This window comes from Flaviflexus equikiangi (assembly GCF_014069875.1).
Classification (GTDB): domain Bacteria; phylum Actinomycetota; class Actinomycetes; order Actinomycetales; family Actinomycetaceae; genus Flaviflexus; species Flaviflexus equikiangi.
In genome coordinates, this window is sequence record NZ_CP059676.1 from 1,604,043 (window position 1) to 1,660,464 (window position 56,422).

Below are 56,422 nucleotides of genomic sequence, written 5' to 3' on the forward strand. Positions count from 1 at the left end.
CGCGGCCGATGCACCGGCTGGCTTCGTGTAGGTGATGACGCCGTCGACGATCCATGCCTCGGATGCTTCTCCGGGGAGGATGGTGCCGGAAAGGTGGATCATCGGAGGAACTTTGCCAGCTCGTTCAGGTCTGGTGCATCATCTGAACCCTTGGCAACGCCGAAGGCTGAACCCTGGGGTGCGTTGGCGGCTTTCTTCGCGGCCTCGCGCTCCTGCTGCGCCCTCTTCGCCGGATTGCCGGAACGGCCCTTCTTGTTCGAGGACTTGGCCTTCTTCGATGCTGCTGGCTGGCGGGCCTTCGCACGCTTCCCCATGCCAGGGAGGGACCCCATGCCGGGGGCTCCCCCGCCCCGAGACATGTGCTGCATGAGAGTCTTGGCCTTCTCGAACCTGTCCATGAGGGCATTCACCTCTTGGACGGTGGTGCCCGAGCCGTTGGCGATCCGCAGGCGCCGGGATCCGTTGAGGATCTTCGGGTCAGTGCGCTCACGTGGCGTCATCGACCTGATGATCGCTTCGACGCGGTCGATCTCCCTCTCGTCGAAGTTCTCGAGCTCGTTGCGGAACTGTCCCATGCCCGGCATCATGCCGAGCATCTTCTTCATCGATCCCATCTTCTTGATCTGCTGAAGCTGGGACAGGAAGTCGTTGAGCGTGAACGTGCCCCCTGCCATCTTCTCGGCAAGGTCTTCGGCTTCCTTCTCGTCGTAGGCCTTCTGTGCCTGCTCGATGAGGGTGAGGATGTCTCCCATGTCGAGGATGCGGGAGGCCATGCGGTCCGCGTGGAAGCGCTCGAAGTCGTCAAGCTTCTCGCCGGTGGAGGCGAAGAGGACCGGTACACCGGTCACGCCCCGCACGGACAGGGCCGCGCCGCCGCGAGCATCGCCGTCGAGCTTGGAGAGGACGACGCCAGTGAAACCGACGCCGTCACGGAACGCGATCGAGGTTTGGACGGCATCCTGGCCGATCATCGCATCGAGGACGAACAGTGTTTCGTTCGGCCTCACCGCGTCGCGGATGTCCCGCGCCTGCGCCATCATCTCCTCATCGATGCCGAGACGGCCGGCCGTATCGACGATGACGATGTTGTAGTGGTTGGCTCGCGCGTGGTCGACGCCTTCGCGTGCGACTCTGACCGGATCGCCGATTCCGTTGCCGGGCTCGGGGGCCCACACGTCGACGCCGGCCTGGCCGCCGACGATCTGAAGCTGGTTGACGGCGTTGGGGCGTTGCAGGTCGGAGGCGATGAGAAGGACCTTGTTGTCGCGTTCCTTCAACCATTTGCCGAGCTTGCCCGCGAGAGTGGTCTTGCCCGCGCCCTGGAGGCCGGCGAGCATGATGACGGTGGGCGGATGTGAAGCGAAATTCAGTTCCCTCGTGTCACCGCCGAGGATTTCGATGAGTTCGTCGTTGACGATCTTGATGACCTGCTGGGCGGGGTTGAGGGCCTGCGACTGGAGGGCCGTGATGGCCTTCTCCCGCACTGCGGACGTGAACTGTCGAACGACGGGCAGTGCCACGTCTGCCTCGAGGAGGGCGCGGCGAATCTCCCGGATCGTACCGTCGACGTCCGCCTCGGACAGGCGGCCCTTGCCGCGCAGCTGCTTAAAAGAGCCGGTTATCCGATCAGAGAGTGATGCAAACACAGTCTTCCTATCCTTTGACTTCGTTCAGAGTAGTCGTTTCTGACGCCGCTCGACTACCCGATGCGACCTCCGCCCGCACATGAGTCTACCGTGCCGCGGTGGGGCGGCTGAGTCCGCCCCCGCCCATCGCCCAACCGTCAGGCGTTCTTCCACTCCTCGAACTCGTCCGCCGTCGCATACGAGTATTGCGTGCCGCGTTTGGTGACGGAGTTCGCCGCATAGAGGGAGGCCTGCTCGAGCGCCTCTGGCACGCTTAGGCCCCGCGTGATCTGTGTCGAGAAGCAGCCGATGAAGGCATCGCCCGCGCCCGTGGAGTCCACCGCATCGACCGCGTGGGCGGGCACGAGCACCTCGTCATCGCGCGTCAGCCACAGGCTGCCGCGGGAGCCGAGTGTGACGATGAGGTTCTCGAGCTCTGATCTGGCAAGGATCTCTGCCCCTGCGTCACGGATCTCGTCAAGGCTCTCCGCGTCGCGGCCGACGAGGAGGGAGAGTTCTGTCTCGTTGGGAACGAAGTATGTGCATTTGCCGACGTATGCCATGTCGAGAGCAGGGTCTGCGGGGGCCGGGTTGAGGAGAACGGGAACGCCTCGCTCCACAGCAAGGTCGATTGCGGCGTAGACGGTCTCGAGGGGGATCTCGAGTTGGAGGACGAGGAGCTGGCATTCGGCGATCGCATCCCCAGCAGCGGCGACATCCTCCGGCGTGAGCAGACCGTTGGCGCCTTTGACGATGACGATCGAGTTGTTCGAATCCTTGTCGACGAAGATGGGGGCGACTCCGGAGGGCCCTTCCGTTTCGAGGACCCATTCCGTGTCGATGCCGTTGTCGGCGAAGTTCTTGACAGTGTTGGCCGCGAAGATGTCGGTGCCGACGCGGGTGACCATGCGCACCTGCGCGCCGAGACGCGAGGCCGCGATCGCCTGGTTGGCGCCCTTGCCCCCGCATCCCATCTCGAAGTCGGGTGCCTCGAGCGTTTCCCCGAGCTTGGGCATGCGATCGATGTAGGTGATGAGATCAACGTTGTTTGATCCGACGACTGCGATATCCACAGTGTTCCTTCCTGGGACAGCGCTGTCCCGATGTGTCTGATTCTCTCGATTGAGAGTGGCGGGCGGGAGGCTTCCCCCGCCCGCCAGACGTCCCTCAGGAGAGGAGAGCGTCGACGAACCCCTCGGGGTCGAAGGGTGCCAGATCGTCGGCACCCTCCCCGAGCCCGACGAACTTGACCGGCACACCGAGGGTGCGCTGGACGTTGATGACGATCCCGCCCTTGGCGGTGCCATCGAGCTTCGTGAGGACGATGCCGGTGATGCCGACGACCTCGGAGAAGACTTTGGCTTGGGACATGGCGTTCTGGCCGGTTGTGGCATCGATGACGAGGAGGACTTCCCGCACCGGTGCCTGCTTCTCCATGACGCGCTTGATCTTGCCCAGCTCGTCCATGAGTCCAGCCTTGTTCTGCAGTCGTCCCGCCGTGTCGACGAGAACGACATCCGCCTCCCGGCGGCGCCCCTCGGCGACGGCTTCGAATGCGACGGAGGCAGGATCTGCGCCCTCGATGTCGGAACGCACCACATCGACGCCTACTCGTTCACCCCAGGTCTGGAGCTGGTCTGCGGCGGCGGCCCTGAATGTGTCAGCCGCACCGAGCACGACACTGCGCTCCTGGGCCACGAGAACGCGCCCGAGCTTGCCGATTGTCGTGGTCTTGCCCGTGCCGTTGACGCCGACGACGAGGACGGTCGCGGGATGATGGTTGCCGTCTTCACCGATGCCGGGGACGGTATCGAGCGAGCGGTCGAGCGTGGGGTCGATGAGGGCGAGCAGCTGCTCGCGGAGGATCTCGCGGACCACGCCTGGGTCTGTTGTCCCCCGAACCTTGGTCTCCGTGCGGAGCTTCTCCATGAGCTCGTCCGAGGCTTCGAGGCCGACGTCTGCCCCGAGGAGCGTCTCTTCGATCTCGTCCCAGTCATCTTCTGTCAGATCGCCGCGCGAGAGGATCGACAGGAGTGCCTTCCCCATCGTGCCCGAGCGTGCGAGACGGGCCCGTAGGCGCTCCATGCGCGATTGGACGGACTCGGGCCTCTCCAGCGTCGCGGCGGGCGCGACGAGCTCCGGATCGCCCGATTCATGATCGTGGGCGACTTCCTCTTCCGCATCCTCGAGCGCCTGTGCTTCGTCCTCGGTGAGGACGGGCGTCATGGACTCGTCGAGCCGGAACGTGTCCGACTTCTTCCTCCTCGCCCCCGCATACAGGGCCACCCCGGTAACGAGGACGATGACGAAGGCAAATATAAAGATCAGGGTTTCTGGCATGACTTCAGTTTCCCCTATCTTTCCGCCCGAGTACACCCGTGCGCGCACGGAGTGCACCGTTGATGCTGGGGGCGACGGGTTTCCGTGGGAGTGCGGTAGACGTCGGCCCTTGGATTCGCGGCGCAGCCGGTTCGTCCCGCACACCGATATCTCGGGCTAGGGTTGTTCTACACGTGACGAGGAGGATGGTATGCAGGCTCTCATCAAACCGGATCGAGGCCCCGGTTTGGCATTGACAGAGGTTCCAGAACCGGCGCCCGGGGTGGGCGAGGTGAAGATCAAGGTTCTGTATGCGGGATTGTGCGGGACGGACCTCCACATCCTGTCGTGGGATGATTTCGCGGCCGAACATGTCTCTCCCGGCCAGGTGATCGGGCACGAGTTCTTCGGAACCATTGTCGAGCTCGGCGAGGGCGTAGAACAGGATGATCGGGCTGATGTGCTCCGGGTGGGCGACCACGTGTCTGTCGAAGGCCACGTCGTCTGCGGGCGATGTCGGAACTGCCGGGGCGGGCGCCACCACATGTGTATACGGACCTCCTCGATCGGTGTCGATCGGGATGGAGCGTTCGCGACCTACGTGACTGTTCCGGCCCACAACGTGTGGGTTCAGCCAGCCGAGATCGATCCCGAACTCGGTGCCATCTTCGACCCGTTCGGCAACGCCGTCCACACGGCTTTCCAATATCCGCTGACCGGGGAGGACGTCCTCATCACGGGTGCGGGCCCGATCGGCATCATGTCGGCACTCATCGCCCGTCATGCTGGTGCACGCCACGTTGTCCTCACCGATATCTCCGATGATCGTCTCGCTCTCGCACGGACGGCCTTCGCCGGTTTCGGGGCTGTGGAACTGGTCAATACGACTCGCGATACTCTCGAGGCCGTTCAGCGGCGCCTGCGGATGAGAGAGGGCTTCGATGTGGCGTTCGAAATGTCGGGCAGCCCGGTTGCGATGGATTCGATCATCAACAACCTGACGCACGGCGGAAAGATCGCCATGCTGGGCCTGCCGGCGAGGACCTACGAGATCGATTGGAACCGGGTCATCACCCGCATGTTCACCATCAAGGGCGTCTACGGCCGGGAGATGTTCGATACGTGGTACACGGCAACAACGATCCTGCTGTCCTCGGAGCCGCTGCGAGAGGCCCTGCGGACTCTTATCACCCACAGATTTCCTGCCGAGAACTGGCGGGATGCCTTCGACGCTGCGGCGTCCGGCGCCGCCGGCAAGGTTCTTATCGATTGGAGTAACTCATGATGACATTCCGCGACCAGTTGAGGGACGAGCTCGACGCGATTGAGGCTGGTGGCCTGACGAAGCGGGAACGGCTCCTGACGTCTCCTCAGGGCCCCCACATCACCACGGCGAACGGGCCCGCCCTCAACTTCTGCGCCAACAACTATCTAGGTCTGGCGAATCATCCCGAGGTCGTTGCGGCAGCCCACGAGGGTCTCGACACGATGGGCTTCGGCACGGCCTCCGTCCGTTTCATCTGCGGCACCCACGAGGCACATCGCGAGCTGGAGAAAGAGATCGCCGCATATCTCGGCACGGAGGACGCGATCCTGTTCCCGTCCTGTTTCGATGCGAATGGCGCGCTCTTCGAGGTCTTGCTGACGGCGGAGGATGCCGTGATCTCTGACTCTCTCAACCACGCCTCGATCATCGACGGGGTTCGACTGTCGAAGGCGAAGAGGTTCCGGTACGAGAATAGGGACATGGCCGGGCTGGAGGAGTGTCTCGCTGCCGCTCAAGGTTCGCGGCGGATCCTCATCATCACCGACGGCGTGTTCTCGATGGACGGCTATTTCGCTCCCCTTGAGGAGATCTGTGACCTGGCTGAGCAATACGGGGCCGCCGTAGCCGTCGATGATTCCCACGCGACCGGCCTGATCGGCCCACGCGGGGCGGGCACCCCTGCACGGGCCGGAGTCTCGGACCGTGTCGATATTCTGACCGGGACGCTCGGGAAGGCGCTCGGCGGCGCTTCCGGAGGCTATGTGGCCGGCTCCCGGGAGGTCGTCGATCTGCTCAAGCAGCGCGGCCGCCCCTATCTCTTCTCGAACGCTGTCGCACCGTCCCTCGTTGCGGGAGCCCGAGTCGCTATCCGTCTCGCGGCGGCGGGTGATGATCGTCGTGCACAGCTGGACACGAACGCGGCCAGGTTCCGCTCTCGGATGGCAGAGGCCGGCTTCGAGCTCCTCCCCGGTTCGCATCCGATCATTGCCGTCATGTTCCCCGGCGATGATGGTGCCCGCCAGGCGGCTGCTATCGCAGAGGACATGCTCAAGCTCGGCGTCTACGTGACGGCTTTTTCTTTCCCCGTCGTCCCGAAGGGCCAGGCCCGTATCCGCGTCCAGCTGTCCGCCTCCCATTCAGAGGCCGACGTGGACGCGTGCGTCGATGCGTTCATCGCCTCACGAGACCGCGTGACCAGCTGACACCGGGCGCTATTCGTCCAGTGGAGCGTCTCAGGTTCCTAGTGTGATGACGAGGTCTGCGTTCTCCCGGGTTGACCTGACCAGGTCAGCATTGGCCTGGTCAGGGCCCAGCGTCCATTCCCGCGCAGCATCCGCCGTCTTTCCCGACTCGACGTGCCGGGCGATCAACCTGTCGATCCGGGTATGGTCTGGGATCTCGACGAACCAGGTCTCGTCGAGGAGCGGGCGGACTCCCTTCCACGGCCCGTCGTCGAGGAGGAGATAGTTCCCCTCCGTGATGATGAGTGACGTATCTGCTGGGACGCGGATCGCTCCGGCGATGGAGTGTCCGATGCCGCGCTGGTAGGCGGGCGCGTACACGTCGATCGACTCGTTCTTGAGCCGGTGGAGGAGGGCGATGTAGCCGTGAACATCGAAGGTATCGGGAGCGCCCTTGCGGTCCCGTCGTCCCAGGCGGACGAGTTCGTCGTTCGTGAGGTGGAAGCCGTCCATGCCCACGACGACAGACCTGTCGAGAGCCTCGACGAGTGCCTGGCTGAGCGTGGATTTGCCTGCCCCCGGCGCACCCGCGATCCCGAGAACAGCTCTGCCCTGCATGAGCGCTTTCGCGCGTTCGAGGAGCCTATCGTGTCCGTCGCCGTCGGAGAGGCTGATCATGTCCGGCATCGCTGTCCTTTCGCTGATCGAACCATTATCTCCCATTCCCAGAGATGATCGGGCACGGTTATGGCGCCCGATCATCTTCCCGCTAGGACGTCGGGGATGCGACTCCCGCGTCGAAAAGACCCGCAAGGCCCTCGACCCCTTGGGGTTCGTCGATCATGACGGGAGTATGGACGACGATGCTCGTGGTGCCTGCAACGAGGTGTCCGAGCACGTCGGCCTGTGCGGCGGCCCTGGCCTGGAGGAAGGGGGACGTCGTGCCGGTCGCAAGAAGTGACTGGTTGACGACCCACGCCCACGGCGTGATCCCCGCCCGTTCGAGATCCCGCCCGAGTTCCTGTGCTTCGAGAACGGGTGTCGTCTCCGGCAGCGTCACGAGGATGGGCTTCGCGACGTCAGCATCCTGGAGCACGCTCAACGCCGTCTGGGGAACACTCTCCCCCGACTGCCTCATGAGCTCACGGTGATAGGAGCCAGTCGCGTCGAGCAGGAGCAGCGTGTGGCCCGTGGGTGCCGTATCGAGGACGACCCAATGGTCTTTCACATCGTCGATGACACGGGAGAAGGCACGGAAGACCGCGACCTCCTCAGTGCAGGGGCTCCGCAGGTCTTCCTCCAGCTGAGCATATCCGTCGCTGTCGAGCGCGCCGCCCTTCGTCGCGAGCACTTCGTCCCGGTAGGCGGCCGTGACGGCCTCCGGATCGATCGTCGAGATTCTGAGGTTCGGCATGTCTCGTCCGAGATCGAGGTCGAGATGTGCGGCAGGGTCGGTCGTCGAAAGGTGGACGGGCTTGCCCTGCTTGGCGAGTTCCACCGCGAGCGCCTGCGCGATCGTGGTCTTGCCGACGCCGCCTTTGCCCATGCACAGGACAACCTTCGGCCTCCCGCCGGTGAGTTCGTTGACAAGTGGCGCGAGTCCGACGGGAACGTCGGTCTCACGAGTGTCCCCCTGGTGGGTGTCGTGGCTTTCGCTCGGGAGGCCGAGTGTCAGCAGTCCCGCAACCCCCATGACCGGGTGTGCCTTGAGTTCGAGAGTTGACACCTGTGCGTCCCGCAGAGTCGGGAAGCGCGTTCCTTCCCTCAGGTCGCTCAGGAGTGCCTGTTCGCGCTCGTAGATCCTGGTCGACAGCGGGTCGCTGGCGGCAGCTTCTGGCAGTAGGCCGTTGAGGATGAGATGGGAGGTGGGTATCCCGATCTCGTTGAGTTCGCGGGCGCTCCGCTCGGCTTCCCCGATTGAGCTGTCCTGTCCGCGTGCGACGAGCACCATCGTTGTCGACTGTGTGTCGGACAGTGCGTCGACAGCGTCCGCATACGTCTGCTTGTGCTTGTCGAGTCCAGACATGGGTCCGAGGCAGGAGGCGTCACCCGCACCGTTGTCGATGAAAGTCGACCAGTCGCCGGGCAGCGAGAGGAGGCGCAGGGTGTGGCCGGTCGGTGCGGTGTCGAAGATGATCCGGTCGTAGTTGTCCTGGTGTTCGGGTGATGTCAAGAAGTCGGTGAATCTGTTGAAGCTGGCCACCTCGACTGTGCATGATCCGCTCAGCGATTCCTCCGTCGTTGCGAGGACCTCGGGCGGGAGGAGTCCGCGGACGGGACCGAGAATGGATTCGCGGTAGGCCTCGGCTTCGGCCTCCGGGTCGATTTCGATCGCGTCGAGAACGATGGCGTCATTCGCAGGGATGAGGTCTCCGAGCGCCGTGATCGCGCCACCGATCTCGCGTCCGAAGACCTGGCCGATATTGGAGGCGGGATCGGTGGAGATGAGGAGGACTCGTTGCCCTGCCTGCGCGTATTGCGCGGCGAGTGAGCAGGCGACGGTGGTCTTGCCGACCCCTCCCTTGCCGGTGAAGAAGAGGTGCTTTCCTGTCAGGGTGGGAAGTGGCATCAGCAGCAGCCGCCCTGGTCGCCGCAGCACGATGATGCCATGGGCAGAGTCTGCTTCGCTTCCACGCCGGCAAAGGTCCTCAGAGCGGCGATGTCGGGATAGGAGCCGGACATCGCGATGACATCGTCGACGACGATCGCGGGGAGGGCGTCCGCTCCGGAGATCTCGAGGAATCTGCGCACTGCTTCCGACTGTGCGAAGTCGAGCGGATCGGTTGCCAGGTTATGGCGCGTGACCTCGATGCCCTCGGTCTTCGCCTGGTGGAGCACCGCTGAGAAGTCGACCAGGTTCTGGTCGACATCGGCCCCGCAGACACCGGAGGAACAGCATAGTGCCGGGTCGTACACGTGGATGGATCGCATCAAGACTCCTCAGTCATATCGATAAATGTCGTTACGTCTTAAGTGAAACAGTCGTATCGACATGTGTCAATGCGTTCTCTATGATCTGTCCTATGACGTGTGAACCGGGAGCCAGCTGCTCCATCCCCGCCGTGGCCGACGACGCCGCCGTGAAGCCCCTTGCCGACGTCTTCAAGGCTCTCGGAGATACGACAAGGTTGCAGCTCGCTCTGTTCGTCCACCGCTCCGCACCATCCCCCGTGTGCGCCTGTTCGTTCCCCGAAGCCTTCGGGATCGGACAGTCCACCGTGTCTCACCACCTCACGAAGCTCGTCACGGCCGGGGTGCTGACCCGCGTGAAGAAGGGCAAGTGGAGCTACTATTCGGTGGCCGACACGTTCGACAAGACTCTGCTCGACCTCGCGAATGCGATGGTGGGACACGACCATGAGGAGCAGACGGTGTCTGACCAGCCGATCACCATCCTGTTCGCGTGCCGCAAGAATGCTGGCCGCTCACAGATCGCAGCCGCGATCGCGCAGTCTCTCGCGCCGGAGAATGTCACGATCCTCTCGGCCGGCACCGAGCCGGCGGACGAGGCACATCCTGAGGCGGTCGCGGTCCTGGCGGAGATCGGTCTCGCCCCGACGTCTGCCCCATCGAAGCTCGATCCCGCGGAGGTCAAGGCCGCGGATTGGGTGGTGACCATGGGATGCGGGGAGAGTTGCCCGATCTTCCCCGGGACACGCTACGAGGACTGGCCGATCGACGATCCCGCAGACCAGCCCATCGAGATCGTGCGCACCATCCGCGACGAGATCAAAACGCGCATCGAGGATCTCCTCTCGCGGGCACGGTCGTCCGTTTGACAGCAGTTGCCCCCGCCGTGGCGGGGGCAACATGTCACTGGCGGGAGTTCTCCGGGACGAAGAACTCCCCGAGTGAAACATCATTGATTGAATCCTCGAGGCTGCCGAGTTCCTTGTTGCGGAGCGCAGCATAGGATTCCTGGACGAAACCACGAGTCTCCTCCCACGTCTGGGAGGCATCGGGATCACGCCGCACGAGCATAGCGACGGCGACGATAAGACCTACGAGGCCGAGAGCAGCGATAATCATTCCAAAAGTCACGCTTTCAGTATGACCGGCTAAAACAAGCAAGGCGACCGCTGACACGCCTTCGTGACACAACTGTCACCAACCCTACCTGCGCATCTGAGCCAACCGCTGCGAGATGACAGTCGACACGCCCTGCTCTCTCATCGCCACACCATAGATAGTGTCCGCGATCTCCATGGTCCGCTTCTGGTGGGTGATGACGATGAGCTGGGATGAATCCTGAAGCTCCTTGAACATTGTCAGCATCCGGCCCAGATTCGTATCGTCAAGGGCAGCCTCGACTTCGTCGAGGACATAGAACGGCGATGGTCTGGCCTTGAAGATGGCGACGAGGAACGCGAGCGCGGTCAGGGACCGTTCCCCTCCCGACAGGAGGGAGAGCCGCTTGACGCGCTTCCCTGGCGGACGCGCCTCGATCTCGATGCCAGCCGTCAACGGGTCGTCCCCGGTGAGGACGAGCCTGCCGTCACCACCGGGGAACAGGGTCGTGAAGACATGGACAAACGCTTCCTGAACGTCGGCGTAGGCGGTCGAGAGGACCGATTCGACCCGCTCATCGATATCGGCGACGATCTGGATGAGATCCACTTTCGACTTGCGCAAGTCCTCCAACTGGTCCGACAGGTAAGTATGGCGCTCCTCAAGAGCCGCGTGTTCCTCGAGGGCGAGCGGGTTGATCTTGCCGAGCCGGGCAAGCTTCTTCTGCGCCTGGGCGAGCCGGGTCTCCTGCTCGGCACGCACGTATGCACTCTCGCCCTCCTCGGTCGGCACGGGCACGTGAGGCCCGTACTCGTTGAGGAGTTCCTCCCCATCCATGCTGAGTTCGTGACGGGCGCGCTCTTCGAGCTGGTCGAGGATGATGCGCTGCTCGGCCTTGGCGATATCTCGCCTGTTCGTCGCATCATCGACCTCTGAGACCTGCTCCGACACGTCGTCGAGGCGGCGCCGAGCGGCGATGAGTGCCACGTCGCGGTCGGCCCGGCCCCGCTCCGCCTCCTGACGCAGACGCGCAGCCGTGTCACGGGCACTCTCCACACGCGCCAACGCGTCGGAAGCAAGACGCGCCACCTGCTGGGCGATATGGGCGTGGTGTGCGCGCCGCCGGGCACGGCGCTCCTCCTCCACGCGGCGCGCTTCTTCGCTCCGAGCATGCCGCTCCAGGGACTCGGCCTTGCCGGAGATCACGGAGACCCGTTCCTGGGCGATACGCAGGGCAAGGCGGGCTTCCGTCTCCTCCGACCGCGCGGCCACCGTTTCTGCGTGGCGGGCGGACTTGGCCTCGTGCGCGGCCGACAGTCGGTCCTCCAACTCGGTCGGATCGGTATCCTGGGCGCGCTGGTCGGCTTCGAGGACGGCGACTTCGTCGCGGCGTTGGCTGAGCTCGGACGATATCTTGTCCAACCGGGCCGTGTTCCGTGCCACCTCGGCTCGCGCCGCGCTCAGAGACTGTCGGAGCACGCCGAGTTCCGCGGTCGCGGCAGCGAGCTGAGAGTCACGCGCATGGAGCTCTGCACTGGCCGCAGCATAACGTCCCTCAATGTCATCGAGACGATCCTGCGCGGTCCGGACCGACACACCCGCCCTCTCGAGATCACGAGCGGCCCGTTCCGCCTCGATCGTCGCCGCGCGGGCGGCAGCCTGGCGGGCAAGAATCGATGCTTCAGCCTTCGCACCGCCGCTCGCGGCATCGGGTCCGATCGAGTCGCCGTCGCGCGTGACGACGCGCGGGGCTCCCGCCGCGACGAGACGACCCGCCAGCGTCAGATCGGTTGCGAGCACGGTCCCCGCCAGCACAGCATCGAGGCCGTCCCAGCCGGTCACGACATCGGCAGCCAGCACTGCGTCGCCGCCCGCGGCCACCGCATCCACCGCTGCCCTGGCACGTTCCTGTTTCGACTCGGAGCGCTCGCGCTGCGCGGAGAGCGCGAGAACAACCCGGCCGCTGTCGCTGTCACGAACGTGGCGGATGGCGGAGATGGCGGAGTCGACGTCCTCCGCTGTCAGTGCCTTCGCGAGGTCGCCGAGCGCAGCCTCGGAGGCAGCCTCCCAGCCGCTTTCCACCTCGAGGGATTCACGCAGCCAGCCCGTGATACCCGGAACGTTCTCAAGAACCCCCGCCGCACCATCCTCGGGTTCGAGCGAGAGGGTCAGCGTCTCTGCACGGGTGTGGGAGATATCCCGTCGACCTCGGGCTTCAGACAGATCATCGTGTGCCTTCGCGAGGGCCGCCTTCGCGGCCGCCAACTCTTCGGAGAGGAGCTCATGAGACCGGGACAGGTCATCATTGCCACCATCGTGGGCAACAATAGCCTCCTCCGCGGCAGCAACCTTTGCCTGGGCGTCGCTCTCCCTCTCCATCGCAGCCCCTCGTGCCGATTCGACGCGCTCCGCCTCCTCCACGAGCGACTGGACGCGCGAGGTGGCTGTCACGATCCGTCCCGACAGTCTCGCCGCGTCCTCGCGCCGATCCGCGATCGCACGGGACAGTGCCGAGATCTCCCGGTCGAGTTCCCGCTCCTTCGCCTCCGCAGCTTCACGTCGTTCGATTGCCCCCTGGAGGGCCCGCTCGGCCTTCTCCCGTGCGTGGACGAGATCCGTCTCTTCGGCTCGTACAGTCGCGGCCCGTGCACGGAGCTCGTCGGGCGAGTCGCGCCGTTGAACGTCGGGTTGGACGGAGAGCGAGCGTGCACGCTCCCCCGCGAGGGACACGAGGGACGAGAACCGTTCCGCCTGGGTCGATAGCCGCTGCCATGATTCCGTGAGGTCGGCGATGACAGGATTGGCTCGCGCCCGTTCCTCCTCGAGGAGGGCAACCTCGTCCCGCACCGCGTTGCGAGCGGTGATGAGCTCGGCGCGGCGTGCTCGCAGCCGAGATTCGTCTTCCGCCGCGGCACTGAGCCTGGCCTGGACCTGGGCGATATCGTCGGCAAGGAGCCTTGCCTGAGCATCGCGCACATCGGCCTGGATGATTTGTGCGCTGCGAGCCGCCTGCGCCTGGCGCGCGAGAGGGCCCAGCTGGCGTCTCAGTTCCGCCGTCAGATCGGAGAGCCGGTTGAGATTTCCTGCCATGGAGTCGAGCTTGCGGAGAGCCTTCTCCTTGCGCCGGCGATGCTTGAGAACACCCGCGGCCTCTTCGATGAAGGAGCGGCGCTCCTCGGGGGTGGCCTGCAGGACAGCATCGAGCCTGCCCTGCCCCACGATGACGTGCATCTCCTTCCCCATCCCCGTATCGGACAGGAGCTCTTGGATATCGAGGAGACGGACGGGAGAGCCATTGATGGCGTACTCGGATCCACCGGAGCGGAAGAGCGTCCGGGAGATCGTCACTTCCGTGTAGGAGATCGGCAGGGCACCATCGGAATTGTCGATCGTCAGGGACACCTCGGCGCGGCCGAGCGCGGGACGAGAGGCGGTACCCGCGAAGATCACATCCGCCATCGACCCGCCGCGCAGAGTCTTCGCGCCCTGCTCCCCCATGACCCAGGAGAGGGCGTCGACAACATTGGACTTACCGGAGCCGTTGGGGCCGACGACGCAGTTGATGCCGGGCTCGAACGTCAACGTCGTCGCGGTCGCAAAAGACTTGAAACCGCGAAGAGTGAGCTGTTTGAGATGCACGGGTTCAGGATATGCCAGAACGAGCCCGGAACAGGGCAAGGGGAGGAGGAACGGGTTCCCCGCACCTCACTCCCCTTGATCGCCTAGTCCAGGCCGGCGTTGATGGCGTCCGCGATACGGTCGACTCCGCTCCAGCACTTCGCATCATGCGTCGACACGATGACGGTCGTGCCCTTCGTGATGCCGAGAGCCATGATCGACATGATCGAATCGGCAGGGGTGTCGTTGATGAGGATCTCACCATCGTATTCGCCCGCCAGGGCCGCGATCTGGGCCGCGGGACGAGCATGGAGGCCCGCCTCGTCGATGACGGTCGCTTCCCGCTTGAACATGCCGTTCGCGTCTTCGCTCCCCGACACGGGCTTGGGTTCCGTATCGAGCTTCTCGGCATAGACGACGGCAGCGGCAGCCGCCGCACCCGCCGCCTCCCACAGGTCGCTCCCCTGCTGGGCGGAGACTGCTGCCGCGATCGCGCCCTCCACGAAGGGAGCATCCTCGAAGACGACCTCACGGTCGTCCGCGGCCTCCAGGACGGCTTCCACCGTCATCGTGGCCGACCCGATATCCGTGAGGACGAGAACGGAAAGGCCGCGCGAGCGGAGCTCGCGAATAGCGGACTCGATCTTGTCGTAGGACGTGCCGATCCCGCCATCGTCCATGCCTCCCGCGGGAATGATCGACACATCTGCCGCCATCTGTCCTGCCAGCTCGGCAAGGCCCTGCGCGAGCCTGTCCGAGTGGGAGACGAGGACGAGGCCGACTGTGACGGTCACTTCTCTGCCGCCTGAGCCGCCGCTTCCAGGAAGTAGGCGCTCGAGGTGGCACCCGGGTCACGGTGACCGATCGAACGCTCCCCCAGATAGGAGGCGCGTCCCTTCGTCGCCTTGAGGGGGCCCGTGGCCACCGCACCTGCCTGAGCGGCATCGGCCGCCGCTCGGAGGACCGCTTGGGGAGCCAGACCATCGGAGGCGGCCTTCTCGGCGGCACGGACGGCAGGGGCCCACGCATCGACCATCGTCTTCTCACCCTCATCGGCCTTGCCGCGGGCCTGAATCCCTGCGAGACCGGCTTCGAGCATGGCGACGATGTCGCGCGGGCCGAGGTTCTCCGCGGTCACCTCTTTCGAGGCGCGGAGGAAAGCGGTGCCGAGGAGGGGGCCGGAGGCTCCGCCCACGGTCGACATGAGGGTCGTGGCGACAAGCTTGAGAACGTCACCGGCGTTCGAGGGCTGAGCGTCTGCCAGCTTCGTCTTGACGGCAGAGAATCCACGATCCAGGTTCTCGCCGTGGTCGCCGTCCCCGATGGCGCGATCGAGCTCGATGAGCTCGACCCGATGCTCGGAGGCCATCTCGATGCAGCCGTCGATCCAAGCGATAGCCCAGTCTTTGCCGAGAGTCATACTCACATTCCCTTTCGGTAGGCGACCGTGTTGGCGGGCGCGTCATACAGGTCGATCATCTCGTCGTCTGCCTTGAGGATCGTCACGGAGCATCCCTGCATCTCCAAGCTCGTGATGTAGGACCCGACGAGAGAACGGGTCACCTCCACGCCGAGCTCCTCGAGGCGCTTCACCACACGGGCGTAGACGATGTACAGCTCGGTGAGCGGCGTCCCTCCCATGCCGTTGACGAAGACGATCGTCTTCTGGCCGGCCGCAAGATCGAGATCCTTGAGGATGGGATCGACCAGCTGATCGGTGATCTCATCGGCGGGAGCCATGGGGATGCGATGACGGCCCGGCTCACCGTGGATGCCGATGCCGATCTCGACCTCATCCTCTGCCAGCTCGAAGGAGGGCTTGCCCGCGTGCGGGACAGTACAGGCTGAGAGCGCAACGCCCATGGACCTGACGTTGTCGATGACGCGCTGAGCAACCTCCGTGACGCCCTCGAGATCGTCGCCGCGCTCCGCCGCGGCACCCGCAATCTTCTCCACGAGCATCGTGCCCGCAACGCCTCGGCGTCCGGCCGTGTAGAGCGAGTCCTCGACGGCAACATCGTCGTTGACGATGACGGACGTGACCTTGATATCTTCAGCATCGGCAAGTTCGGCGGCGGTCTCGAAGTTGAGGACGTCACCCGTGTAGTTCTTGACGATGTGGAGCACTCCCGCACCGCGGTCGACGGCCTGCGTGGCTGCCAGGATCGGGTCCGGCGTGGGCGAGGTGAAGACCGCACCGGGAACGGCGGCGTCGAGCATGCCGTATCCGACGAAGCCGGCGTGGAGGGGTTCGTGGCCGGAGCCGCCGCCTGAGACGAGAGCGATCAGGCCGTCGCCCTTCTTCTCGGCCCGCTCAACAAACATGGGATCCTCGTGGACCACAACATGGTCGGGGTGGGCAAGAGCAAAACCTCGAACAGATTCGAGAACAACGTTGTGCGGATCGTTGATGAGCTTCTTCACTGGGACTCCTTCGGCCAGATCAATGGTGTTCAAGTCCACACTATACGCGTACGGGAGGGGCTCGGAGGCATGAATGTCTGCCCGTCAGTCCAGGGCTGAATCAGCTGGTCTATCCCCTGCGCGGAAGCGTCCAGACCGCCAGTGCACGTTCAGCCTGCCCGTGGCGAGAATCCCCGCGGACATGGTTCTGTCCCCCTCGAGAGGGGGACAGAACCGTAGACGACTAGAACCAGAGCGCGATTTCTCGTGCGGCAGATTCGGGTGAGTCTGAGGAGTGGACGATGTTCTCGATCTGTCCCGTCCCCCAGTCGCGGCCGAGATCCCCGCGGATCGTTCCCGGCGCGGCCAGGGTCGGCTCGGTCGAGCCCGACAGGGAGCGGACTCCTTCGACGACGCGAGCGCCCTCGACGATAGCGGCGACGATCGGCCCGGAGGTCATGTACTCGACGAGATCGGGGAAGAACGCCTTCTCGCGATGTTCGACGTAGTGCTCGCCGAGGAGCTCCTCTGTCGCTGTCACCATCTTGAGGTCGACGATGGTGTATCCCTTGCGTTCGATCCTGGCAAGGACCTCACCTGTCAGACCGCGTGTGACGCCGTCCGGTTTGATTAGAAGCAGTGTCTTTTCCATACGGTTAAGCCTAACGATGTTTGTCGATGCAGTTTGGCCCTTTAGCCCCGATCAGTGCGAAATCGGGCCATCATCGTGGGCGGCTTCCCAGGCGGCCTGTTCGGCCCGGCGCTGGTCACGTTCCCGATCGAGCTTAATACCCCAATAGATGGAGGCCACCCACAGGGCCAGGAAGGAGGCGCCCACGACGACTGCCGCCGGCATCCAGACACCGAGGATGATGACGATGACCTGGGCGATTGAGCCCAGGATGAGTCCAACGCGGGGGGATCGGCGCAGGACGATCGCGGCGAGCAGGAAGACCACCATGCCGATCCCCGTCAGCGTCCACACGGTCGCGGCACTCGCGAGCCTCAATCCGAAGGCCGTGACGCCCGCGAAGAGGACCACGAAGATCTCGAGGATCAGCATGACCATCGTGAACTGGAGGAGCGCCGACCCCTTGGGCACGGGAGCGGTGAGGGGGTTGCGTGCCATCACAGGCTCCTTGTCGCTTTGCCGAAGAGCTCGCGCACGCGGCTGGCCAGTTCGATCGACCCGATCGTGAGAACCGCAGGCGCCGTCATCTCTTCCCTGTTGAACGATTCCGCAAGCGAGGCGGCCATGTCGACAGCATCGAGGAGGTCGTATTCCTCTCGGACGCGCTCCTCCCCGAACACCTCCTCGGCGAGTACTCGAGCATCCTCCATGGGCAGGGCCCGCGGGTTGTTGAGGTTCGTGACGACGATCGCGTCGAGGAGCGGTTCGAGGACGCCAAGCATGTCCTCGACATCCTTGTCTCCCATGGCCGCGAACACGCCGACGATCGGGCCGTGGAAGGTTTCTTTCAGCGCCGCGACGGAGGCCTGCACCCCGGCGGGATTGTGCCCGCCATCGGCGACGACTGTCGGTGAGGAACGGACGAGCTCGAGGCGCCCGGGCGACTGGACTCCCATGAGCGCGTGTTCGATGACGGTGCCGTCGAGCACCCCTCCCCCGAAGAACGCCTCGACAGCACCGATTGCGAGCAGAGCATTGCGTGCCTGATGGTGGCCGAGAAGGCTGAGGGGAATATCCTCATAGGTTGCTGCGGGTGTCCGCACGGCGATCATCTGGCCGCCGACTCCGGGCGCCCTGTCGGTGACGAGGAGGTCGCGTCCCTCGATGTTGAGGTGGGCTCGGTGTTCCCTCACTGCGTCGAGGAGGATCGGGAGGACGTCCTCGTGCTGGACGGCAGAGATGACTGTCGCACCGTCCTTGATGATGCCGACCTTCTCACGGGCCACCTCGGCGCGTGTCGATCCGAGGAAACGAGCATGGTCGACATCGACGGTTGTGAGCACGGCGACATCAGCGTCGATGACGTTCGTCGCGTCCCATTTCCCTCCCATGCCGACCTCGATGACAGCAACATCGACGGGCGCATCCGCGAACGCGGCATACGCCATGACGGTGAAGAGTTCGAACGTGGACAGTCGGGGGCCGCCCGCCGCGAGAGACGCCTTGTCGACGAGCTCGACGGCCGGCTGGATCTGCTCCCAGACGTCGATCCATTCGCCGCGCGAGAGGATCTCATCGTCGATCGAGACACGTTCCCTCATCGTGTGCATGTGCGGGGACGTGTAGCGTCCCACCCGCAGCCCCTTCTCTGCCAGGAGTGCGGCGATCATGCGGGATGTCGAGGTCTTCCCGTTCGTGCCCGTCACGTGGATCGTGCGGTAGCTGTTCTGCGGGTTCCCGAGAATGTCGAGACAGTCGACGACGCGCTGCGTCGAGGGCTGGACGTCGTGTTCCGGTGCGCGCGACAGGAGCTCGGTGGCGATGTCGGCCATGCGTTCCTCCAGGCCGACTTCTTCCGCGAGCTCCAGGGTTGCATCGGGTTCCCGGATGATCTCCGCGATCACGTCGGAATCTCCGAGAATGCCGGAGGCGGCGATGTTGCCGAGAGCCTCCTCGAAGTCCTTCTCCTCCACGTCCTCCGCGCCGCTCGCGCTGAGCCCGAGTTCGTCGCGGCCGTCCGGGGAGATGCTCATGAGGTCTTCTCCGTGACGATCGCCAGATCGCCTTCGGTGATCTCTGTCTGCACCGCGAGCGTCTCGGAGGTGATGAGGTCGAGGTTCGCTTCGACCGCCGCCATATCCGCCGCGGGGACGGTGAGGCTGAGCCTGATCCTGTCCGACACGTGCAGGCCGGAAGCCTTGCGGGTGTCTTGGATAGCGCGGATCAGGTCCCGCGCATAGCCTTCCGCGATCAGAGCATCGTCGAGGTCCGTGTCGATGACGACGAACGATCCGGAGTCGAGGACGGTCGCGGCATCGCCCTCGGCCGCGTTGACGACCGTGGTGAGGACGAACTGTCCCGGTACGAGCGTGACCGGCTCCGGCAGCTCCATGACGACGTTCTCGCCGTCACGATGCCAGGCACCGGACTTCGCGGCCTTGAAGAGGGCTGATGTCAGCTTCCTCAGCTCACCAGGCAGCTCGCGCGGCTGGACCGCGAGCTCTTCGGACACGGCCAGGCCGGACTCGGCGGGACGGGTGATCGTCACGGTCTTGACGTTCACCTCGGAGGCGATGAGGTCCGCGAACGGTGCCAGGTCGAGAGTCGTCACGCACTCCAGGGAGCGGAGCGGCTGGCGCACGCGAAGCTTCTCCGCCTTGCGCAGGGAGTGCGCGGCAGAGACGACGGCGCGTGCTTCGTTCATGACGGCGACGAGCTCGTCGTCTTCCCACGATGTCGGGAGGACAGGCCAGTCGGTCAGGTGCACGGACCGTCCGCCCGTGAGTCCGCGCCAGATCTCTTCCGCGACGAGCGGCGCGAGGGGTGCGATAACCTTCGCGAGAGTCTCGAGCGCCGTGTAGAGAGCGTCGAAGGATCCCGTGTTCTCATCCCAGAAGCGGTCGCGTGACGTCCGCACGTACCAGTTCGTCAGGACGTCGAGGTATTGGCGGACCCGCTCAGCCGCGTTCGCGATCTCGTAGCTCTCCAGGTCGCCGCGCACGCCGTCCGCGAGCTTCTTCGTGGAGGCCAGCAGGTACCGGTCCATGACGTCGAGTCCGGACGGATCGATGACGAGTTTCGCCTCGTAGCCGGCACCCTTGTTGCAGGTGCCCGCGTACAGGGAGAAGAAGTAGTACGTGTTCCACAGCGGCAGGAGCACCTGGCGCACCGTGTCGCGCAGGCCCTGCTCGGTGACGATGAGGTTGCCGCCGCGCACGATCGGGGAGGCCATGAGGAACCAGCGCATCGCGTCCGCGCCGACCTCGTCGAACATCTCGTAGACGTCGGGATAGTTGCGCAGAGACTTGCTCATCTTCTGGCCGTCGTTGCCGAGGACGATGCCGTGGGAGACGGACGTGCGGAAGGACGGCTTGTCGAACAGCGATGTGGCAAGAACATGGAGTGTGTAGAACCAGCCGCGGGTCTGGCCGATGTACTCGACGATGAAGTCGCCCGGGTAGTGGTTCTCGAACCAGTCCTGGTTCTCGAACGGGTAGTGGACCTGGGCGAACGGCATCGATCCCGAGTCGAACCAGCAGTCGAGGACGTCCGTGATCCTCCGCATCGTCGACTGTCCCGTCGGGTCGTCCGGGTTCGGGCGGGTCAGCTCATCGATGTAGGGCCGGTGCAGGTCCACCTCGCCCTGCTCGTTGACGGGCAGACGGCCGAAGTCCCTCTCCATCTCCGCTAGCGAACCGTACACGTCCGTGCGCGGGTAGTCAGGATTGTCGGACACCCACACGGGGATCGGGCTGCCCCAATACCGGTTGCGGGAGATCGACCAGTCGCGCGCCCCAGCCAGCCACTTGCCGAACTGGCCTGCCTTGATGTGGTCGGGCACCCAGGTGATGTCCTCGTTGAGTTCGACCATGCGGTCGCGGAACTGGGTGACCTTGACGAACCAGGAGGAGACAGCCTTGTAGATCAGTGGTTCGCGGCAGCGCCAGCAGTGCGGGTAGGAGTGCACGTAGGAGGCTTGACGGACGAGAACGGGACGATCCTCCCCCCGTCCGGCCAGGGGGCCTGTCCCGTCGCGCAGGTCGCGGATAATCGGCATGTTGGCCTCGAAGACCTGCATCCCAGCATAGTCAGCCACCTCGGATGTGAAGACGCCGCGGCTGTCGACGGGGACGACGGGGATGATGCCGGCCTCGTGGCAGACGAGCATGTCGTCCTCGCCGAAAGCGGGAGCGAGATGAACGAGGCCCGTGCCGTCCTCCGTCGTCACGAAGTCCGCGCTGAGGATCCGGAACGCGTTCGGGCCGGGAGCTTCACCCTCTCCGCTCGCGAAGTAGTCGAAGATCGGGGTGTAGGAGCGTCCTACGAGGTCAGTGCCCTTGAGCGTCTCGACGATCTCTGGCTCACCGAGCTCCTTCTCGTAGGAGGAGAGGAGATCGGCTGCGAGAATGACCCGTTCCCCGGCCAGGGCGCCCTCGGTGGGACGGACGACCGAGTAGGTGACGTCGGGGCCGACGGCCACCGCGAGGTTCGACGGCAGCGTCCACGGCGTCGTCGTCCAGATAAGGGCGAGTTCACCGGTCTCGAGGCGCAGGCCGACAGTGACTGTCTGGTCCTGTCGGTCCTTGTAGACGTCGTCGTCCATCTTCAGCTCGTGGTTCGACAGGGGTGTCTCGTCGTTCCAGCAGTAGGGCAGGACACGGTGTCCTTCGTAGGCGAGACCCTTGTCGTAGAGGGTTTTGAATGCCCAGATGACGGACTCGATGTAGGGAGTGTCGAGGGTCTTGTAGTCGTTCTCGAAGTCGACCCAGCGGGCCTGGCGGGTGACGTAGTCCTCCCACTCCTTCGTGTACCTCAGCACGGAGGACCGACATTCGGCGTTGAAGGTGTCGATGCCCATGGCTTCGATCTCGTCCTTCGTCTCGATGCCGAGGAGGCGCTGCGCCTCGAGCTCAGCCGGCAGCCCGTGCGTGTCCCATCCGAAGCGCCGCTCGACCTTGCGTCCGATCTGAGTCTGGAAGCGGCCGACGAGGTCCTTGACATAGCCGGTGAGGAGGTGGCCGTAGTGGGGAAGGCCGTTCGCGAACGGCGGGCCGTCGTAGAACACGAACTCGTTCGCGCCGTTCTCTCCGGCCTCCCGGTTGTCGATGGAGGCCTGGAACGTCTTGTCTTTCTTCCAGTACGCGAGAATCTCGTCCTCGAGCGTGGGGAAATTGGGGGACGCAACCACGTCACCGTCGCGGTGCAGGGGGTAACGTACGGACTTCTCAGTCATGGACAGCCATCTCCTCGTCAACGTGCGCCGGGACGAGGGGATCGGTTTCGATCCTCCCGCGGTACCACCCCGCTTGCCGCAGAGCGGCCGCTTCATTCAGGAGACGATGTCGGGTCCAACCGTCCGGTTCTACTGGGCCGAAGCTGTTCTTCCGGAAGCTCACCGGTGATGGCCGGGTCATAGCACGACACAGCTTACATCGTCACCCCCCGATTGGCCTAGACCGCTCAGCCGGTTCTCGATCACACCGGATCGGGCTCGTCCACCGGCAGGAGCTTGAGCCCCGTCACGGCGGCGATGATGCCGGTGAGGAAAATGATCTTCAACAGGCTGGCCTGTTCCGTTCCCGCCACCAGCGCATAGCTCACCGTCAGGGCTGCTCCCGTTCCCGTCCACACCGCGTACGCCGTGCCGAGCGGGATCTCCCTCATCGCTCGGGCCAGGCCGAGCATGGAGATGACGATCGCGATAAGGAAGATGATGGTGGGAACGAGCCGGGAGAATCCCTCGGATGCTCCCAGAGCGGTGGCCCAGATAGCTTCGAAGACCGCGGAGATGAGAAGGATTGTCCACGCCATTCAGCTCACCGCCTTGAGTCCGGCAACGCAGCCGATGAGGACGAGGAGCAGGATGATTCGAGCCGCGGAGGCCTTCTCCATACCCCGCACCATGGACCATGCCACCGTCAGGCTGGCACCGACCCCCACCCACACCGCATACGCGGTTCCGATGGGAAGCTCAACCGTCGCATAGGCCAGCCCTGCCATGCTCGCCACCATCGCGAGCGCGAAAAGGATGGTCGGACGTTTCCTGGTGAAGTTCTCGGATGCGTTGAGGGCACCCGCCCAGACGGCCTCGAGGGCTCCGGATATGAGAAGAACAATCCACGACATGACATCACTCCTGTGAGTCAGTCTTGTCCGTGGCGGGTACTGCTCCCTCGTCCGCTTGCCGATTCTCGGCCCCACCATCCTAGGAGAGCCCACCGTCCCTTTCAAGAGGGCACATCGCCCTCGGCTCCGCTAGATTGAGCCCATGATTATCGCGCAGATCGCCACACCGACAGGGAATACTCCCTCCCCCGCCATCCACCAGCTCGTCGAGATCATCACGCACAATGTCGTGGAGATCGATGGGGATGCGCAGACGGTGACTTCACCCGAGATGTTCGTCCGCAAGGACCGGAACCAGTTCACCTGGCGGACCATCCACCTCCTGGCAGTCGAAGGCGACATCGATACGGAAGACCAGTCGCCCTATGGCTACCCCCTCCTTCCAGGATCGGTGGACGGCGTCGATGCTGGATCGGCCGCTGTTCCTGCGGTGGGGATGACCTCGATCAGTCTGTCCCTGCGAGAGAATCTTGACTCTGCCTACGTCGACATCAACGCGCTGACGGGCCATGAGGATGCGTATCTGCCCCTGTGGGAGGCGACGCGGGAGATCCTGCGCGCCGAGGGCAGGACGAAGGTGACGGCGTATGCCGATCACCCGTTCGGCGATGAGCTGCGCGCACCGAGCTCGGACCTGTCTCTCGCTCAGACGCGCTTCTCCCGGTTTCTCTTGGAGGCCGGTTTCGAGCTGACCCAGACCGAGACGTGCAGCAGGCTTGCCCTGCCCGTCGACGAGGAGAACCTCGAGCGGCTCTCGGCCGACGCCGCAGCACATGCTGGCGATTATCGGACAGTGTCGTGGGTGGGCCCCACTCCTGCCGACTATCGGTCCGACCTTGTGGCCCTCGTCAGTGCCTTCCACCTGGACATGCCTTCGGCGGGGATCGTCGAGGCAGAGATCAACTATGACGTGGAGCGCCTTGTTACCGCCGACCAGAGGACGGCGGATATCGGGATCACGGCGATCGTGACCGCTGCCCAGCACAGCTCCGGACAGCTCGTCGGCTACACGAGGCTGAACATTGAAGAGGGCCTCCCGGCCGTCTTCCAGGATGACACTCTCGTCCTGCGGGATCATCGCGGACACCGGCTCGGCATGCTCATGAAGACGGAGAATCTGCGCAGGCTTGCCGAGATCGCCCCGGGTCGGCCCTTCATCCAGACGTGGAACGCGGGCGAGAACGACATGATGTGGTCGATCAACGAACGCCTGGGCTTCCGTCCGCACAGCGGCGTCGGCCAGTGGCAGATCGAGATCGCCTAGCCACACCCGCCTCACCCCTCGACCTGGCGACGGGATAGGATGCGGGGAGGAGGAACCCATGAGTCATGATCATTCGCATGCGGCCGCGAACCGCAAGCGTCTCGGCATCGCTTTCGGTATCACATTCACCATTCTCCTCGCCGAAGTCATCGGCGCGGTATGGACGGGGAGCCTGTCCCTGTTGGTCGATGCGGGGCACATGCTGACCGACACGGTCGGCCTCTTCATGGCCCTCGTCGCCACACATCTGACGCTGCGCCCGCCCACGACGAAGAGGACCTGGGGCCTGCACCGGGCCGAGGTTCTGGCCGCGGGCGCTCAGGCGACCGTCCTCTTCGGTGTCGGTGTCTTCGCCCTCGTCGAGGGCGTGCGGCGCCTCATGGAGCCGGCTGAGATCGAATCGACGGGACTGCTGATCTTCGGCATCGTCGGTCTCGCCGGGAATCTCATCTCTCTCGCTGTGCTCAGCGGGGGCAAGGACTCGAATCTCAACATGAGGGCCGCGTTCCTCGAGGTCCTCAACGACGCACTCGGTTCCGTTGCCGTCATCGTGTCCGCAATCATCATCGCGACCACGGGCTGGGCCTATGCCGACTCCATCGCCGGCATGCTGATCGCTCTCCTCATCCTTCCGCGCGCGCTCATGATCTTCCGGGAATCGACATCGATCCTCCTCGAATCGACCCCCTCAGGCGTGGATCTGGAGGAGGTGCGCCAACATATCATGGCGCTCCCCCACGTCATCGCCGTCCACGACCTGCACGCCTCCCAGATATCGTCGACGCTGCCGACCCTGTCCGCGCACGTCGTCATCGACGACTCCTGCTTCCGCGACTTCCACGCCCCGCAGATCCTCGATTCCCTCCAGGAATGCGTACGCGACGATTTTGGGATCGAGCACGCCACATTCCAGCTCGAACCGGCCAGCCATTCCGTCCACGAGTTCACCGTCCACGACTAGCCCGCACGTATGCTGGGCCTGCTCCGACGGGTGGGCTATCTGCCGCGTCCGAGGATCTTGGCCACGATCTGACGATGTGCGGACGTGTCCGCTGCTGTGAGATAGGCGGCCGACATGGGGAGCGGGTCTCCGTGGAAGTAATACTCGTAGAGGGCTTGCCTCCCGGCGAAGGACGATACGGCCGCGTCGAAGCCGAGATTGAACAGGTGAACCCGCTCGTGGCCGGGCACGTTCCTGCCCTGGAGGTAGCGATCGATATCTGCTTCGAGCTCCCCACGAGTATCGCTCTCGTACGGAAGGGCGGTCAGCCCGGAGGCCCCGAACTTGCGGACCTTCTCTGGCAGGGTTTGGAAGTATCGCGGGAACCAGTTCCGCACGGCCGCGAGGGGCGCCATGTCAGGCTGGAAGAACCCGTACTCGTTGACCGCACCGTCCGCTTCTGCGGCTCGCAGGGCCGACTTCCCCATCTGGACCGCCACGAGAGCCTGGGCGAGATCGTCTCGAACATGGTCATACCGGTCGATGCCGATCGCCTCCGCCATCTCGCTCAGAAGGCCTGCATAGAACTCGGTCTTGACGGTTGTGCGGGTCACGGACTGGTGCGCCATGAGCGCGGTCGCGCCCGTCTGCGTCAGCATCCCATTCGACTTCGCAGGGTGCCCGAGAAGGAACACCCGATCCCAGGGAACCCGCACCTGCGTGAACACGCACACCGCGTCGATCTCCTCGAAGCGTGCCGCGAGGGGCTCGTCGACAACCGAGTTGCCGTGCCGCAGCGGACGGCGACAGATGAGAGTCAGACCCTCGATATCGGCTGGGACTGCGAACGCGAAGGAGTAGGGCATGTCGTCCAGCCCCGGCCGGAGCACCGTCTGCGGCATGACAAGGATCTCGTTGGCGATGGGAGCATTCGTGGCAACCATGCGGGCACCGGACACGACAATGCCGTCCGAGTCTTGGGAGACGACGCGGAGCGTCGTCTCGCCCCCGCCCTGCTCGGCGGCCGAGACGGAGCGGTTGGCCTGGGGGGAGCCCACCGTGGACGTGAGGAGGATGTCGTTCTCCCGCACCCACGTCACATACGCCGCCATGTTCTTCTCGAACTGGGCATCAGCATCGGCGAACCACGAACCCGCCTGTGAGAACGCGGTCAGCGCCGCGTTGAGGAAGTCTCCGGTCCGTCCCAGCATCCCGCCGGAATACTCCGCCCACAGGCGTGCGGCCGTCCGCCGGCGGACCAGATCATCCTGGGTGCGCGGCACGAGGAACGACATCGCATACCGGGATCCGTCCTCCTCGAAAGCCAGCCGATCATCCCCCTGCATGTCATACAAATCGGCATAGGAGTCGATGATCCCGGTGAAGGCCGGATGGTCGGGCACAGATTCCACCCTGCCATCGAGATAGACGAGGGGGCTCATGGCCGCCAGGCTCTCGCGATAGTCCCCGCCGCTGCGTACTGCCATAGAGATTCCTTACACGAGGTGTTCGCGGCCGAGAACGGTTTCAGAGATCTCGGTGAAGCGGGCACCGTTGAAGCCGAGAGGGTCTCCCCTCCGTGAACGAAACGACTGGATCTCGCCCAGCACGAGGGTGTGGTCTCCCCCGTCGTAGGCTGCCCAGGGAGTGCACTCGAACCAGGCCAGGACGCCCGCGAGGCGCGGAGCACGCTCCCCCTCGACCCACACGGGGACGTCGTTGGGGCGGCCCGCGAAACTCCATGCCACACGCTCCTGGGAGGAGCCGAGGACGTTGACGGCGAAGGGCCGGTCGATGACGAGATCGTGCGATGATGCAGAGCGTTGGATCGAGACGAGGAGCAGCGCAGGATCGAACGAGACCGAGGTGAACGAGTTGACGGTGATGCCGCGCTTGACACCATCGGCCTCGAACGTGACGACGCAGACGCCAGTCGGGAAGCGTGAGAACGCGGTCCGGAGGCGTTCCCGCTCACTCGGCACCGGCAGCGGCCGAGGATCGGCCCGCTCCGACAGCTGCGCGACGAAACCGTCCCTCACGGCCCCGCGATCGTCATCACCCGCGCGCGACAACGGTATTCGATGCTTGGGCGACGGGACGGATCGTCAACGTATCGATGTTGACATGCTCGGGCAGTTCAAGGGTCCACATGATCGCCTCCGCAACATCGTCCCCGACGAGCGGCTCCGCAACACCCTCGTACACCTTCTCGGCCGCCTCGGCCGAACCGAGCCGGTTGAGGGAGAACTCCTCCGTCTTCACCATGCCGGGGGCGATCTCGATGATACGAATCGGTTCGCCGACGAGCTCGAGGCGCAGCGTGTTGGGAAGCATGCGCTCCGCATGCTTCGCGGCAGTGTAGCCCCCTCCGCCCGGGTAGGTGCCGTGGGCGGCCGTGGACGTGAGGAACAGGAGCGAGCCGTGCCCGCGCTCCCGGAAGTGCGGAATGATCGCCTGCGTGAGACGAAGCGTCGCCAGCACATTCATGTCGAACATGGCCTGCCAATCCGCAACATCACCGTCCTCGATCCGGTCCGTGCCGCGGGCCCCGCCAGCATTGTTGACGAGGGCATCGATGCCGAGGGATGCGGCCTTCTCCGCAAGTGCTGCCACATCATCAGGCTTCGTGAGGTCTGCCGCGAACCAGTCGCAGCCGGTCTCCTCCGCCAAGGCCGCGAGGCGGTCTGCACGCCGAGCGGTGGCAAGCACCTCCCATCCGCTCCGCCGGGCCCGCCGAACTGTGGCGGCGCCGATACCGGTTGATGCTCCCGTGACGAGTACGCGTTTGGTCATGTGGCAAGTCTGCCCATAAACACTCCGTTAGGCTAGTCGCATGATTGGATTCTTGGGATCGGGAAACATGGCTCGCGCCATCATCACAGGCCTCATCGAGGGCGATGTCGAGCCCTCCAGCATCGCCGTCACCTCGCGTGACCCGCGCAATGCGGAGAAGCTGGCGCACGCGACGGGAGTGGACTTCGCGACGACGAACAGCGACCTGGTCGACATGATCGGCCATGACGGCACTCTCGTCCTCGCGGTCAAGCCCTACCAGATCGAGGCTGTCCTCGACGAGATCCGAGACGCCCTCGAGGGCACGGCCGTGCTTGTCGTGTCTCTCGCGGCGGGAACCACGATCGAGGCCCTCGAATCAGGTCTCCCCACAGGCCAGCCGGTCGTGCGCGTCATGCCGAACGTGAACTCCCATATCCGGGCCGGGATGACAGGGATCTGCGGCAACGAGCACGCGACGGAGGCACATCTCGACACGGTGTTCGCCATGTTCGACGCCATCGGGGACGTGGCACATATCGCCGAGAAGGACTTCCCTGCGTTCTCTGCGCTCGCGGGCTGTTCTCCCGCCTACACGTTCGACTTCATCGAGGCGCTGGCTCGGGCTGGCGTTGCGAACGGGATTCCGAAGGCCCAGGCCGTGCGGTTTGCCGCTCAGGCGGTCATGGGTTCGGCGCAGCTGGCCCTGGAGCGTGCCTCCGATGGTCTGTCTCCCGCGAACCTGCGCGACACGGTGTCCTCCCCTGGGGGCACGACTATCGCGGGTCTGATCGCGATGGAGGACGCTGGTTTCTCCGCGGCTGTGGTGCGCGGGGTGCAGGCCTCGATCGATCGCGACCACGAGATATCGGGGCGTGCCTAGCCCCTCATGGCAACGCCCTCGCGCCAGTACCCCATGAAGGCGACCTGGCTCCGGTCGATCCCGATCTCTCGGACGAGGTAGCGGCGCAGTCTCGTGACAACTCCGCTTTCGCCCGCGATCCAGTAGTACGTGCCGGTGGCCGGCGGCGTCGCGGGTTCTTCGCCCGTGGCCGAGTAGAGCGGTGTCTCCCACACGAGCTCCTCGGCGGGCGCCTCATCGCCATCGGACAGGTGCCAGCCGAGTGCCTCCGCGAGGCATTCGCCCTTGGCGCGTTCCCCTCGGGCCAGCCAGCGGATGGGGAGGGAGCCCGTCAGACTGTCCTCCTCTGTGGGCACTTCGATGTAGGCAGTCGCGGTCCGGCCTGCCGAGGCGGGGAGGTCGTCGAGGATGCGGGCGATAGCGGGGGCGGCTGTCTCGTCCCCGAGGAGGACGATTCTGTCGGCCTCTCCCGGAGCGAACTCGATGCCGCCCGAGGCGCGCCCCTCGAGGGGAATGATGATGATGAGTTCATCGCCGGGGCGGGCACGGGACGCCCAGGCCGCTGCCGGCCCTAGCATCCCCCCGTGCATCGCGAAATCCACCGTCAGCAATGTCTGACCATATCGGCGGGTGACGTCCCTGATCGAATAGGTGCGCATGCTGCCACGCTCCGTCTGCGGCAGCGCCAGCCATGCCCGATACCAGTCCGGATCGGAGCCCAGATCGGGCAGATCGGTGGATGTGGGGAAGATGAGTTTGATGCGCTGGTCGAAGAAGGGTCCCTCGAGGATGTCGAGTCCTGCCCCCGTGAAGACGAGCCTGCGGAAGCTTGGGGAGACGTCGGTGACCGCATGGACGGTGGCATGGACCGGGCCGTAGGTTGCCATCTAGTCGCCTTTCGCGTGGTGGCGGCCGATCGGCACGACGAGCGGGCTGCCCGAGACAGGGTCGGGATGGATCTCGCTCCTGATGCCGAACACCTCGGCCATGTTCTCTACGGTGACAACCTCGTGGGGGGTGCCCTGGACGTGGATGGCGCCGTCTTTCATCGCGACGAGATAGTCGGAGTATCGGGCCGCCAGGTTGATGTCGTGCAGCACCATGACGATCGTCGTCCCCTCCCTGTTGAGGTCGGTCAGCAGATCGAGCACGTCGAGCTGGTTGGCGACGTCGAGGAATGTTGTCGGCTCGTCGAGGAGGAGAATGTCTGTCTCCTGGGCGAGTGCCATCGCGATCCACACCCGCTGGCGCTGGCCTCCCGACAGTTCATCGACCGGACGTTCAGACAGTTCTGACGTGTGGGTGGTCTCGAGAGACCTGGCAACGACCTCATAGTCGCGTGGGGACCACCGTCCCATGAGCCCCTGATAGGGGTGTCGTCCGCGGCCGACGAGATCGGCGACGACGATGCCCTCGGGTGCGATCGGTGATTGCGGGAGGAGTCCGAGGATACGTGCAATCTGCTTCCCGCGGAGCGAGGAGAGCGGCTGACCATCGAGGAGGACCGCACCGCTGCTCGGTGCGAGCAGCCGCGAGAGCGCCCTCAGCAGGGTCGATTTTCCGCAGCCGTTGGGGCCCACGATCGACGTGATCTTGCCCGGCGGCACGGCAAGATCCATGCCCGCGATCACGTTCCGTTCCCCGTAGCCGAGTGACACGTTCGAGGCGACAAGCTGGTTCATAGTGTGCTCCCTGCTCTGTTCGAGCGGATGAGGAGGTAGATGAGGAAGGGTGCTCCCAGGGCGCCGGTGATGACACCGACCGGGTAGCGGGTGCCGAGGAGGTACTGGCCTGCAAGATCGGAACAGAGGATGATGAGGGCTCCGACGAGCGCTGAGGGGATGATGAGAGAGCCGCTCACGAGGCGGGTCGCGATCGGGCCGGCCAGGAACGCGACGAACGCGATCGGCCCGCATGCGGCCGTGGCCACGGCGATGAGGATGACGGCGCACACGATGAGGCTCAGCCTCGTCGCATTGACGCGCACTCCAAGAGCGGCGGCCGTGTCGTCCCCGAGACGCAGCAGCTCGAGCCCCCTGCCCAAGACCACCATGGTCGGGAGGAGAGTCCCGACCGTGACGGCGAGGGGAAGCAGACGTTCCCAGGTCGCGCCGTTGAGGGAACCCGTCAGCCACCGCGTGGCAGTCGGCAGATCCCACGTGCTGGCCTGCGACAGCGCATACGTGACGACGGAATGGAGCATGGCGGCGACACCGATCCCGATGAGGATGAGACGGGTGCCCGCGAAACCGCCCCGTGAGGACAGCACGTAGATCGCGAACGCGACAAGCAGGGAGGCGATGAGGGAGACGATGGAGACAGCCGTCTGGCTCAGCCCGAAGATGACGATCCCGATAACACCCGCGGCTGACGCTCCAGCAGAGATCCCGATGATGTCCGGTGATGCGAGCTGATTGCGGAGCATCGTCTGGAACGTCACCCCGGCAACGCCGAAGGCGAAGCCTGCCAGGAGCCCCATCGTCGCCCGCGGCAGGCGCAGCTCCCCGACGCTGTAGCTCGCGCCCGGGACGAGTTCGCCGCGCATCACGCGCACGATCTCACCGGGGCCGTAGAAGACTTCTCCCCACATGAGGCTGACGAGGTAGACGGCGAAGACTGCCGCCCCGAGGAGAGCAAGGGTGATGGTCCTGCGGCGCTGTCGCGAGCGTCGTTCCGCGACGAGAGCCTCCACCCAGGTCGGTGCGCTCACAGGTCACGCACCTTGTGGCGGCGCACGATCCAGATGAAGATCGGGGCACCGATAATCGGCATGATGATGCCGACGGCGATCTCGCTCGGCCTCGTCATGACCCTCCCGAGAGTGTCGGCGAACACGAGCAGGGTCGCTCCCGCGACGGCGGAATAGGGGATGAGGAGGCGATGGTCGGTGCCGACGAGGAGGCGGCACAGGTGGGGGACGATCAGGCCGACGAAGCCGATGGGCCCCGCCAGGGCGGTTGCCGCCCCGCAGAGGATCACGGCTCCGGCAGAGCTGATGAGCCTGGTGCGCAGGACGTGCTCCCCGACCCCGGTGGCCACGTCATCGCCGAGCGCGAGGGCGTTGAGTCCGCGTGCCGTGGCGTGGCAGATGAGGAAGCCGGCCACGAGCAGGGGTGCCGCGAGTGCCAGCCGGTCCCACTGTGCGCCTGCGACCCCACCGATCTGCCAATGCCGGAAACTGTCCATGACGTCGATGCGGGGCAGGAGAATGGCGGAGATCAGGGCGGACAGGGCGGCGGAGGTGGCCGCCCCCGCGAGCGCCAGCTTGAGAGGAGATGCTCCTCCCCGCCCGAGCGAGCCGACGACGTAGACGAAGACAGCGGCCGCTGCGGAGCCCGCGATGGCAAGGACCATGACGGTGACAGGGTTGACGACGGCGAAGAACGTGATGCCGATGACGACTGCGAGAGAGGCGCCTGACAGGACTCCGAAGATACCTGGGTCCGCCAGCGGGTTCCGTGTCACCCCCTGCATCGTCACACCCGCGACGGAGAGAGCCGCCCCGACTGCGAAGCCGAGCACGGTGCGCGGGAGGCGGGCTGCGGCGGCAGCCTGGTTGGGTGTGTCGGTGCTTCCCATGACGCCGCCGAGAGCATCCGCGATCGAGATCGATCGCACGCCGAACATGATGGAGCAGATTCCCGCCGCGGCGAGGAGGCCGAGGAGGGCGAGGAGGGGAAGGAGTCGGCGTCCTGCCCCGCGCCGAGTCTCAGCGGTGCGGGGCAGTGCCACGTGGGCGCTCATCGGCTAGTTGACCGCGTCCTCGAGGATCGCGAAGTAGTCATCGATGCCCCAGGAGATCGAGAGGGGCGACGGGTTCGCCGCGGCCGCGATCGGACCGTTGCCGAGGAAGGCGACGTGGCCGTCGGCGATGGCGGGGATGAGGGAGAGGAGCGGGTCGTTCTGCCATGCTTCGAGGCTGGCCGCGTTCTCGGCATCATCGTCCGAACCGTAGGTGATGAGAAGGTCGACGTCGGCGAATGCTTCCGGGTTCTCTGCCGAGATCTCGACGTAGAACGATTCAGAGTCTGCATAGTCGGCAAGGATGTCTGCCTCGGCGAAGCCGTGGTCGAGGAGGAATCCCGCGCGCGGATCGAGTGCCGTATAGATGCCGATCTTCGACGTGTCTGAGTTGTCGAGGAAGGCGAACACCGGGGTTATTCCCTCGAGGCCGGGATGTGCGGCCAGGGCAGCATCAATGTCGGCGTTGATCGAGGCGATCAGCTCCTGCCCTTCGTCTGCCATGCCGAGCGCGGCCGCGTTCATGTCGATCATGTCCTCGAGGGATGTTCCCCAGGCGACATCCGGGTAGGCCACGACGGGAGCGATCTTGCTCAGCTGGTCGTAGTCCTCCTGCGTCAGGCCCGAATAGGCGGCGAGAATGACGTCGGGGCTGGTGTTGGCGACGGATTCGAACGGGATGGAGTCCGTGGCATCGAAGAGCACGGGGGTCTCGGCGTCGAGCTCCGCGAGCCGATCCTCGACCCATGGCAGCATGCCGTTCGCATCATCATCTCCCCACGTCACCTTCTCCATGCCAACAGGCACGACCCCGAGAGCAAGGGGCACTTCGTGGTTGTTCCAGGCAACCGTGGCGACGCGCTCGGGCTTCTCCTCGATGACGGTCTCGCCGAAGGCGTGGCTGATCGTCACGGGGAAACCCTCGGACGCAACGGATTCCGTCTGCGGCGCCTCCGTGTCGGAGCAGGCGGCAAGGGTCAAGGATAGCGCTGCAGCGACTGCTGCAAGGCGACGTGCGGTCATGGGTACTCCAGTCGGAACGAAAACAATGGCCGTTAGGTTAGGCTCGCCTTACTTTACATAGACTGGCCGCTGCGTCCTAGGACGAATATCCCATCCTGGTCCTCGTACGTGAGGAGATGCCCGAGCCCGCGGATCGCAACGACAGGATGATCCGGGTAGGCGTTCATGAGCACGTCGGCCATGCCCGCCAGGCTCTCCCGCAGCGGCGATGTGCCGACGTGGGGATCGACACCGGCCGCCGCCACATCACCGGTGATGATGACGCCCGGGCGCCCGCCGAACCGAGCATCGAGGCCCCGCCTGATCGCTCGGGCGCTGGCGAGCGGATCGACGGGAGGGAGGACGGCGATGCCGGGAGGGAGGTGACCGGCCGAGAGCACGCCCTCGGTCGCGGCCGGCACGAGGCGGCCTTCACAGATGGCGACGAGCTTGCGGGCAATGACGACGATGTCGCCGTTCCGAAGGCCGACCGCACGGTCGGGCCACACGAGTGCGTTGAGGGCGGGTGCGATGAGGGCGGGGACAGTGTCGCGCATCGTGGCCTGGGGAATCCCGGGCACGGCGACAGCAAGGAGGGAGGAGTGGGGAATCATGTCACCATCGTGACATAACCCCTGGCGTCAGGCGGCGTCGCTTTATGAAACAATTGGCTCCATGACTGAGAACGCTTCCATCGTCACCGGCGTGAACGCCCCCGATAAGGTCAGCCTTGACGGCCTCGAAACCAAGTGGGGAACCACGTGGGAGGAGAACGGCACCTATTCGTATGAGCTGACGGACCGTGAGAACACGTATTCGATCGACACTCCCCCGCCGACCGTCTCGGGCTCCCTCCATGTGGGCCACGTCTTCTCCTACACGCACACGGATGTCATCGCCCGCTACAAGCGCATGACAGGCAAGCACGTGTTCTACCCCATGGGCTGGGACGACAACGGGCTGCCGACCGAGCGCCGCGTCCAGAACTATTACGGCGTGCGATGCGATCCGTCCCTCCCCTACGAGGAGAACTTCGTCCCCCCGCACGACGGTGGGGATGGGAAGTCCATCAAGTATGCGGACCAGAAGCCGATCTCGCGGCGCAACTTCATCGAACTGTGCTGGAAGCTGACCGCTGAGGATGAGGCCCAGTTCGAGCACCTGTGGCGTGCACTCGGGCTCTCCATCGACTGGAAGCAGAACTATCAGACGATCGGCGCGAAGGCACAGAAGGTCGCCCAGGCGGCTTTCCTGCGGAACCTCGAGCGCGGGGAGGCCTATCAGGCTCAGGCTCCGGGCCTGTGGGACGTGACGTTCCAGACGGCTGTCGCCCAGGCAGAGCTGGAAGCACGCGAATACCCCGGCGCTTATCACAAGATCGCCTTCCACGGCGCTGACGAGGACGTGGTCATCGAGACGACCCGGCCCGAGCTCCTGCCCGCCTGCGTCGCCCTTATCGCCCACCCTGACGACGAGCGCTACCAGCACCTGTTCGGCACGACCGTGACGTCCCCCGTGTTCGGGGTCGAGCTGCCCGTCCTCGCTCATCCCGCAGCCGAGAAGGACAAGGGCGCCGGCATCGCCATGTGCTGCACGTTCGGCGATCTCACCGACGTCCAGTGGTGGCGCGAGCTCTCCCTTCCCATGCGCTCGATCCTCAACCGGGACGGCCGCATCGTCGCCGAGACACCCGAGTGGATCACCTCCGCCTCTGGCATCGCCCTCTACGGGGAGATGGCGGGGAAGACGATCTTCTCCGCCCGCAAGGCTGTCGTCGAGAAGCTCGCGGAGACGGGTGAGATGATCGGCGAACCGGTCAACACCCAGCGCATGACCAACTTCTTCGAGAAGGGCGACAAGCCGCTCGAGATCGTCACGTCCCGCCAGTGGTATATCCGCAACGGCGGACGTCCCTACACCGAGTCGAACGGCAAGGATCTGCAGGAGAACCTGCTCGCGGCCGGCCAGGAGCTGAACTTCGTCCCGGACTTCATGCGCGTGCGCTACGACAACTGGACGAAGGGCCTCAACACGGACTGGCTCGTCTCCCGCCAGCGCTTCTTCGGCGTCCCCATTCCCGTCTGGTATCGCGTCGACGAGGCGGGCGAACCCGACTACAGCTCCGTCATCGCACCCCGCGAGGATCAGCTTCCCATCGATCCGTCGAGTGACGTCCCCGATGGATTCACCGAGGATCAGCGCGGCACTCCCGGCGGGTTCGTCGGCGAAGTCGACATCATGGACACGTGGGCGACCTCATCCATGAGCCCCCAGATCGCGACGGGATGGCTCACGGACGAGAAGCTCTTCGAGGCAACGTATCCGATGGACCTGCGCCCCCAGGGCCAGGACATCATCCGCACCTGGCTGTTCTCCTCCATGGTCCGCGCCCACCTCGAGTTCGGCGGCCTGCCCTGGAAGAACGCCGCGATCTCCGGCTGGATCCTCGACCCCGACCGCAAGAAGATGTCGAAGTCGAAGGGCAACGTCGTCACGCCCATGGGCCTGCTCGAGAAGCACTCCTCGGACGGGGTGCGCTACTGGGCCGCCTCGGCCCGCCTCGGCACGGACGCCGCCTTCGAAGAGAACCAGATGAAGATCGGCCGCCGTCTCGCCATCAAACTCCTCAACGCCTCGAAGTTCGCGCTGACGATGGGAGGGGACGAGGTCGAGTTCAACCCGGCCAAGATCGTCCTCGATGTGGATCGCGCGATGATCGCGAAGATCGCGCGCGTCGTCGCGGACGCGACGGAAGCGCTCGAAGCCTACGATCACACGAAGGCTCTCGAGGTGACCGAATCGGCCTTCTGGTCGTTCTGCGACGACTACCTCGAGCTGGTCAAGGATCGCGCCTACAACCGTGACAACCAGTTCGCCCTGGCGCAGACGGAGTCGGCACGAGCCGCTCTCGCACTCTCCGTCGATGCGTTCGTCCGCCTCCTCGCCCCCTTCATCCCGTTCGCTGCCGAAGAAGTGTGGTCATGGTATGCGGAGGGTTCCGTCCACCGCGCGTCATGGCCCGAGGCTGCTCCGCTTCTTGCAGCGGCCGCGGATGCAGACGAACAGCTCCTCACGATCGCAGGCGAAGCACTCGCCGTCCTGCGCCGCGTGAAGAGCGAGAATAAAGTGTCCCAGCGCACAACATACGCATCGGTAGCTATGATGGTTCCTGATACCCACCATGAGCAGATCAACGCGGTCCTCCCAGACCTGCGCCACGCCGCTCATGTTCGAGGCCCGCTCGATATCGTCACCGGTGATGCGATTGCCGTCGACCGATACGAGCTGGACCCCGCACCGGCAAAGAACTAGGCACCAGCCCACTGATGGGCGGGAAGGCAACCATGACAGAACACGACCGCCCAGTCAGTTACACGGAGGCAAACGTCACGATCGCGGAGGAGCATAATCTCGCGAAGCTTCTCCGCGATCGGGTCGAGGAACGCCCCAACCAGGTCGCTATCGAATTCAAGTCGGCACTCGGCGAGAGCTGGAACCCGATCACGTACCGGCAGTTCGAGGACAATGTCCGCGCACTGGCCCGCGGATTCGTTGCCCTCGGGCTGCAGCCCGGGGAGCGTGTCGGCATCATGTCTCCCACGCGCTACGAGTGGAGCCTCATCGATTTTGCGCTGTGGTATGCGGGAGCGTCCGGCATCCCCATCTACGAGACATCGTCCCGAAGCCAGGCTGAATGGATCCTCTCCGACTCGGCCTGCAGGTTCGTCATCGTCGAGAACACGGCCCTGCGCGACACTGTCACCCCGCTCGTGGAGAGCGTCGAATCGCTCGAGAAGGTCTTCGTCATCGACGACGACTGCGTCGGAGAGCTGATGCGCCTGGGCGAGAGCCTCGACCTTGCGCAGGCCGATCGGGAGATCGACTCCCGTATCGCGGCCACGACTGCCAGCGATATCGCGACGATCATCTACACGTCCGGAACGACAGGCCGCCCGAAGGGTGTTGAGCTCACCCACCGGAACCTGCTGCACGTGGTGATCAACGGCCCGGCAGACCCGGAGCTGAACAAGATCATCGCCCACCCCACAGCGAAGACCCTCCTCTTCCTCCCCATGGCTCACGTGTTCGCACGTTTCGTCTCCATTCTCGCGCTCGAGGCGGGCGCCGTCCTCGGCCACTCCCCCGACACGAAGAATCTCGTGGCGGACATGCAGTCGTTCAAACCCACCTTTGTCCTCGCCGTGCCCCGCGTGTTCGAGAAGGTGTACAACGCGGCAGACGCGAAGGCGAACGCCTCCAAGGTGAAGGGCCCGATCTTCCGCCGCTTCGCGAAAGTCGCCATCGCCTACTCTCGGGCCCTCCAGACGCCCGAGGGCCCGAGCCCCGTCCTCAAGGCACAGCATCACCTGGGTGAGAAGCTCGTGTACTCGACGCTGAAGGAGCTCCTGGGCGGAGAACTCACGAACTCGATCTCTGGCGGCGGCCCGCTCGGCGAACGCCTCGGACACTTCTTCCGCGGCGCTGGCATCACCATCTATGAAGGCTACGGGCTGACAGAGACTTCGGCTCCGACGACCGTCAACCGTCCAGGGAACCTCAAGGTCGGGACGATCGGCCCCGCCTACCCCGGCGCGCTCGTCGCCATCGATACCGACGGCGAGATCCTCGTCAAGGGCGATCATGTCTTCGCGGGCTACCACAACAATGAGGAAGCAACCCGTGAGTCGTTCACCGAGGACGGCTGGTTCAAGACCGGGGACCTGGGGTCGATGGACGACGAAGGCTACGTGACGATCACGGGACGCAAGAAGGAGATCATCGTGACAGCGGGCGGCAAGAACGTCGCGCCCGCTGTCCTCGAGGACAGGCTCCGCGGCCACCCCATCGTCTCCCAGGTTGTCGTTGTCGGCGACAACCGTCCCTTCATCGGCGCCCTCGTCACCCTCGACGCGGACATGCTGCCCGGCTGGCTCTCCAACAAGGGCCTCCCGCCCATGACGATCGACGAAGCCGCCGAGAACCCCCAGGTCATCGCCGCTCTCGACAAGGCCGTCACCCGAGCCAACGAAGCAGTGTCACGTGCGGAGTCGATCAGGAAGTTCAACATCCTCACGACCGATTTCACGGTCGACAACGACTACCTGACTCCCTCCCTCAAGGTGAAGCGCCACAAGGTTCTCACCGACTTCGAGAACGAGATCGAGAAGATCTACACGCGCTGATCCTGCCACGCGGGGCAGAAGCATTCGGGCCGTGGTGGCAGTGTCGCCGCGGCCCGATCCTTTCCAGCGACCTCGGGAATCACTCCTGCGGTGCAGGCTTGCGAACCGGTCAGGATACGCCTTCTATCCGGCCTCCCGCAGATCACCGGTCCGTCGACAGTGGGTGGGTGTGGACGCTGTCCTAGATTTCTCGATTGCAGTGGGGAGCACTGACAGCCCATCACACGGAACTCTCGCGTCCTCGTCCTGGTCCGCTTCCCACCCGGGCTTCACGTGGTCCGTGATGAGCGAGGGAAGGACAATGAGAGAGCTTCCGCGGGAATAAGGACGACCTCGTGAGGCCGCAGACCTATCGTCGTTCACATGGGGAACATGCGACGGATTCGCGACCATCCTGGAGCTGGAAGAGAATGGAAGCGTCTACTTCTTCTCCGCGAACTCTTCGTGGTGGCGGATCACTTCGGTGACGATGAACTTGAGAAACTTCTCCGCAAAGACGGGGTCGAGGCCCGAGTCTTCTGCGAGAGCTCGCAAACGCTGGATCTGGCGCTCTTCACGGCCGGGATCGGATGCTGGTAGGCCGAGTTCGGCTTTGAGCCGCCCGACCTGCTGGGTGCACCGAAATCTCTCGGCAAGGATATGGATCAAGGCGGCGTCGATGTTGTCGATGCTCTCTCGTGCACTGCGAAGACCCTCTGGCAGGCCGTCTGGTTCGCTCACTGGTCTCCCTAGGCTGACTTCTTCGAACGCTTGTGGACGTAGGTCGGCTCCCCGCCATCCAACGTCTTGTCATCAATGATGACGCGTTCGATGTCTGTACGCGAGGGGATCTCAAACATGAGCTCGCGAAGCAGGCTTTCGAGGATCGAGCGGAGCCCGCGAGCACCTGTGCCGCGTTCCAGTGCCTTCTCCGCGATTCTCGTCAGCGCATCATCCGTGAACTCGAGCTCCACTCCGTCGAGCTCGAACATCTTCTGATACTGCTTGGCGAGGGCGTTCCTCGGCTCAGTCAGGATCCTCACGAGGTCATCGACGTCGAGGGCGTTGACTGTCGCGATGACAGGAAGCCGGCCGACGAGCTCGGGAATGAGACCGAACTTGTGCAGATCGTCGGGTTCCACGTCACGGATCAGCTCCGATGAGGCGTCGTGGCTCGACAGTTCGGAGCCGAAGCCGATCGACCGGCGTCCGCTGCGTGCAGAGACGATCTCCTCCATGCCGGCGAAGGCTCCGGCAACGATGAAAAGGACGTTCGTCGTGTCGATCTGGACGAACTCCTGATGAGGGTGCTTGCGTCCGCCCTGCGGGGGCACCGAAGCAACCGTGCCCTCGATGATCTTGAGAAGGGCCTGCTGGACGCCCTCACCCGAGACGTCACGCGTGATCGAGGGGTTCTCAGACTTCCGCGAGATCTTGTCGATCTCATCGATGTAGATGATGCCTTGGGCGGCGCGATCCGTGTCGCCATCGGCTGCCTGGATGAGCTTGAGGAGAATGTTCTCCACGTCCTCGCCGACGTAGCCGGCCTCCGTCAGAGACGTCGCGTCAGCAATCGCGAACGGGACGTCGAGCATGCGGGCGAGAGACTGGGCAAGATAGGTTTTGCCCGTGCCTGTTGGGCCGATGAGGAGAATGTTCGATTTCCCGATCTCGACAGGGTCATCGCCCTTCTTCGGCACTTCCAGCCCGGAACGCACTCTCTTGTAATGGTTGTACACGGCGACAGCAAGGGTGCGCTTCGCACCGTCCTGGCCGACGACGAATTCGTTGAGGAAGTCGAAGATCTCCTTCGGCTTGGGAAGCGCCTCGAGGGAGAACTCTGTCTCCTCCTGTCCGAGTTCTTCAGCAATGATCTCGTTGCAGAGCTCGATGCACTCGTTGCAGATGTAGGCCCCAGAGCCGGTGATCAATTTCTTGACCTGGCGCTGCGACTTCTGGCAGAACGAGCATTTGAGCATGTCAGCTGCATCGGCAGTCCGAGCCATAGTTACCTCCCCTGAACTCTCACTAACTCTAGCGACAACCGTACTCGTGTGCGAATGCACCACGCGGAAACGGGAGCCTTCAGGCTCCCGTTCCGTTGTTCGATGCTAGGCTTCGATGCGCTTCGGCTTTCGCGAGGTCAAGACCTCGTCGACAAGACCGTATTCCTTCGCCTGCTGGGCGGTCAGAATCTTGTCCCGATCAATATCCTTCGAGACCTCTTCCTTCGTCTTGCCGGAGTGATCGGCGAGAGTCTGCTCAAGCCAGTCCCTCATGCGGTCGATCTCGTTCGCGACGATCTCGATATCCGAGGCCTGTCCCTGCACGCCCTGCATGGCGGGCTGGTGGATGAGGACGCGTGCGTTCGGCAGTGCGAGGCGCTTGCCGGGCGCTCCTGCTGCGAGAAGCACGGCGGCCGCTGAGGCTGCCTGTCCCAGGCAGACGGTCTGCACCTCAGGCTTGATGTACTGCATCGTGTCGTAGATTGCGGTGAGCGCCGTGAAGGAGCCGCCGGGCGAGTTGATGTACATCGTGATGAGAGCATCCGGATCTTGCGACTCGAGGACGAGCAGCTGGGCCATGACGTCGTCGGCAGACGCGTCATCGACCTGGACGCCGAGGAAGATAATCCTGTCCTCGAACAGCTTCGCGTACGGGTCCTGACGCTTGTAGCCGTAAGGGGTGCGCTCCTCGAACGTGGGCAGCACGTAGCGAGATTCTGGCATGCGGGGCGCCATCATGGACGGGTAATTCACCTTGTACTCCTCATTCACTTGGTACCACCGCCGCCGGCCACGAGATCGGAGGTCTCGACGACATGATCGACGAACCCGTACTCGCGCGCCTCGTGCGCGGTGAACCACTTGTCGCGATCCGAATCCTCGATGATCTGCTCCACTGTCTTCCCCGTCTGCTGAGCGGTGATCTGGGACAGCTCGTGCTTCATCTTGATGATGAGATCAGCGTTGATACGAATATCTGCCGCCGTGCCGCCTGCTCCGCCGGAGGGCTGGTGCATGAGGACACGCGTGTGCGGGGTGATGTAGCGCTTGCCCGGGGTGCCGGAGGTGAGGAGGAACTGGCCCATCGACGCAGCCATGCCCATCGCGACCGTGGCGACATCGGGCTGGATGTACTTCATGGTGTCGTAGATTGCCATACCGGCCGTGACGGAGCCGCCGGGCGAGTTGATGTACAGGTAGATATCTTCCTCAGGATCCTCTGCGGCGAGCAGAAGCATCTGGGCGCAGATCGAGTTCGCAATATCGTCGCGAACCTCGGATCCGAGCCAGATGATGCGTTCCTTGAGAAGGCGGTTGAAGATGTGGTCGCTCAAGCCGAGATTGCCAGCCTGGCCCTGCATCGAGGGAAGTGTGCTCAATGGACAGCCTCCTGATTAAGAGTCCTTGCGTTCATTCGAGGTTAACGCACTCCCACAGCAGGACAGTCCCTCCCCTGCGTTTGTTTCGCTGATGGCGCATATGCCAAGGCGCCCGCGGGTTTTCCGCGGGCGCCTGACAGTGCAAGGACTACTTGGTCTCGTCCTCGGCTGATTCAACCTTCTTCGCCGGAGCCTTCTTGGCGGGAGCCTTCTTCGCGGCAGGCTTCTTCGCGGGAGCCTTCTTCGGAGCGGGCTTCTCCTCGCCCTCGACTTCGTCGGCCTTCTTGGCGGGGGCCTTCTTCGCGGCAGGCTTCTTCGCGGGAGCCTTCTTCGGAGCGGGCTTCTCCTCGCCCTCGGCCTCGTCGGCCTTCTTGGCGGGGGCCTTCTTCGCAGCAGGCTTCTTCGCGGGTGCCTTCTTCGGAGCCGGCTTCTCAGCCTCGGCCTCGTCGGTGGCATCGACGGTCACTGCTTCGTCAGCGGACTCGGCGACGGGTGCCTCGACGGCCTCATCGGCCGTTCCCTCGTTCTCGTCGATGATCGACTTCACGTCGATCGGATCGCCGTTCTCGTCCACGACCTTGACCTCGCGCAGGGCAAGGATGAGGGCCTTGTTGCGGGTGAGTTCGCCTGCGAAAGCGGAGATCTGGTTCGTCTGGGCTGCGGCCTGGATGAACTGGTTGGGCTCGATCTTGTACATCTGAGCCTGCTGGACCATGAACTCGAGGAGCTCGTCCTGGCCGATCGTCACCTCAAGCTTCTCGGTGATCGCATCGAGGATCATCTGGTCGCGGAAGGTCTTCTCGGTGTCCTCACGGATCTCATCACCGTGCGGGTCACCTTCCTCCTTGCCCTCTGCTTCGAGGTGGCGCTTGATCTCAGCATCGATGACGCGGGACGGGACGGGAACCTCAAGCTGCTTGTTGAGCTCCTCGAGGAGGAGGTCGCGAGCGCCGTAGACGACGTCCGTCAGCTTGTCCTTCTCGGCAGCCGTGCGCAGGTCGGCCGTGAACTCGTCGATCGTGTCGAACTCGGAAGCGAGCTGGGCGAAATCGTCGTCAGCGTCGGGGAGCTCAGACTCCTTGACGGACTGCACGGTGACAGTCACATCGGCCTCTTCGCCCTCGTGCTCGCCACCGGCGAGAGTCGAGGTGAACGTTGTCGTCTCGCCGGCCTGGAGGCCTTCGAGTGCTTCGTCGATGCCCTCGAGGAGGTTCCCGGAGCCGAGCTGGTAGGAGATACCGGAGACGGAGTCGACGACCTCGTCACCGATCTTCGCCTCCATGTCGATCGACACGTAGTCCTTGGGCTCAACGGGACGGGAAACGGACTTGAGAGTCGCGAAGCGCTCCCTCATCTCCGTCATCCGAGCCTCGACGTCCTCATCGGTCACGACCGGCTTCTCGGCAGTGAGCGTGATGTCAGACAGGTTGGGGAGAGTGATCTCGGGACGAGTATCCACCGAGATCTCCACGACGAGCTTCCCGCCGGGAGCGCCCTCCATGGCCGGCCATTCCGTGATCTCGACGTCGGGCTGGCCGATCGGGGACAGCTCGTTCTCGGTGATCGCGTCCTGGTAGTACCCATCGAGGGAGTCGTTGACCGCCTGCTCGATGATGGCGGGACGGCCGATGCGGCCTTCGAGGATGCGGGTCGGGACCTTGCCGCGGCGGAAGCCCGGAATGCTAATCTGCTCGGACAGCTTCTTCGCCGCGGTATCCACGGCCGGCTTCAGCTCGTCGTACTCGACCTCGACGGTGATCTTCACGCGGGTCGGTTCGAGCTGTTCAACGTTGCTCTTCACGAAAGTTACTCCAGTCATAGACGGTGTGGCAGGCTGCCACCTCACGTTTTACCTGCAACGGGTGCAGACATACCGGGTTATTCTACGACACGAAGGCCGCCAATTCCCACTGCGAGAGCCGACGGGTTGCGTACGCCACGTCCATGGGATATCGACCGGCAGCCTGACCACAGATTTCATACCGGGATACAGGTGCATCGGTCGCGAGGATTCGCGAGAGACTCGCGGTGATGGTCGGGGTGGCGGGACTCGAACCCACGGCCTTCCGCTCCCAAAGCGGACGCGCTACCAACTGCGCCACACCCCGTTGCCGCCGGAGCGACTTGCCCATCTTAGGCAGTGTTGGGAGCCGATTGGAAATCGGGAGCAAAAAGTTGGTACCCTCGAACCGTTGCGGGTGTAGCTCAATGGTAGAGCCTCTGCCTTCCAAGCAGATGGTGCGGGTTCGATTCCCGTCACCCGCTCCGCACAAGGCCCCGGTATCACCGGGGCCTTTCTCTTTGCCACGCGATCACTGTCGCACGGTCGGTGTTGTCATCATCCTTTCGGCTGATTCTTCTTTCACCACCACTGCCGATGTCTGTACACGGCTGGCCGGGTGAGATGGTGAGTATGGCTATTTCTTCTCACCGACCGTGGCTCGTGTCCCGTCGCGGCGCCTGGTCCACGCTCGGATTGTCTCTCGTTGTTCTGGTTCTCCTCTTCGGGTTGTTCGGGAGTGCGGAGGCTCCCCCGTCCGGCTCATCATCTCCAGCATCCTCAGAATCCCAGAAGGTCAGCGACTTCATGGCGGAACTCCCGGATGCTGGGCGGCAATCGGTGCTGCTCGTCGCGACGCGTGACGATGGCGGGGAGCTCACACAAACCGATCTGACGTCGTTCGACACCCTGGCCGAGGAAGTGACGGGGCAGCCTGGTGAGCTCATGGTGAGCGAGGACGGTCAGGCCGCTGCGGTCAGCGCCCCGATCACTGTCGGACAGAGCAGCACGGAGACAGCGGACGTTGTGAACGAGCTGCGTGCCGGTCTTGAGGACGCTCCGGAGGGAATGTCGGTGTGGGTGACGGGCGGTCCCGCCTTCGGCGCCGATATCGCCTCGTCGTTCGATGGAGCCGACATCACTCTTCTCGCCGTGACGATCGCGATCGTCGCCATCCTCCTCATCGCCACCTACCGCTCTCCCATCCTCTGGCTGCTTCCGCTCACCGTTGTCGCGTTAGCGGATGGTCTCGCTGGCCGAGTCACCGCGGCTGCCGGCCAGGCGTGGAATCTTGAGTTCGATGCGGGGATCGTCAGCGTTCTCGTGTTCGGTGCGGGAACGAACTATGCCCTCCTTCTGATCTCCCGGTACCGGGAGGAGCTGACGAAGGATGCGGATCATCGGAGTGCCCTGGGGCGGGCGTGGAGGCTCTCCATGCCAGCGATCCTTGCCTCCAACGTGACCGTCGTGATCTCTCTCCTCACCCTCGCCCTGTCTGTGATTCCCGGCACTCGAGGTCTTGGCCTCTCGTCGGCTCTCGGCCTTCTCATCGCACTTTCCGCGGTCACGTTCGTGCTTCCACCAGTCCTCGCGATTGCCGGCCGGCAGGCTTTCTGGCCCTTCGTGCCCAAGCCCGGATCCGCGGGAGCAGACGGCGGCGTGTGGCGCACGGTCGCCACACGTGTCTCCGCCCGGCCTGCCCGCGCACTGACAGCAGGATTAGTCCTTCTCGGTGTCATGGCCACCGGTCTCATCGGAACGTCGGTCGGATTGGATCAGGTCGAGAAGTTCCGTGTCCCGTCAGAATCCGCGGAAGGCCTGGAAGTCTTCGGCGATCACTTCCCCGCCGGTCAGACCCAGCCGATCTTCGTCCTCGCGAAAACCGAGCACGCGGCCGAGGTGATGGATGCGGTCTCAGACGTGGCGGGTGTCAGCCTCGTCCACCCGACGGCCGATCACGATGGCAGGACTGTCATCATGGTGACGAGCGAATATGCTCCCAGCACGCAGGAGAGCCTCGCTCAGATCGGTGACCTGCGGGAGGCTGCTCACGCGGTCGAGGGTGGGAATGCTCTCGTCGGCGGGGCAGTCGCCTCCGATGTGGACACGCGGGCCGGGACGACTCGAGACCTGCTTGTCATCGCTCCCCTCATCCTTGGCGCGAACTTCCTCGTTCTTGTTCTCCTGCTCCGGTCTTTCACTGCCCCAGCCATCCTCATCCTCGTCAACCTGGCCAGTTCCGTCGCCGCCATCGGTGCCGGTGCATGGCTTGGCCGCATCCTCTTCGATCAGCAGGCTCTCGACCTGCAGGTGCCGCTCCTCGCGTTCCTCTTCCTCGTGGCCCTGGGGATCGATTACACGATCTTCCTCGTCCACCGCGCGAGGACAGAAGCGGCCCAGCGCGGCACAAGGGCCGGCATCGTCGAATCGGTTGCGCACACCGGTAGTGTGATCACAAGCGCCGGTATCGTTCTCGCCGGTGTCTTCGCCGCACTCGGCGTCCTGCCGCTCGTGACGCTCGGCCAGCTCGGCCTGATCGTCGGTCTCGGCATCATCGTCGATACGCTGGTGGTCCGGACCATCATCGTTCCCGCCATCTTCACCCTCGTCGGGGACGCCATCTGGTGGCCGGGCGGGCTGAGAACAGGAGAGGGCACACATGAGTCTCGTCGAGTCACCCCTCGGACAGGCTAGCGCCGCCCCGATGGTGCGGGCAATGATCGTCGGCCAGCATGTCATCGCGCTTGCCCTCACCCTCACCGGCATCGTCCGTGCCATCGGCACGGGCACGGCCCCCTGGGCCGCGATCGCTGCGGGATGTGCCGTCCTGGTGACACACGCGATCGGCACGCTCCTGCCAGGCCGGGGGACGGGCAGGCGCTGGCTCCTCGCCTTCACCGCCGTGTGGATCGGTGCTGTCGCCGTGTCGTCTGCCTTCGTGTGGCTCGCGTTCCTCCTGTGGCTTCTCGCCGGCCACCTCCTTCCCCTGCGGTGGGGCGTGGTGTACTCCGTGTGCGTCATGGCAGTGACGGCGGCGGCCCCTCTCCTCCATCACTCCACGACGACCTATGCGGAAGTCTTCGGTCCCCTGATCGGCGGCGTTTTCGCATTCGGCATCTCCCGCGGTTATCTTCAACTCCTGCGGGACGCACAGGAGCGGGAACGTTTCGTGGATGCCCTCACGCACGCCCAGGGGGAGATGGCGGCGCTGCAGGACGAGCTCGCCCACGCGCAGCGCCAATCCGGGGCGCTTGCGGAACGGACCCGGCTCGCACGGGAGATCCATGACACGGTCGCGCAGGGCCTGTCCTCGATCAGGCTGATCGCACATGCTGAGACCGACCGCTCGGAGGATCCCCGATCCTCCGATGCTCTGGCCCGGATCGAATCCCTTGCCGGGCAGAGCCTGACGGACGTCCGCCGCATCGTCGCCGCCCTGGCCCCGGTCGAGCTGGAGAGGACGGCGCTCGCGACTGCGCTCGATCGTCTCCTGTCGCGGCTGCGGGAGGAAACGGGGATGGAGGCCTCCCTCTATGTGGATCCTGATCTCCCCCTCCTCCCCACCAGTGTCGAGGTTGCCCTGCTCCGCTCCGCCCAATCGGCGTTGGCGAATGTGCGCCAACACGCCGCCGCCTCCAGAGTCGTCGTCAGTCTGACCTATGGGGACGGTGTGCGGCTGGATGTTGTCGACGATGGTCGAGGCTTCGACCTGCCCTCGTGGGAGGCTGCAGGGAAGGACACGGCCGCAAGTTTCGGTCTACGCTTCATGCGGGCCCGGCTGAAGGAGCTCGGAGGCGGTCTCGATATCGAGGCCAGCCCCGACGACGGCACTGCCCTCTCCATCCATCTTCCTCTCGGAGCATCATGACAACCACCGTCCTCATTGTCGACGATCATCCGGTCGTGAGAAGCGGCCTGCGCACCGTCCTCGACGCCGATCCGTCCCTCACGATCATCGGGGAGGCGGGTACCGGCGAGGAGGCGTTGGAGATGGCGGGGGAGCATCATCCCGATGTGGTTCTCTGCGATCTGCGGCTGGGCGATGGGATGGACGGGATCGAGACGACGGCGGCACTCCGCACGCTCTCCCCCGCCCCAGCCGTTGTCATCCTCACGACGTTCGATCGTGATGTCGAGATCATGGGAGCGGTGGAAGCGGGCGCGGCCGGCTACATCCTCAAGGATGTTGCCCCCGAGAAGATTGCCGAGGCGATACGGCGTGCCGGTGCCGGGGAACTCGTCCTCTCCCCCGATCTCGCCTCCCGGGTTCTTTCCGGGATGAGGAGGCCACGCCTGACGGAGCGTGAGATCGAGGTCCTTCAGCTCCTCTCGACGGGCGCCACGAACAAGGAGATCTCGCGGGCGCTGTTCGTCACCGAGGCCACGGTCAAGAGCCATATCGCCCACATCTTCACGAAACTCGATGTGGATTCCCGCTCGCGCGCCGTGCACGTCGCACGCACGAAGGGCTTCCTCTAGGATCGACGGGGAGGCGAATCATGGCAGATCTACACATTCCATCAGGGCCGGGTGCGCCCGATGGCATCATCGTGCCCTCCCATGAGCTCGTCGAACAGTTCTCCCGCGCCTCGGGACCCGGCGGGCAGGGTGTCAATACGACTGACTCCCGCGTTCAGCTCAGCCTCGATCTCGGAGCCACGTCAGCACTGAACCCGGTTCAGCGGGCCCGCGTCCTCGACCGTCTGGCCAGCCGCCTCACCGGCACTATCATCACCGTCACGGCCTCGGAGCACCGCTCGCAACGGCACAATCGTGAGGCGGCCCGCCTGCGCCTGGCAACCCTGATCCGCGACGCCGTGGCCCCACCCCTGCCGCGCCGTCCCACCAGGCCGAGCAGAGGGTCGGTGCGGCGCCGCCTGGAGGGCAAGAAACACCGGGCACAGATCAAGGAGAACCGCAGGCGCCCGCGAGACTACTAGGAAGATTCCTCTCATAGGCCCGTTGTGGGCGGTACTGAGCGGGCTCGCTATCGCTTCGCGGGATTCGCGCCCCAGCCGAACCTGTCGGCCCACCGCCGCCAGGGCGGCTTGGTCTCCCAGTTGAGGCTGAGTGTGGTGAAGGCACGGGCGAGACGGCGGCGCCATTGGGGGCCCAGGTGGACGGAGCGTCCCGATACCTCAACCTGAAGGTGTGTGACGAGGGCGATCTGTGCCCCCGCGCCGAGGACAAGGGCGAGATCCATGTCGTCGTGGATCTCCTGATTGTCCCGGTGCACTCGGGCAGACACGTTCTCCCAGGCCGATCGGCGGATCGCCATGGAGGATCCCCAGAGGACGTGATGAGCGGCGGCAAGGCCCCCCAGGGCGTAGTAGCTTCCCAGGTAGAAGCCGCAGAGGATCCGTCCGAGGAGGGGCGGAACATCGTAGAACACTCCCCATCCCGTCACCGCCGCAGCATCGGGCCGCTCCGCGAAGGCGCGGAGGATCTTTTCGATCCAGTCCGATCTGACGATCGTGTCGGCGTCGCAGCGTGCGATGATCGAGGCGCGTGCACTGTCGTATCCGGTCGCGGCCGCGGCGGGAATGCCGACCTGCGGCTCGTGGACGACGCGGGCTCCGAACGAGCGTGCGATAGCAGCCGAGTCATCGGTTGACCCGTTGTCGACAATGATGATCTCGTCCGGAGGAACAGTCTGGGCGGCCAATGCTTGCAGGCACCGCTAGAGAAGTCGAGCATCGTTGCGTACGGGGATGACAACGCTGACGCTATCCATTGTGCCTCCGAGTGTAGAGAACCGCCGTGACGAGGGATCCTGCCAGCCCGCAGGTCAGATCGCCGATCGTGTCGTCATAGCCGACCCCGATGCTGTCGTTGATGAGAGTGTGGCCGATCCACTCCCCGATCTCCCAGAGGACACCGAGCCCCGCCCCGAAGGCCGTGATGACAAGGATGCTGCCGCTGCGGGACAACACGTCTGGGAGGACTCCGGCGCGCTGGAGAGTGAGGAAAGCAAGAAGGGCGAGGAGACCGTTGGCCGCGACGTGCACGACCATGTCGAGGGACGGATAGATCCTGTACCAGTCGAGGACCGAGGCCCAGGCAGCGAGGATCAGAGTCACCCCGATCAGCATCTGCAGCCGTGCCGGCAACGCCGCCACCCTGGCCACCGTGACGCCGAGCGCGACAAGGGCGAAGAGCGCGGCCGCGACCGCATCGAACCAGAAACTCGCCAGGAGGGAGAGGAGGACTGCCAGTGCGACAGCATCGGCGCCCCGCCGCTCCCACGGCGTGCCCTGGACCGCGAGGCTAGGATGCATAGGCGATCCAGATGAAGAGCTGTGTCACGAGGAAGCCGGAGAGGAGGTTCAGCCAGATAAACCTCCGCCATCCTCTGTTCGCCTCCTCGCACTGCTCGTCGCTCAGGTTGAGGTACGGGATCGTGTTCGCCACGTAGGGCAGGACAAGGAGGGCAGAGAGCGCCCCCGGCCATCCCGTCCCCAACAGCAGCAGCCCTGCGATCGAATATCCGGCTGCCGCGGCACGCGCGGTCGCTCTCGCACCGAGCCACGTCGCAACCGACGAGATCTCAGCCTCCCTGTCCGCCTGAATGTCCTGGATCGCTCCGAAGGCCTGCGAGGCCATGCCCCACAGGAAGAAGGCGACCAGGGCGCAGATGATCGCCGCGGACCAGTCTGCGCCCACGAGTGCGAGTCCGAACACGGCGGGACTGACGAAGTGGGTTGCGGAGGTCGCAGAGTCGAGGACGGGCTTCTCCTTGAAGCGCAGGCCCCGAGCGGAGTAGGCGATGACAGCGAAGACGCTGATCCCGAGCACCACGGTCGAGAGCGCATTGCCCATGATGGCGAGTGCGATGATGAACGGGAGGTTCGTCACGATCGCGGCGATGATGGTCAGACGGTGCCAGCGCTTCGAGAGCACAACACCCTCGATCCCGCCCTTGCGGGGATTGCGCAGGTCCGACTCATAGTCGAAGACGTCGTTCACGCCGTACATGAGCAGGTTGTAGGGGATGAGGAACCACAGGGTGCCGATGACGAGCTCAGCCGTCATCCCGCCCCCGGCCATGATGTAGGCGGCGGCAAACGGGTAGGCCGTGTTGATCCAGCTGACCGGGCGCGAGGATCCGATGAGGTTCCGCAGACCCTCCGAGACGGGATGGCGTTCGCCGCTCATCGTGTACCTTTCTGTGCGGTGAGTACCGCGAGCGAGGGAAGAAGAAGACCCGCGGCCACCGGCCACGCCAGGTCTTCGATGGGGGCGTGCCACAGGCGGATGCCGAGCAGGACGCTGTCGTCGTACCGGAACAGGTCCGAGAGGATCATGAGGCTGTCGAAGACGATCGTGAGAACACAGAGGATGACGATGGTGAGGCCAGTGACAGTCCACCAGCGCGCACCGAGTCCGTGCGTGACCGAGACGACCACGGCAACGGCTCCGCATGCGAGGACGAAGAGCGCCGCGAGCAGAGCATAGGTCACGACAGGTCCTTCCGGTCCGCAACCAGCCGCCCGATGAGGCCGTGGAGGACGAGAGTGAGATAGCAGAGGAATGTGATGAAGAGCAGCTCTTCGACCGGCAGATCGGGGGCGAGCATGAGTCCTGTCATCGCCTCGCTCTCGCCCCGATAGTAGAAGCCCTGCTCGATCGCGATGATGTCCCACAGGAGGAAGAGGGCGATCCCGGCGAGAATGGTCAGCAGGCTCCGGATCGGAGTCTTCCACATGACGAGGCGGAACCGCGCGTCGAGGAGAGCCATGCACCCGGTGACGAAGAGAAGGACGCCGCCATAGAGGAACGACATCACCCGAGCCGCTCCACAGGGTTCGGCGATCGATCCCCCCGCACATGCTTGAGGACGAGCTCGGCGCTGATGAGGCACATGGGCAGGCCGATGCCGGGGATCGTGCTCGACCCAGCATAGTAGAGTCCGTCGACCCGTCGGGACCTGTTGCCGGCACGGAACATGGCGCTCTGGCCGAGCGTGTGGGCGGGGCCCAGCATCCCTCCCCGCCATGCGGACAGATCTGCCGCGAAGTCACCCGGGCCGATCGTGCGCCGAACAACGATCCGCTCCGCCAGATCAGGAATATTCGCCCATGCCGAGATCTGGGCGATCGCATCATCCGCCGCCCTTTCGATCACACTGTCACCGGCGCCGTCCGCGCCGCCCCGACCGATCGCGGGAGCCGCGGGAACAGGAATGAGGATGAACAGGTTCTCGTGGCCCTCGGGAGCGACCGAGGGGTCCGTCTCGGACGGTTTGCAGACGTAGGCGGAGGCCGGGGACGGCATCCGACCCTCCCGGATCGCGTCGAAGTTCTCCCGCCAGTCCGTCGTGAAGAACAGGGAGTGGTGCGGCATCTCAGGGAGCTGGCCGCGCACGCCGAGCAGGACGAGGACAGCGCCCGGCCCCGATTCGCGCTTGTCCCACCATGAGGCGGGGAATGTTTGAAGAGAAGGCGGCAGGAGCTTCGTCTCGCCGTGGAACAGGTCTCCCGCACCGACGACCAGGTCGGCGTCGTGCCGGTGCTCGATCCCCTCCCCATCACGCCAGACGAGTCCCGCTGCCCGCGCCCTGCGGCCGCGCACCCTTCGCGGGCTGGAGGCCGGAAGCGGGTCGGTGAGAATGCTCGTGACAGAGGCGCCCGTTGTCACAGTCGCACCCGAGGATGTCGCGAGGCGGTGGATAGCGTCGATGAGAGCGGTGAAGCCGCCCTGCGGGTACATGACCCCGCCCGTCAGGTCGAGGGCGCTCATGAGGTGATAGAGGCTGGGTGTGCGCTCGGGAGAGGACCCGAGGAAGACGGCGGGATATCCGAGGATCTGGCGCAGCCGGTTGTCGCTGAAGCGCTTCCCCACAAACGTCTCGAGGGACTGGGTGAGGAGCGGAGCCAGCTTGGGGAGATTGCCGATGACATCGCTGACGAGAAGATTGGTCGGGTCGGTGAAGTTCGTGTACAGGAAGTGCTTGAGCGCAAGATCGTAGGCTTCCTGCGCGGAGCCCACGTAATCCGCGAGCTTCCTGCCTGCGCCCGGCTCGACACTGTCGAACGTGGCCACATTCGAGTCGAAGTCCCGCGCGATATCGAGAGGCTCCCCCTCCTCGTAGAAGACGCGATAGGCGGGGTCGAGCACCCGCAGGTCGAGTTCTTTCTCCGCGGACGTCCCGAACAGCTCGAAGAAGTGGTCGAACACGTCTGGCATGAGATACCAGGACGGCCCCGTATCGAAGCGGAAGCCGTCGGCGGCAATGGAGCCGGCACGGCCGCCCACATTCTCCCGCTGTTCGAAGACGTTCACCTCGTGCCCATCGGCGGACAGGAGCGCGGCAGTGGCTAGGCCGGCGATACCGGCCCCGATGATGGCGACTTTCATGACATCCTCACGATGTGGTGGGCAATGATGCGGGCTTTCACCGTGTCCGGGACACGGACTCGGTTCGAGGTGATCTCGTCGACGCTGGCGGCGCGCAGACGCCGCGACAGTTCTGCGAACAGTGCGTGGGCAACGCTGACGGCACGCCGGGAATCCGCGGGGATATGGGGGATGACGTCCGCCGCGGCAGCCAGGTCCGCGTCGATCTCATCCATGATCCGGACCTTCTCGGCTTCCGTCAGGGTGGGGAAATAGCTGCGTCCCAGTGCTGTCTTGTCGGTCGCCAGATCCCTCATGAAGTTGACGTTCTGGAACGCGGCACCGAGTCTGCGCGCCCCGGGCGCCAGCTCGTCGTAGAGTGCGCCGTTGCCGCGGACGAACACGCGCAGGCACATGAGGCCGACGACTTCGGCCGAGCCGTACACGTATCCTGACAGGCTCTCGTCCGTATGCTCTGCGACCGTGAGGTCGGCTCTCATCGAATCGAAGAAAGGATCAATGAGCTCGGCATCGATCCCGTGCTCCCGTGCAGTCAGGGCAAATGCGTGGACGACGAGATTCGCGCTCCCGCCGATCGATATCGCTCGATGCACATCGGCTTGGAGATCATCGAGCAGGGCCGCTCGAGTCGGGGTATCCCACGGTTGACGATCATCGTCGACCAGCTCATCCGCGACCCGGACGAGGGCGTAGATGCAGCGCACGTGGGTTCGTGCGGGTTCTCGAAGCAGGCGCGTCGCCCACCCGAATGATGTCGAATACCTGTCGATGATCGAGCCTGAACTCGACCTGGCCACATCGTCGTAGAGAGATGATGATGGGAGCTTCCGACTGTCCCGCCTCATGAGGCCACCCCGTGGGCAGATGCCTGGGTTCCGAGAATCTGGTCGATGGCCGCAGTCACGACATCGGAGGCATCCCCCGGGAGGCGTGCGGCCGATGCGAGGGCAGACCGGCGGTAGTCCCCCGCCAGTGCGAGCACCGAGTCTCTCGCTCCGCTCTCCGTGAGAAGAGTGCGGGCTCGCCCAGCCTCGGCGAGAGTCAGGTCCGCCCTGCCGACGTAGCGCGACAGGTCATCCCACTGGCTCGTCGAACGAGCAAACACCATGAGGGCCGTGAATTTGCCTTCCCGCAGGTCAGAAAGCGGATCCTTGCCCGTCTGATCGGGGCTGGCGAAGACACCATCGAGATCATCGAGGAGTTGGAAGGCAATCCCCACATCGCGCCCAGCCTGCCCCAGGTCGGAGATGACATGCTCATCCGCCTCAGCCAGGATTGCGGCCGCCTGCATCGGCAGCTCGAACGAGTACGCGGATGTCTTCCAGGCGGCGATGTCGAGCACGTCGGAAAGATCCGCTCCCGTGAACGAGACTCGCACGTCCGCGAGCTCACCGGCGGCGCTGCGATGAAGGACGAGATCGACAAGATCGAGGAGGCGAGACATGACGTCCGGTTTCGCGCCGCACATCGCAATGTTCCTCATCGCGCCGGCCAGGGCAAGATCGCCCGCGAGAATGCCTGCCGTCTCCCCATACCTGTGGGCTTGCGCCTGCGGCGCTCCTGCTGCGATGGCGCGAGCGGAGAAGGTGCCCGTCACGTTGGGCTTGCCGCGGCGCAGCTGATCGCCGTCGATGACATCATCGTGGATGACGAACGTCGTGTGGAAGAGCTCGACCGCGTCCGCGACGAAGCCGGCAGATAGCTCATCGGTGCCGCCAAGGGCGCGGTAGACGGAAAGAAGGAGGCGGGGCCGGAACCGCTTCCCCCCGATCGCTTGTTCTCGGATTGCACGCCACAGGTTGCGGTCGTGCTCATCCAGGCTTCGACTCAACGCCGAGTCGAAGAGAGGATCAAGCGAAGAGGGCTGGGACATGGGTCCTCGTCTCGTAGGCTGGCAGGACGGCAGTGTCGTTGCATTAGATCATCGAACCACGCACGCCGGTAGAGACACGGTCGCCGCGGAGCGCGGTTCCAACGTTCCCAGAGTAGCAAAAAGTGGTGCTGAGAATACTCAGCACCACTTCCGCTTCAACGTTTTAGTCGATCGCGCCAGTCTGGTAAGCCTTGGCCAGACGGCGGGGAATACGAACCTCGCGACCCTGGACCTTGACCGTGACGAGCTCGGTCATCTGGGCCTTCCACTGGGACCGGCGGTTGCGCGTATTGCTACGCGACATTTTATGCTTGGGAACAGCCATAGCGCCGCTCCTTCCTTGTTCAGGCGGCCTGAGCCGCGAAAATTTCTACCAGGAGGACTTGGTTACGCCCGGGAGTTCGCCGCGCAGCGCCATGTGGCGCATGCGGACGCGGGAGAGACCGAAGGCGCCGATGTAACCGCGGGGACGACCATCGATGGCGTCGCGGTTACGCAGGCGGACAGGAGACGCATCACGCGGGAGTGCGTGCAATGCGGCCATAGCCTCATCACGCTCCTCCTGCGTCAGGTTCATATCCACCGAAGCCTTCTTCAACTGTGCGCGACGCTCTGCGTAGCGCTCGACGATCTCGCGGCGCTGCTTGTCACGCGCAATCTTCGACTTCTTCGCCATGCTTACCTCTCTTTACCAGAACACTCTGTCCCGGTAATACTTCTCTATCGTGCTGGACCTACCAGGAGTTTCCTCGCGCGATGGGGATCACCCGGAGGGACAGCGGTCCGACAAACAATCGTAACGCAGAATCCATCGAGAACCCTAGTTACGTCGGACACCAAATCCGCGCAGTCGGTCACACTGCGACTGAACGGACCCGAGCCGATTGACATACTACCCACTAGGATAGGGGTATGGCCCGCACGATTCGAACCAGCGTGAGAACTGAGCTTGTGATTTCCCGCTCCCGTTTCATCACGCACCTCTCCCCCGCGGCCGACCCGGACGAGGCGCGAGCCGTTGTCGCCGACCTCCGGTCCGAGTTCCCCGATGCTCGCCACCACTGCTCTGCCTGGATCGTGCGCGTGGAGGGTGAACTGGATCGGGA

56 protein-coding genes, 2 tRNA genes and 1 riboswitch (2 of these 59 only partly in view) are annotated in these 56,422 nt (G+C 64.5%); of the genes, 15 read left to right on the plus strand and 43 right to left on the minus strand.

Annotated elements, in window-relative coordinates:
• The 4 genes from H2O75_RS07505 to ftsY all read right to left on the minus strand — a co-directional run.
• A protein-coding gene (locus H2O75_RS07505) for an amidohydrolase family protein (RefSeq protein ID WP_182170359.1) crosses the window boundary here: on the minus strand, positions 1–102 show its start. 993 nt of this gene lie to the left of the window's left edge; only the first 102 of its 1,095 coding nucleotides appear in the window; it begins with the start codon at positions 100–102; the stop codon falls past the left edge of the window.
• Positions 99–1,646, minus strand: coding sequence for a signal recognition particle protein (ffh, locus tag H2O75_RS07510; protein WP_182170362.1), 1,548 nt, complete (start codon positions 1,644–1,646; stop codon positions 99–101). Before ffh ends, H2O75_RS07505 begins: the two co-directional genes overlap by 4 nt.
• A 137-nt stretch (positions 1,647–1,783) precedes the next feature.
• Positions 1,784–2,698, minus strand: coding sequence for a ribokinase (gene rbsK, locus H2O75_RS07515; RefSeq protein WP_182170365.1), 915 nt, complete (start codon positions 2,696–2,698; stop codon positions 1,784–1,786).
• Positions 2,699–2,792: 94 nt separating this feature from the next.
• Positions 2,793–3,965 carry a signal recognition particle-docking protein FtsY gene (gene ftsY, locus H2O75_RS07520; protein ID WP_182170368.1) on the minus strand — a complete coding sequence of 391 codons (1,173 nt, stop codon included), beginning with the start codon at positions 3,963–3,965 and terminating at the stop codon, positions 2,793–2,795.
• A 190-nt stretch (positions 3,966–4,155) separates the two neighbouring features.
• Between ftsY and tdh the strand changes: the two genes are divergently transcribed.
• Together tdh and H2O75_RS07530 are read left to right on the plus strand one after the other, a co-directional pair.
• Positions 4,156–5,229, plus strand: a complete 1,074-nt coding sequence (tdh, locus tag H2O75_RS07525; RefSeq protein ID WP_182170371.1) for an L-threonine 3-dehydrogenase — start codon at positions 4,156–4,158, stop codon at positions 5,227–5,229.
• Positions 5,226–6,413 (plus strand): glycine C-acetyltransferase, encoded by a 1,188-nt coding sequence (locus H2O75_RS07530; protein WP_182170374.1) that lies wholly within the window; start codon positions 5,226–5,228, stop codon positions 6,411–6,413. The genes tdh and H2O75_RS07530 overlap by 4 nt, the downstream gene beginning before the upstream one ends.
• 30 nt (positions 6,414–6,443) lie before the next feature.
• Here H2O75_RS07530 and H2O75_RS07535 read toward each other — a convergent pair whose 3' ends face one another.
• The 3 genes from H2O75_RS07535 to arsD form a co-directional block, all read right to left on the minus strand.
• Positions 6,444–7,079 carry a nucleoside/nucleotide kinase family protein gene (locus H2O75_RS07535; RefSeq protein WP_220462713.1) on the minus strand — a complete coding sequence of 212 codons (636 nt, stop codon included), beginning with the start codon at positions 7,077–7,079 and terminating at the stop codon, positions 6,444–6,446.
• A gap of 82 nt (positions 7,080–7,161) precedes the next feature.
• Complete coding sequence (gene arsA, locus H2O75_RS07540; protein WP_182170377.1) at positions 7,162–8,961, minus strand: arsenical pump-driving ATPase; 1,800 nt, start codon at positions 8,959–8,961, stop codon at positions 7,162–7,164.
• Complete coding sequence (gene arsD / locus H2O75_RS07545; RefSeq protein ID WP_182170380.1) at positions 8,961–9,323, minus strand: arsenite efflux transporter metallochaperone ArsD; 363 nt, start codon at positions 9,321–9,323, stop codon at positions 8,961–8,963. The genes arsA and arsD overlap by 1 nt, the downstream gene beginning before the upstream one ends.
• A 92-nt stretch (positions 9,324–9,415) precedes the next feature.
• On the opposite strand from arsD, the gene H2O75_RS07550 reads away from it, so the two are divergent.
• The gene (locus tag H2O75_RS07550) at positions 9,416–10,171 is read left to right on the plus strand and encodes a metalloregulator ArsR/SmtB family transcription factor (RefSeq protein ID WP_182170383.1); all 756 of its coding nucleotides are present in this window, start codon (positions 9,416–9,418) and stop codon (positions 10,169–10,171) included.
• Positions 10,172–10,205: 34 nt separating this feature from the next.
• On the opposite strand, the gene H2O75_RS07555 is transcribed toward H2O75_RS07550, so the two are convergent.
• The 9 genes from H2O75_RS07555 to ileS form a co-directional block, all read right to left on the minus strand.
• The gene (locus H2O75_RS07555) at positions 10,206–10,433 is read right to left on the minus strand and encodes a hypothetical protein (protein ID WP_182170386.1); all 228 of its coding nucleotides are present in this window, start codon (positions 10,431–10,433) and stop codon (positions 10,206–10,208) included.
• A 72-nt stretch (positions 10,434–10,505) separates the two neighbouring features.
• Entirely contained in the window at positions 10,506–14,039 is a 3,534-nt protein-coding gene (gene smc, locus H2O75_RS07560) for a chromosome segregation protein SMC (RefSeq protein WP_182170389.1), read from the minus strand.
• 83 nt (positions 14,040–14,122) lie between these two features.
• Positions 14,123–14,812, minus strand: a complete 690-nt coding sequence (dhaM, locus tag H2O75_RS07565) for a dihydroxyacetone kinase phosphoryl donor subunit DhaM (protein WP_220462714.1) — start codon at positions 14,810–14,812, stop codon at positions 14,123–14,125.
• A complete protein-coding gene (gene dhaL, locus H2O75_RS07570; RefSeq protein ID WP_182170392.1) occupies positions 14,809–15,438 on the minus strand; it encodes a dihydroxyacetone kinase subunit DhaL in 630 nt (209 codons plus the stop codon). The genes dhaM and dhaL overlap by 4 nt, the downstream gene beginning before the upstream one ends.
• A gap of 2 nt (positions 15,439–15,440) precedes the next feature.
• Positions 15,441–16,442: a dihydroxyacetone kinase subunit DhaK gene (dhaK, locus tag H2O75_RS07575; RefSeq protein ID WP_182175078.1), complete on the minus strand. Its 1,002-nt coding sequence runs from the start codon at positions 16,440–16,442 to the stop codon at positions 15,441–15,443.
• Between the two features lie 223 nt (positions 16,443–16,665).
• Positions 16,666–17,073, minus strand: coding sequence for a nucleoside-diphosphate kinase (gene ndk / locus H2O75_RS07580; RefSeq protein ID WP_182170395.1), 408 nt, complete (start codon positions 17,071–17,073; stop codon positions 16,666–16,668).
• 51 nt (positions 17,074–17,124) lie between these two features.
• Positions 17,125–17,550, minus strand: a complete 426-nt coding sequence (locus H2O75_RS07585) for a DUF4233 domain-containing protein (RefSeq protein ID WP_182170398.1) — start codon at positions 17,548–17,550, stop codon at positions 17,125–17,127.
• Positions 17,550–19,085: a bifunctional folylpolyglutamate synthase/dihydrofolate synthase gene (locus tag H2O75_RS07590; RefSeq protein WP_182170401.1), complete on the minus strand. Its 1,536-nt coding sequence runs from the start codon at positions 19,083–19,085 to the stop codon at positions 17,550–17,552. Before H2O75_RS07590 ends, H2O75_RS07585 begins: the two co-directional genes overlap by 1 nt.
• Positions 19,082–22,285 carry an isoleucine--tRNA ligase gene (ileS, locus tag H2O75_RS07595; protein WP_182170404.1) on the minus strand — a complete coding sequence of 1,068 codons (3,204 nt, stop codon included), beginning with the start codon at positions 22,283–22,285 and terminating at the stop codon, positions 19,082–19,084. The genes H2O75_RS07590 and ileS overlap by 4 nt, the downstream gene beginning before the upstream one ends.
• Here ileS and H2O75_RS07600 point away from each other — a divergent pair.
• The gene (locus tag H2O75_RS07600; protein WP_182170407.1) at positions 22,284–22,454 is read left to right on the plus strand and encodes a hypothetical protein; all 171 of its coding nucleotides are present in this window, start codon (positions 22,284–22,286) and stop codon (positions 22,452–22,454) included. The two genes, ileS and H2O75_RS07600, sit on opposite strands and share 2 nt — an antisense overlap.
• 73 nt (positions 22,455–22,527) lie before the next feature.
• Here H2O75_RS07600 and H2O75_RS07605 read toward each other — a convergent pair whose 3' ends face one another.
• Both H2O75_RS07605 and H2O75_RS07610 read right to left on the minus strand, forming a co-directional pair.
• Positions 22,528–22,863: a DMT family transporter gene (locus tag H2O75_RS07605; protein ID WP_182170410.1), complete on the minus strand. Its 336-nt coding sequence runs from the start codon at positions 22,861–22,863 to the stop codon at positions 22,528–22,530.
• Positions 22,864–23,178 carry a DMT family transporter gene (locus H2O75_RS07610; protein WP_182170413.1) on the minus strand — a complete coding sequence of 105 codons (315 nt, stop codon included), beginning with the start codon at positions 23,176–23,178 and terminating at the stop codon, positions 22,864–22,866.
• Between the two features lie 11 nt (positions 23,179–23,189).
• Positions 23,190–23,253: riboswitch (guanidine-III (ykkC-III) riboswitch) on the minus strand.
• 67 nt (positions 23,254–23,320) lie between these two features.
• Between H2O75_RS07610 and H2O75_RS07615 the strand changes: the two genes are divergently transcribed.
• Both H2O75_RS07615 and H2O75_RS07620 read left to right on the plus strand, forming a co-directional pair.
• Positions 23,321–24,442 carry a hypothetical protein gene (locus H2O75_RS07615; protein WP_182170416.1) on the plus strand — a complete coding sequence of 374 codons (1,122 nt, stop codon included), beginning with the start codon at positions 23,321–23,323 and terminating at the stop codon, positions 24,440–24,442.
• 58 nt (positions 24,443–24,500) lie between these two features.
• Positions 24,501–25,403, plus strand: coding sequence for a cation diffusion facilitator family transporter (locus H2O75_RS07620; protein WP_182170419.1), 903 nt, complete (start codon positions 24,501–24,503; stop codon positions 25,401–25,403).
• 35 nt (positions 25,404–25,438) lie between these two features.
• Here the strand turns inward: H2O75_RS07620 and H2O75_RS07625 are convergent, their stop codons facing one another.
• From H2O75_RS07625 to H2O75_RS07635, 3 genes are read right to left on the minus strand one after another with little or no spacing between them, the layout of a single operon-like run.
• Positions 25,439–26,869 carry a 4-hydroxyphenylacetate 3-hydroxylase family protein gene (locus H2O75_RS07625; RefSeq protein WP_182170422.1) on the minus strand — a complete coding sequence of 477 codons (1,431 nt, stop codon included), beginning with the start codon at positions 26,867–26,869 and terminating at the stop codon, positions 25,439–25,441.
• Positions 26,870–26,878: 9 nt separating this feature from the next.
• Complete coding sequence (locus H2O75_RS07630) at positions 26,879–27,454, minus strand: flavin reductase family protein (protein WP_220462715.1); 576 nt, start codon at positions 27,452–27,454, stop codon at positions 26,879–26,881.
• A complete protein-coding gene (locus H2O75_RS07635; RefSeq protein WP_182170424.1) occupies positions 27,438–28,175 on the minus strand; it encodes an SDR family oxidoreductase in 738 nt (245 codons plus the stop codon). Before H2O75_RS07635 ends, H2O75_RS07630 begins: the two co-directional genes overlap by 17 nt.
• A gap of 40 nt (positions 28,176–28,215) precedes the next feature.
• Here H2O75_RS07635 and proC point away from each other — a divergent pair, with 40 nt between their 5' ends.
• On the plus strand, positions 28,216–29,037 hold the full coding sequence (proC, locus tag H2O75_RS07640; RefSeq protein WP_182170427.1) for a pyrroline-5-carboxylate reductase: 822 nt from the start codon (positions 28,216–28,218) through the stop codon (positions 29,035–29,037).
• On the opposite strand, the gene H2O75_RS07645 is transcribed toward proC, so the two are convergent.
• Genes H2O75_RS07645 through H2O75_RS07670 form a run of 6 tightly spaced genes read right to left on the minus strand, consistent with a single transcriptional unit; the run spans position 29,034 to position 34,373 of the window.
• Complete coding sequence (locus H2O75_RS07645; RefSeq protein ID WP_182170430.1) at positions 29,034–29,903, minus strand: siderophore-interacting protein; 870 nt, start codon at positions 29,901–29,903, stop codon at positions 29,034–29,036. The genes proC and H2O75_RS07645 overlap by 4 nt on opposite strands.
• Positions 29,904–30,698 carry an ABC transporter ATP-binding protein gene (locus H2O75_RS07650; RefSeq protein WP_182170433.1) on the minus strand — a complete coding sequence of 265 codons (795 nt, stop codon included), beginning with the start codon at positions 30,696–30,698 and terminating at the stop codon, positions 29,904–29,906. It abuts the gene before it with no gap.
• Positions 30,695–31,726, minus strand: coding sequence for a FecCD family ABC transporter permease (locus H2O75_RS07655; RefSeq protein WP_182170436.1), 1,032 nt, complete (start codon positions 31,724–31,726; stop codon positions 30,695–30,697). Before H2O75_RS07655 ends, H2O75_RS07650 begins: the two co-directional genes overlap by 4 nt.
• The gene (locus tag H2O75_RS07660; protein ID WP_259365227.1) at positions 31,723–32,748 is read right to left on the minus strand and encodes a FecCD family ABC transporter permease; all 1,026 of its coding nucleotides are present in this window, start codon (positions 32,746–32,748) and stop codon (positions 31,723–31,725) included. The genes H2O75_RS07655 and H2O75_RS07660 overlap by 4 nt, the downstream gene beginning before the upstream one ends.
• 15 nt (positions 32,749–32,763) lie before the next feature.
• Positions 32,764–33,780: an iron-siderophore ABC transporter substrate-binding protein gene (locus tag H2O75_RS07665; protein WP_182170442.1), complete on the minus strand. Its 1,017-nt coding sequence runs from the start codon at positions 33,778–33,780 to the stop codon at positions 32,764–32,766.
• Between the two features lie 53 nt (positions 33,781–33,833).
• On the minus strand, positions 33,834–34,373 hold the full coding sequence (locus H2O75_RS07670) for a hypothetical protein (RefSeq protein WP_182170445.1): 540 nt from the start codon (positions 34,371–34,373) through the stop codon (positions 33,834–33,836).
• Positions 34,374–34,434: 61 nt separating this feature from the next.
• Between H2O75_RS07670 and valS the strand changes: the two genes are divergently transcribed.
• Together valS and H2O75_RS07680 are read left to right on the plus strand one after the other, a co-directional pair.
• Positions 34,435–37,071: a valine--tRNA ligase gene (gene valS / locus H2O75_RS07675; protein WP_182170447.1), complete on the plus strand. Its 2,637-nt coding sequence runs from the start codon at positions 34,435–34,437 to the stop codon at positions 37,069–37,071.
• Positions 37,072–37,103: 32 nt separating this feature from the next.
• Complete coding sequence (locus H2O75_RS07680) at positions 37,104–38,942, plus strand: AMP-dependent synthetase/ligase (RefSeq protein WP_182170449.1); 1,839 nt, start codon at positions 37,104–37,106, stop codon at positions 38,940–38,942.
• Positions 38,943–39,362: 420 nt separating this feature from the next.
• On the opposite strand, the gene H2O75_RS07685 is transcribed toward H2O75_RS07680, so the two are convergent.
• The 6 genes from H2O75_RS07685 to H2O75_RS07710 form a co-directional block, all read right to left on the minus strand.
• A complete protein-coding gene (locus H2O75_RS07685) occupies positions 39,363–39,662 on the minus strand; it encodes a chorismate mutase (RefSeq protein ID WP_182170451.1) in 300 nt (99 codons plus the stop codon).
• An 8-nt stretch (positions 39,663–39,670) separates the two neighbouring features.
• Positions 39,671–40,927, minus strand: coding sequence for an ATP-dependent Clp protease ATP-binding subunit ClpX (gene clpX, locus H2O75_RS07690; RefSeq protein ID WP_182170453.1), 1,257 nt, complete (start codon positions 40,925–40,927; stop codon positions 39,671–39,673).
• A gap of 105 nt (positions 40,928–41,032) precedes the next feature.
• On the minus strand, positions 41,033–41,665 hold the full coding sequence (locus tag H2O75_RS07695; protein WP_182175084.1) for an ATP-dependent Clp protease proteolytic subunit: 633 nt from the start codon (positions 41,663–41,665) through the stop codon (positions 41,033–41,035).
• Between the two features lie 29 nt (positions 41,666–41,694).
• Positions 41,695–42,288, minus strand: coding sequence for an ATP-dependent Clp protease proteolytic subunit (locus H2O75_RS07700; RefSeq protein WP_182175087.1), 594 nt, complete (start codon positions 42,286–42,288; stop codon positions 41,695–41,697).
• Positions 42,289–42,454: 166 nt separating this feature from the next.
• Complete coding sequence (tig, locus tag H2O75_RS07705) at positions 42,455–44,107, minus strand: trigger factor (protein ID WP_182170455.1); 1,653 nt, start codon at positions 44,105–44,107, stop codon at positions 42,455–42,457.
• 231 nt (positions 44,108–44,338) lie between these two features.
• Positions 44,339–44,414 (minus strand) — tRNA-Pro (locus H2O75_RS07710).
• An 86-nt stretch (positions 44,415–44,500) separates the two neighbouring features.
• Here H2O75_RS07710 and H2O75_RS07715 point away from each other — a divergent pair.
• From H2O75_RS07715 to arfB, 5 genes are all read left to right on the plus strand, one after another.
• Positions 44,501–44,571, plus strand: a tRNA-Gly gene (locus H2O75_RS07715).
• Positions 44,572–44,719: 148 nt separating this feature from the next.
• Positions 44,720–46,780, plus strand: coding sequence for an MMPL family transporter (locus H2O75_RS07720; RefSeq protein ID WP_220462716.1), 2,061 nt, complete (start codon positions 44,720–44,722; stop codon positions 46,778–46,780).
• Positions 46,746–47,954, plus strand: coding sequence for a sensor histidine kinase (locus H2O75_RS07725; RefSeq protein ID WP_182170460.1), 1,209 nt, complete (start codon positions 46,746–46,748; stop codon positions 47,952–47,954). Before H2O75_RS07720 ends, H2O75_RS07725 begins: the two co-directional genes overlap by 35 nt.
• Entirely contained in the window at positions 47,951–48,565 is a 615-nt protein-coding gene (locus tag H2O75_RS07730; RefSeq protein ID WP_182170463.1) for a response regulator, read from the plus strand. The genes H2O75_RS07725 and H2O75_RS07730 overlap by 4 nt, the downstream gene beginning before the upstream one ends.
• Positions 48,566–48,585: 20 nt before the next feature.
• Positions 48,586–49,026, plus strand: a complete 441-nt coding sequence (gene arfB, locus H2O75_RS07735) for an alternative ribosome rescue aminoacyl-tRNA hydrolase ArfB (protein WP_182170466.1) — start codon at positions 48,586–48,588, stop codon at positions 49,024–49,026.
• Between the two features lie 47 nt (positions 49,027–49,073).
• Here arfB and H2O75_RS07740 read toward each other — a convergent pair whose 3' ends face one another.
• The 10 genes from H2O75_RS07740 to rpsN form a co-directional block, all read right to left on the minus strand.
• Positions 49,074–49,760, minus strand: coding sequence for a glycosyltransferase family 2 protein (locus H2O75_RS07740; RefSeq protein ID WP_310650328.1), 687 nt, complete (start codon positions 49,758–49,760; stop codon positions 49,074–49,076).
• 52 nt (positions 49,761–49,812) lie between these two features.
• Positions 49,813–50,364 carry a DUF2238 domain-containing protein gene (locus tag H2O75_RS07745; protein WP_182170469.1) on the minus strand — a complete coding sequence of 184 codons (552 nt, stop codon included), beginning with the start codon at positions 50,362–50,364 and terminating at the stop codon, positions 49,813–49,815.
• Positions 50,354–51,241, minus strand: coding sequence for a prenyltransferase (locus tag H2O75_RS07750; RefSeq protein ID WP_182170472.1), 888 nt, complete (start codon positions 51,239–51,241; stop codon positions 50,354–50,356). Before H2O75_RS07750 ends, H2O75_RS07745 begins: the two co-directional genes overlap by 11 nt.
• On the minus strand, positions 51,238–51,546 hold the full coding sequence (locus tag H2O75_RS07755) for a lycopene cyclase domain-containing protein (protein ID WP_182170475.1): 309 nt from the start codon (positions 51,544–51,546) through the stop codon (positions 51,238–51,240). The genes H2O75_RS07750 and H2O75_RS07755 overlap by 4 nt, the downstream gene beginning before the upstream one ends.
• Positions 51,543–51,869 carry a lycopene cyclase domain-containing protein gene (locus tag H2O75_RS07760; RefSeq protein ID WP_182170478.1) on the minus strand — a complete coding sequence of 109 codons (327 nt, stop codon included), beginning with the start codon at positions 51,867–51,869 and terminating at the stop codon, positions 51,543–51,545. Before H2O75_RS07760 ends, H2O75_RS07755 begins: the two co-directional genes overlap by 4 nt.
• On the minus strand, positions 51,869–53,443 hold the full coding sequence (gene crtI / locus H2O75_RS07765) for a phytoene desaturase family protein (protein ID WP_182170481.1): 1,575 nt from the start codon (positions 53,441–53,443) through the stop codon (positions 51,869–51,871). Before crtI ends, H2O75_RS07760 begins: the two co-directional genes overlap by 1 nt.
• On the minus strand, positions 53,440–54,288 hold the full coding sequence (locus H2O75_RS07770; protein ID WP_182170484.1) for a phytoene/squalene synthase family protein: 849 nt from the start codon (positions 54,286–54,288) through the stop codon (positions 53,440–53,442). Before H2O75_RS07770 ends, crtI begins: the two co-directional genes overlap by 4 nt.
• Entirely contained in the window at positions 54,285–55,316 is a 1,032-nt protein-coding gene (locus H2O75_RS07775) for a polyprenyl synthetase family protein (RefSeq protein WP_182170487.1), read from the minus strand. Before H2O75_RS07775 ends, H2O75_RS07770 begins: the two co-directional genes overlap by 4 nt.
• 163 nt (positions 55,317–55,479) lie before the next feature.
• Positions 55,480–55,641 carry a 50S ribosomal protein L32 gene (rpmF, locus tag H2O75_RS07780; RefSeq protein ID WP_054952045.1) on the minus strand — a complete coding sequence of 54 codons (162 nt, stop codon included), beginning with the start codon at positions 55,639–55,641 and terminating at the stop codon, positions 55,480–55,482.
• 45 nt (positions 55,642–55,686) lie between these two features.
• The gene (gene rpsN / locus H2O75_RS07785; protein ID WP_182170490.1) at positions 55,687–55,992 is read right to left on the minus strand and encodes a 30S ribosomal protein S14; all 306 of its coding nucleotides are present in this window, start codon (positions 55,990–55,992) and stop codon (positions 55,687–55,689) included.
• A gap of 260 nt (positions 55,993–56,252) precedes the next feature.
• Between rpsN and H2O75_RS07790 the strand changes: the two genes are divergently transcribed.
• Positions 56,253–56,422 carry the start of an IMPACT family protein gene (locus H2O75_RS07790; RefSeq protein ID WP_259365228.1) on the plus strand. It continues 424 nt past the right edge of the window, so the window shows 170 of its 594 coding nt (coding positions 1–170); it begins with the start codon at positions 56,253–56,255; its stop codon lies beyond the right edge, outside the window.

Bases quoted from the DNA above. Each gene is read 5' to 3' on its own strand.
- H2O75_RS07620 (WP_182170419.1), top strand. From the start codon at position 24,501: ATGAGTCATGATCATTCGCATGCGGCCGCGAACCGCAAGCGTCTCGGC.
- H2O75_RS07670 (WP_182170445.1), bottom strand. From the start codon at position 34,373: ATGATTCCCCACTCCTCCCTCCTTGCTGTCGCCGTGCCCGGGATTCCC.
- H2O75_RS07535 (WP_220462713.1), bottom strand. From the start codon at position 7,079: ATGCCGGACATGATCAGCCTCTCCGACGGCGACGGACACGATAGGCTC.
- H2O75_RS07610 (WP_182170413.1), bottom strand. From the start codon at position 23,178: ATGTCGTGGATTGTTCTTCTCATATCCGGAGCCCTCGAGGCCGTCTGG.
- rpmF (WP_054952045.1), bottom strand. From the start codon at position 55,641: ATGGCTGTTCCCAAGCATAAAATGTCGCGTAGCAATACGCGCAACCGC.
- H2O75_RS07745 (WP_182170469.1), bottom strand. From the start codon at position 50,364: ATGCATCCTAGCCTCGCGGTCCAGGGCACGCCGTGGGAGCGGCGGGGC.
- H2O75_RS07550 (WP_182170383.1), top strand. From the start codon at position 9,416: ATGACGTGTGAACCGGGAGCCAGCTGCTCCATCCCCGCCGTGGCCGAC.
- H2O75_RS07700 (WP_182175087.1), bottom strand. From the start codon at position 42,288: ATGCAGGGCCAGGCTGGCAATCTCGGCTTGAGCGACCACATCTTCAAC.
- dhaL (WP_182170392.1), bottom strand. From the start codon at position 15,438: ATGACTCTCGGCAAAGACTGGGCTATCGCTTGGATCGACGGCTGCATC.
- ileS (WP_182170404.1), bottom strand. From the start codon at position 22,285: ATGACTGAGAAGTCCGTACGTTACCCCCTGCACCGCGACGGTGACGTG.
- arsA (WP_182170377.1), bottom strand. From the start codon at position 8,961: ATGCCACTTCCCACCCTGACAGGAAAGCACCTCTTCTTCACCGGCAAG.
- H2O75_RS07600 (WP_182170407.1), top strand. From the start codon at position 22,284: ATGGACAGCCATCTCCTCGTCAACGTGCGCCGGGACGAGGGGATCGGT.
- H2O75_RS07635 (WP_182170424.1), bottom strand. From the start codon at position 28,175: ATGACCAAACGCGTACTCGTCACGGGAGCATCAACCGGTATCGGCGCC.
- H2O75_RS07650 (WP_182170433.1), bottom strand. From the start codon at position 30,698: ATGAACCAGCTTGTCGCCTCGAACGTGTCACTCGGCTACGGGGAACGG.
- ndk (WP_182170395.1), bottom strand. From the start codon at position 17,073: ATGGAAAAGACACTGCTTCTAATCAAACCGGACGGCGTCACACGCGGT.
- proC (WP_182170427.1), top strand. From the start codon at position 28,216: ATGATTGGATTCTTGGGATCGGGAAACATGGCTCGCGCCATCATCACA.
- tdh (WP_182170371.1), top strand. From the start codon at position 4,156: ATGCAGGCTCTCATCAAACCGGATCGAGGCCCCGGTTTGGCATTGACA.
- crtI (WP_182170481.1), bottom strand. From the start codon at position 53,443: ATGAAAGTCGCCATCATCGGGGCCGGTATCGCCGGCCTAGCCACTGCC.
- H2O75_RS07750 (WP_182170472.1), bottom strand. From the start codon at position 51,241: ATGAGCGGCGAACGCCATCCCGTCTCGGAGGGTCTGCGGAACCTCATC.
- H2O75_RS07645 (WP_182170430.1), bottom strand. From the start codon at position 29,903: ATGGCAACCTACGGCCCGGTCCATGCCACCGTCCATGCGGTCACCGAC.
- clpX (WP_182170453.1), bottom strand. From the start codon at position 40,927: ATGGCTCGGACTGCCGATGCAGCTGACATGCTCAAATGCTCGTTCTGC.
- H2O75_RS07725 (WP_182170460.1), top strand. From the start codon at position 46,746: ATGAGTCTCGTCGAGTCACCCCTCGGACAGGCTAGCGCCGCCCCGATG.
- H2O75_RS07680 (WP_182170449.1), top strand. From the start codon at position 37,104: ATGACAGAACACGACCGCCCAGTCAGTTACACGGAGGCAAACGTCACG.
- H2O75_RS07665 (WP_182170442.1), bottom strand. From the start codon at position 33,780: ATGACCGCACGTCGCCTTGCAGCAGTCGCTGCAGCGCTATCCTTGACC.
- H2O75_RS07760 (WP_182170478.1), bottom strand. From the start codon at position 51,869: ATGTCGTTCCTCTATGGCGGCGTCCTTCTCTTCGTCACCGGGTGCATG.
- H2O75_RS07720 (WP_220462716.1), top strand. From the start codon at position 44,720: ATGGCTATTTCTTCTCACCGACCGTGGCTCGTGTCCCGTCGCGGCGCC.
- H2O75_RS07530 (WP_182170374.1), top strand. From the start codon at position 5,226: ATGATGACATTCCGCGACCAGTTGAGGGACGAGCTCGACGCGATTGAG.
- H2O75_RS07775 (WP_182170487.1), bottom strand. From the start codon at position 55,316: ATGTCCCAGCCCTCTTCGCTTGATCCTCTCTTCGACTCGGCGTTGAGT.
- ftsY (WP_182170368.1), bottom strand. From the start codon at position 3,965: ATGCCAGAAACCCTGATCTTTATATTTGCCTTCGTCATCGTCCTCGTT.
- valS (WP_182170447.1), top strand. From the start codon at position 34,435: ATGACTGAGAACGCTTCCATCGTCACCGGCGTGAACGCCCCCGATAAG.
- arsD (WP_182170380.1), bottom strand. From the start codon at position 9,323: ATGCGATCCATCCACGTGTACGACCCGGCACTATGCTGTTCCTCCGGT.
- H2O75_RS07770 (WP_182170484.1), bottom strand. From the start codon at position 54,288: ATGAGGCGGGACAGTCGGAAGCTCCCATCATCATCTCTCTACGACGAT.
- arfB (WP_182170466.1), top strand. From the start codon at position 48,586: ATGGCAGATCTACACATTCCATCAGGGCCGGGTGCGCCCGATGGCATC.
- H2O75_RS07625 (WP_182170422.1), bottom strand. From the start codon at position 26,869: ATGGCAGTACGCAGCGGCGGGGACTATCGCGAGAGCCTGGCGGCCATG.
- H2O75_RS07585 (WP_182170398.1), bottom strand. From the start codon at position 17,550: ATGGCACGCAACCCCCTCACCGCTCCCGTGCCCAAGGGGTCGGCGCTC.
- H2O75_RS07695 (WP_182175084.1), bottom strand. From the start codon at position 41,665: ATGATGGCGCCCCGCATGCCAGAATCTCGCTACGTGCTGCCCACGTTC.
- H2O75_RS07730 (WP_182170463.1), top strand. From the start codon at position 47,951: ATGACAACCACCGTCCTCATTGTCGACGATCATCCGGTCGTGAGAAGC.
- H2O75_RS07615 (WP_182170416.1), top strand. From the start codon at position 23,321: ATGATTATCGCGCAGATCGCCACACCGACAGGGAATACTCCCTCCCCC.
- H2O75_RS07605 (WP_182170410.1), bottom strand. From the start codon at position 22,863: ATGGCGTGGACAATCCTTCTCATCTCCGCGGTCTTCGAAGCTATCTGG.
- rpsN (WP_182170490.1), bottom strand. From the start codon at position 55,992: ATGGCGAAGAAGTCGAAGATTGCGCGTGACAAGCAGCGCCGCGAGATC.
- H2O75_RS07590 (WP_182170401.1), bottom strand. From the start codon at position 19,085: ATGAGCATCTCCCCGGACGGCCGCGACGAACTCGGGCTCAGCGCGAGC.